Annotated in this window: 51 protein-coding genes and 2 pseudogenes (1 of these 53 only partly in view); 24 read left to right on the top strand and 29 right to left on the bottom strand. The window is 68.6% G+C overall.

Annotated features, from left to right (window positions below; genetic code table 11):
* Nucleotides 1–637 carry the start of an SPFH domain-containing protein gene (locus tag E1288_RS09620; RefSeq protein WP_165968049.1) on the bottom strand. Its footprint begins 1,109 nt before the window's first position, so 637 of the gene's 1,746 nt are visible here — the first part of the coding sequence; the start codon lies at nt 635–637; the stop codon falls past the left edge of the window.
* Between the two features lie 2 nt (nt 638–639).
* Nucleotides 640–1,629 carry a toll/interleukin-1 receptor domain-containing protein gene (locus E1288_RS09615; protein WP_132483446.1) on the bottom strand — a complete coding sequence of 330 codons (990 nt, stop codon included), beginning with the start codon at nt 1,627–1,629 and terminating at the stop codon, nt 640–642.
* A 739-nt stretch (nt 1,630–2,368) separates the two neighbouring features.
* Between E1288_RS09615 and E1288_RS09610 the strand changes: the two genes are divergently transcribed.
* Nucleotides 2,369–2,839, top strand: coding sequence for a UPF0158 family protein (locus E1288_RS09610; protein WP_132483444.1), 471 nt, complete (start codon nt 2,369–2,371; stop codon nt 2,837–2,839).
* A gap of 88 nt (nt 2,840–2,927) precedes the next feature.
* Here E1288_RS09610 and E1288_RS09605 read toward each other — a convergent pair whose 3' ends face one another.
* Both E1288_RS09605 and E1288_RS09600 read right to left on the bottom strand, forming a co-directional pair.
* A complete protein-coding gene (locus tag E1288_RS09605; protein ID WP_132483442.1) occupies nt 2,928–4,094 on the bottom strand; it encodes a hypothetical protein in 1,167 nt (388 codons plus the stop codon).
* Nucleotides 4,091–4,438, bottom strand: a complete 348-nt coding sequence (locus E1288_RS09600; RefSeq protein WP_132483440.1) for a hypothetical protein — start codon at nt 4,436–4,438, stop codon at nt 4,091–4,093. Before E1288_RS09600 ends, E1288_RS09605 begins: the two co-directional genes overlap by 4 nt.
* An 89-nt stretch (nt 4,439–4,527) precedes the next feature.
* On the opposite strand from E1288_RS09600, the gene E1288_RS09595 reads away from it, so the two are divergent.
* The 3 genes and pseudogenes from E1288_RS09595 to E1288_RS50330 form a co-directional block, all read left to right on the top strand.
* Nucleotides 4,528–5,574: a DUF6880 family protein gene (locus tag E1288_RS09595; protein WP_132483438.1), complete on the top strand. Its 1,047-nt coding sequence runs from the start codon at nt 4,528–4,530 to the stop codon at nt 5,572–5,574.
* A 56-nt stretch (nt 5,575–5,630) separates the two neighbouring features.
* Nucleotides 5,631–5,765, top strand: coding sequence for a hypothetical protein (locus E1288_RS49795; RefSeq protein ID WP_268951821.1), 135 nt, complete (start codon nt 5,631–5,633; stop codon nt 5,763–5,765).
* Between the two features lie 1,042 nt (nt 5,766–6,807).
* A pseudogene (locus E1288_RS50330) lies at nt 6,808–7,068 on the top strand (transposase family protein); the annotation flags it as partial.
* A 145-nt stretch (nt 7,069–7,213) separates the two neighbouring features.
* Here E1288_RS50330 and E1288_RS48680 read toward each other — a convergent pair.
* Entirely contained in the window at nt 7,214–7,633 is a 420-nt protein-coding gene (locus tag E1288_RS48680; RefSeq protein ID WP_235883451.1) for a hypothetical protein, read from the bottom strand.
* 110 nt (nt 7,634–7,743) lie between these two features.
* On the opposite strand from E1288_RS48680, the gene E1288_RS09580 reads away from it, so the two are divergent.
* Nucleotides 7,744–8,766: an alpha/beta hydrolase family protein gene (locus E1288_RS09580; protein WP_235883450.1), complete on the top strand. Its 1,023-nt coding sequence runs from the start codon at nt 7,744–7,746 to the stop codon at nt 8,764–8,766.
* Nucleotides 8,767–8,783: 17 nt separating this feature from the next.
* Entirely contained in the window at nt 8,784–9,329 is a 546-nt protein-coding gene (locus tag E1288_RS47920; RefSeq protein WP_207954272.1) for an NAD(P)H-binding protein, read from the top strand.
* A 340-nt stretch (nt 9,330–9,669) separates the two neighbouring features.
* On the opposite strand, the gene E1288_RS09570 is transcribed toward E1288_RS47920, so the two are convergent.
* The 10 genes from E1288_RS09570 to E1288_RS09525 all read right to left on the bottom strand — a co-directional run bounded on the left by E1288_RS09570 (nt 9,670) and on the right by E1288_RS09525 (nt 22,629).
* Complete coding sequence (locus tag E1288_RS09570) at nt 9,670–10,617, bottom strand: hypothetical protein (protein ID WP_132483434.1); 948 nt, start codon at nt 10,615–10,617, stop codon at nt 9,670–9,672.
* On the bottom strand, nt 10,614–11,603 hold the full coding sequence (locus tag E1288_RS09565; RefSeq protein ID WP_132483432.1) for a hypothetical protein: 990 nt from the start codon (nt 11,601–11,603) through the stop codon (nt 10,614–10,616). Before E1288_RS09565 ends, E1288_RS09570 begins: the two co-directional genes overlap by 4 nt.
* Before the next feature lie 28 nt (nt 11,604–11,631).
* Nucleotides 11,632–14,037 carry a hypothetical protein gene (locus E1288_RS09560; protein WP_132483430.1) on the bottom strand — a complete coding sequence of 802 codons (2,406 nt, stop codon included), beginning with the start codon at nt 14,035–14,037 and terminating at the stop codon, nt 11,632–11,634.
* A 53-nt stretch (nt 14,038–14,090) separates the two neighbouring features.
* Nucleotides 14,091–15,320 carry an alpha-xenorhabdolysin family binary toxin subunit A gene (locus E1288_RS09555; RefSeq protein WP_132483428.1) on the bottom strand — a complete coding sequence of 410 codons (1,230 nt, stop codon included), beginning with the start codon at nt 15,318–15,320 and terminating at the stop codon, nt 14,091–14,093.
* Between the two features lie 1,494 nt (nt 15,321–16,814).
* Nucleotides 16,815–17,240: a roadblock/LC7 domain-containing protein gene (locus E1288_RS09550; RefSeq protein WP_132483426.1), complete on the bottom strand. Its 426-nt coding sequence runs from the start codon at nt 17,238–17,240 to the stop codon at nt 16,815–16,817.
* 30 nt (nt 17,241–17,270) lie between these two features.
* Nucleotides 17,271–19,421: a sensor histidine kinase gene (locus E1288_RS09545; RefSeq protein ID WP_235883449.1), complete on the bottom strand. Its 2,151-nt coding sequence runs from the start codon at nt 19,419–19,421 to the stop codon at nt 17,271–17,273.
* A gap of 127 nt (nt 19,422–19,548) precedes the next feature.
* Nucleotides 19,549–20,286, bottom strand: coding sequence for a dipeptidase PepE (gene pepE, locus E1288_RS09540; protein ID WP_235883448.1), 738 nt, complete (start codon nt 20,284–20,286; stop codon nt 19,549–19,551).
* A gap of 57 nt (nt 20,287–20,343) precedes the next feature.
* Entirely contained in the window at nt 20,344–21,084 is a 741-nt protein-coding gene (locus E1288_RS09535) for an ESX secretion-associated protein EspG (RefSeq protein WP_132483424.1), read from the bottom strand.
* 93 nt (nt 21,085–21,177) lie between these two features.
* Nucleotides 21,178–21,570 carry a phage holin family protein gene (locus E1288_RS09530; RefSeq protein WP_132483423.1) on the bottom strand — a complete coding sequence of 131 codons (393 nt, stop codon included), beginning with the start codon at nt 21,568–21,570 and terminating at the stop codon, nt 21,178–21,180.
* Between the two features lie 93 nt (nt 21,571–21,663).
* On the bottom strand, nt 21,664–22,629 hold the full coding sequence (locus tag E1288_RS09525; RefSeq protein WP_132483422.1) for a Ppx/GppA phosphatase family protein: 966 nt from the start codon (nt 22,627–22,629) through the stop codon (nt 21,664–21,666).
* 252 nt (nt 22,630–22,881) lie between these two features.
* On the opposite strand from E1288_RS09525, the gene E1288_RS09520 reads away from it, so the two are divergent.
* On the top strand, nt 22,882–23,928 hold the full coding sequence (locus tag E1288_RS09520; RefSeq protein WP_132483421.1) for an LLM class F420-dependent oxidoreductase: 1,047 nt from the start codon (nt 22,882–22,884) through the stop codon (nt 23,926–23,928).
* Nucleotides 23,929–24,091: 163 nt separating this feature from the next.
* Nucleotides 24,092–24,652 carry a TetR/AcrR family transcriptional regulator gene (locus tag E1288_RS09515; protein ID WP_132483420.1) on the top strand — a complete coding sequence of 187 codons (561 nt, stop codon included), beginning with the start codon at nt 24,092–24,094 and terminating at the stop codon, nt 24,650–24,652.
* Between the two features lie 83 nt (nt 24,653–24,735).
* Here E1288_RS09515 and E1288_RS09510 read toward each other — a convergent pair whose 3' ends face one another.
* Nucleotides 24,736–26,082, bottom strand: a complete 1,347-nt coding sequence (locus E1288_RS09510; RefSeq protein WP_132483418.1) for an MFS transporter — start codon at nt 26,080–26,082, stop codon at nt 24,736–24,738.
* 241 nt (nt 26,083–26,323) lie between these two features.
* On the opposite strand from E1288_RS09510, the gene E1288_RS09505 reads away from it, so the two are divergent.
* Complete coding sequence (locus E1288_RS09505) at nt 26,324–27,103, top strand: cupin domain-containing protein (protein ID WP_235883447.1); 780 nt, start codon at nt 26,324–26,326, stop codon at nt 27,101–27,103.
* Here E1288_RS09505 and E1288_RS09500 read toward each other — a convergent pair.
* Nucleotides 27,051–27,455: a hypothetical protein gene (locus E1288_RS09500; protein WP_132483414.1), complete on the bottom strand. Its 405-nt coding sequence runs from the start codon at nt 27,453–27,455 to the stop codon at nt 27,051–27,053. The two genes, E1288_RS09505 and E1288_RS09500, sit on opposite strands and share 53 nt — an antisense overlap.
* Nucleotides 27,456–27,870: 415 nt before the next feature.
* Between E1288_RS09500 and E1288_RS09495 the strand changes: the two genes are divergently transcribed.
* From E1288_RS09495 to E1288_RS09480, 4 genes are all read left to right on the top strand, one after another.
* Nucleotides 27,871–28,293, top strand: a complete 423-nt coding sequence (locus E1288_RS09495; RefSeq protein WP_132483412.1) for a hypothetical protein — start codon at nt 27,871–27,873, stop codon at nt 28,291–28,293.
* Nucleotides 28,294–28,371: 78 nt separating this feature from the next.
* Nucleotides 28,372–29,286: an ABC transporter ATP-binding protein gene (locus tag E1288_RS09490; protein ID WP_132483410.1), complete on the top strand. Its 915-nt coding sequence runs from the start codon at nt 28,372–28,374 to the stop codon at nt 29,284–29,286.
* Nucleotides 29,283–30,296, top strand: a complete 1,014-nt coding sequence (locus E1288_RS09485) for an ABC transporter permease (RefSeq protein WP_132483408.1) — start codon at nt 29,283–29,285, stop codon at nt 30,294–30,296. Before E1288_RS09490 ends, E1288_RS09485 begins: the two co-directional genes overlap by 4 nt.
* Nucleotides 30,297–30,501: 205 nt before the next feature.
* The gene (locus tag E1288_RS09480; RefSeq protein ID WP_132483406.1) at nt 30,502–32,001 is read left to right on the top strand and encodes an amino acid permease; all 1,500 of its coding nucleotides are present in this window, start codon (nt 30,502–30,504) and stop codon (nt 31,999–32,001) included.
* A gap of 67 nt (nt 32,002–32,068) precedes the next feature.
* Here the strand turns inward: E1288_RS09480 and E1288_RS09475 are convergent, their stop codons facing one another.
* Nucleotides 32,069–32,332, bottom strand: coding sequence for a UBP-type zinc finger domain-containing protein (locus E1288_RS09475; protein WP_132483404.1), 264 nt, complete (start codon nt 32,330–32,332; stop codon nt 32,069–32,071).
* A 106-nt stretch (nt 32,333–32,438) separates the two neighbouring features.
* Here E1288_RS09475 and E1288_RS09470 point away from each other — a divergent pair, with 106 nt between their 5' ends.
* Nucleotides 32,439–34,004: a Na+/H+ antiporter gene (locus E1288_RS09470; protein ID WP_132483402.1), complete on the top strand. Its 1,566-nt coding sequence runs from the start codon at nt 32,439–32,441 to the stop codon at nt 34,002–34,004.
* A 76-nt stretch (nt 34,005–34,080) separates the two neighbouring features.
* Here the strand turns inward: E1288_RS09470 and E1288_RS09465 are convergent, their stop codons facing one another.
* Nucleotides 34,081–34,824, bottom strand: coding sequence for an IclR family transcriptional regulator (locus tag E1288_RS09465; RefSeq protein WP_132483400.1), 744 nt, complete (start codon nt 34,822–34,824; stop codon nt 34,081–34,083).
* 219 nt (nt 34,825–35,043) lie between these two features.
* Between E1288_RS09465 and E1288_RS09460 the strand changes: the two genes are divergently transcribed.
* Nucleotides 35,044–36,231, top strand: a complete 1,188-nt coding sequence (locus E1288_RS09460) for an NAD(P)/FAD-dependent oxidoreductase (RefSeq protein WP_132483398.1) — start codon at nt 35,044–35,046, stop codon at nt 36,229–36,231.
* A gap of 10 nt (nt 36,232–36,241) precedes the next feature.
* Here E1288_RS09460 and E1288_RS09455 read toward each other — a convergent pair whose 3' ends face one another.
* The 5 genes from E1288_RS09455 to E1288_RS09435 all read right to left on the bottom strand — a co-directional run bounded on the left by E1288_RS09455 (nt 36,242) and on the right by E1288_RS09435 (nt 42,151).
* On the bottom strand, nt 36,242–37,069 hold the full coding sequence (locus E1288_RS09455) for an alpha/beta fold hydrolase (protein ID WP_132483396.1): 828 nt from the start codon (nt 37,067–37,069) through the stop codon (nt 36,242–36,244).
* Nucleotides 37,070–37,150: 81 nt separating this feature from the next.
* Nucleotides 37,151–37,765 carry a sarcosine oxidase subunit gamma gene (locus E1288_RS09450; RefSeq protein WP_132483394.1) on the bottom strand — a complete coding sequence of 205 codons (615 nt, stop codon included), beginning with the start codon at nt 37,763–37,765 and terminating at the stop codon, nt 37,151–37,153.
* A complete protein-coding gene (locus E1288_RS09445; protein ID WP_132483392.1) occupies nt 37,752–40,604 on the bottom strand; it encodes a 2Fe-2S iron-sulfur cluster-binding protein in 2,853 nt (950 codons plus the stop codon). The genes E1288_RS09450 and E1288_RS09445 overlap by 14 nt, the downstream gene beginning before the upstream one ends.
* Nucleotides 40,601–40,867, bottom strand: coding sequence for a sarcosine oxidase subunit delta (locus E1288_RS09440; RefSeq protein WP_132483390.1), 267 nt, complete (start codon nt 40,865–40,867; stop codon nt 40,601–40,603). The genes E1288_RS09445 and E1288_RS09440 overlap by 4 nt, the downstream gene beginning before the upstream one ends.
* A 63-nt stretch (nt 40,868–40,930) precedes the next feature.
* The gene (locus E1288_RS09435) at nt 40,931–42,151 is read right to left on the bottom strand and encodes a sarcosine oxidase subunit beta family protein (RefSeq protein WP_132483388.1); all 1,221 of its coding nucleotides are present in this window, start codon (nt 42,149–42,151) and stop codon (nt 40,931–40,933) included.
* 96 nt (nt 42,152–42,247) lie between these two features.
* Here E1288_RS09435 and E1288_RS09430 point away from each other — a divergent pair, with 96 nt between their 5' ends.
* From E1288_RS09430 to E1288_RS09410, 5 genes are all read left to right on the top strand, one after another.
* On the top strand, nt 42,248–42,904 hold the full coding sequence (locus E1288_RS09430) for a GntR family transcriptional regulator (RefSeq protein WP_132483386.1): 657 nt from the start codon (nt 42,248–42,250) through the stop codon (nt 42,902–42,904).
* A 315-nt stretch (nt 42,905–43,219) separates the two neighbouring features.
* Nucleotides 43,220–45,691 carry a GcvT family protein gene (locus tag E1288_RS09425; protein WP_132483384.1) on the top strand — a complete coding sequence of 824 codons (2,472 nt, stop codon included), beginning with the start codon at nt 43,220–43,222 and terminating at the stop codon, nt 45,689–45,691.
* A gap of 104 nt (nt 45,692–45,795) precedes the next feature.
* Entirely contained in the window at nt 45,796–46,989 is a 1,194-nt protein-coding gene (locus tag E1288_RS09420) for a glycine cleavage T C-terminal barrel domain-containing protein (protein WP_132483382.1), read from the top strand.
* Nucleotides 46,990–47,158: 169 nt separating this feature from the next.
* On the top strand, nt 47,159–48,001 hold the full coding sequence (locus E1288_RS09415) for a methylenetetrahydrofolate reductase (protein ID WP_132483380.1): 843 nt from the start codon (nt 47,159–47,161) through the stop codon (nt 47,999–48,001).
* Nucleotides 47,998–49,695: a formate--tetrahydrofolate ligase gene (locus tag E1288_RS09410; protein WP_132483378.1), complete on the top strand. Its 1,698-nt coding sequence runs from the start codon at nt 47,998–48,000 to the stop codon at nt 49,693–49,695. Before E1288_RS09415 ends, E1288_RS09410 begins: the two co-directional genes overlap by 4 nt.
* A gap of 64 nt (nt 49,696–49,759) precedes the next feature.
* On the opposite strand, the gene E1288_RS09405 is transcribed toward E1288_RS09410, so the two are convergent.
* Nucleotides 49,760–49,882, bottom strand: a complete 123-nt coding sequence (locus E1288_RS09405; RefSeq protein WP_132483376.1) for a hypothetical protein — start codon at nt 49,880–49,882, stop codon at nt 49,760–49,762.
* Nucleotides 49,883–49,926: 44 nt separating this feature from the next.
* On the opposite strand from E1288_RS09405, the gene E1288_RS09400 reads away from it, so the two are divergent.
* The gene (locus E1288_RS09400) at nt 49,927–50,244 is read left to right on the top strand and encodes a hypothetical protein (RefSeq protein ID WP_132483374.1); all 318 of its coding nucleotides are present in this window, start codon (nt 49,927–49,929) and stop codon (nt 50,242–50,244) included.
* Between the two features lie 190 nt (nt 50,245–50,434).
* On the opposite strand, the gene E1288_RS09395 is transcribed toward E1288_RS09400, so the two are convergent.
* Together E1288_RS09395 and E1288_RS09390 are read right to left on the bottom strand one after the other, a co-directional pair.
* On the bottom strand, nt 50,435–50,863 hold the full coding sequence (locus E1288_RS09395) for an ASCH domain-containing protein (RefSeq protein ID WP_132483372.1): 429 nt from the start codon (nt 50,861–50,863) through the stop codon (nt 50,435–50,437).
* Between the two features lie 72 nt (nt 50,864–50,935).
* Nucleotides 50,936–51,280 carry an ArsR/SmtB family transcription factor gene (locus E1288_RS09390; protein WP_132483370.1) on the bottom strand — a complete coding sequence of 115 codons (345 nt, stop codon included), beginning with the start codon at nt 51,278–51,280 and terminating at the stop codon, nt 50,936–50,938.
* A 97-nt stretch (nt 51,281–51,377) separates the two neighbouring features.
* Between E1288_RS09390 and E1288_RS09385 the strand changes: the two genes are divergently transcribed.
* From E1288_RS09385 to E1288_RS09375, 3 genes are read left to right on the top strand one after another with little or no spacing between them, the layout of a single operon-like run.
* Nucleotides 51,378–53,276, top strand: a complete 1,899-nt coding sequence (locus tag E1288_RS09385) for a heavy metal translocating P-type ATPase (protein ID WP_132483368.1) — start codon at nt 51,378–51,380, stop codon at nt 53,274–53,276.
* A 23-nt stretch (nt 53,277–53,299) separates the two neighbouring features.
* Nucleotides 53,300–53,806 carry a hypothetical protein gene (locus E1288_RS09380; protein ID WP_132483366.1) on the top strand — a complete coding sequence of 169 codons (507 nt, stop codon included), beginning with the start codon at nt 53,300–53,302 and terminating at the stop codon, nt 53,804–53,806.
* 40 nt (nt 53,807–53,846) lie between these two features.
* Nucleotides 53,847–55,049 carry a hypothetical protein gene (locus tag E1288_RS09375; RefSeq protein ID WP_132483364.1) on the top strand — a complete coding sequence of 401 codons (1,203 nt, stop codon included), beginning with the start codon at nt 53,847–53,849 and terminating at the stop codon, nt 55,047–55,049.
* Here E1288_RS09375 and E1288_RS09370 read toward each other — a convergent pair.
* Entirely contained in the window at nt 55,044–56,906 is a 1,863-nt protein-coding gene (locus E1288_RS09370; RefSeq protein ID WP_328592446.1) for an NB-ARC domain-containing protein, read from the bottom strand. The genes E1288_RS09375 and E1288_RS09370 overlap by 6 nt on opposite strands.
* Nucleotides 56,900–57,039: pseudogene (locus E1288_RS48675) on the bottom strand (IS5/IS1182 family transposase); the annotation flags it as partial. The pseudogene E1288_RS48675 and the gene E1288_RS09370, both read right to left, overlap by 7 nt.

Below are 57,039 nucleotides of genomic sequence, written 5' to 3'. Positions count from 1 at the left end.
ACTTCCAGGGATACTCGAAGCTCTGGTGTCCGGGGACCCGCCGGCCGACTACGCCGCCCTCCTCGCCGGGCGGGTTGCCGTCGAGCGCGATCACCACACCCGTCTCACCTTCCGGAACAGTGATCTCCCTCAGGTCTTCGGCGGTGAGCCCGTAGCGACCTTCACCGATGTTGTCGACCGTGATCACATCGAAGATCCAGGGGTTGATATCGTAGGACGCCCCGCCCCGGAGGATGGCCGGTTGCTTTCCCGCCTGGCCGCCGTTCGTGAGGAATTTGTGGCCGTCCTGGAACTGATCGCACTCGACGTGTCGGCAAAGCGGCCGGTCTTGCGGAGTAGCGCCCTCTTTCGCCCGGACGACGCCGATCGTTCCTGGCGGCACGTATGTCTGGGGCGCGTAGGTGACTTTGTAGATGAGGAAAGGAAGGAAGTAGATGTGATCGGCCTCAAGAATCGCGGCTTGGGGGCCGGGACTGCCATGCACGCGCACCCTGAAGCGATCGTCCGGGTGGCGCCGTCCGAACGTGCGATAGACAAGGCCAACATGGCCGGTCGGCACCCGGCCAATGCTTTTAACCACGAACGCTAACAGCCCGATGAGGAGAAACACAGAAAGCACGACCACTGTCGTTAGCACCGTTATTTCCACCCTTTCGTCGCGCGAAGCTGCAACTGAACTGCCATCACGGTTTCCATCCAGTGGTCATGCCAGCTTTGATTCTGTTCGAGCTGCGGGTTGCGCAGGGTCGGAAAGAAGCCGGCTGGGAACTCCGGACGGGCGATGAAATCACCATATCTCGGCATAGTGTCACGCTGGGCACTCTTCCAACCGAGGGAAAGTGCCAACGCGGAAAAGTCCCGCTGGCGTCCCTCTGGCGCGCCCGGCGGAGGGACTCGGTGTAGCGCTAGTTGCGCCCGAAATCCATGCTGTCCGCCGGAAAACCTGGACCAGAGGTCGTCCACATCGTGCAGCAGACCAGCAGAAATCGTTTTCCCGTCCGTTCTGCGCATCCACCCGTGGTCGATGCGATTCACCGACTCGAGAAGCAGTGAGGTCGTCAGGATGTCGGCATGTTCGAGCTGGCCATCGGCGAGGAATGTTGAGAGCTTCCGCAGGGAGATCTGAGCAGGAACACGTGTGGTGCGAGGCGCGGGTTTTCCAGCGGGGATGTCCAGCGGCGACTGCCGAGGCACAAAGCCGGGCTTCGCGTCTCGGATGCGTTGGAGCTCCTGGATCTCCCGCTCACCAGGAAATGAACCGTCCCGCGCATCGAAGTAGTTGCTGCTGGCAAGCAGGAACAGTCGTTCCCCACTCAGCAGGATCGGCAAGAAGAGACGATCATGTCGTTGACCTTCGAGGATTTCACGCTCTACCCACTCAGACTGGTCAGCGCCCGGCGACATGACCACGATGATCCCCAGGGCACGCGAGAGCCGTTGACGTATCTCCCGGGTGAACTGACTACCCCACGCCAAATGACCGTCGAACCAAAGCGGAAGCCCAAAACCTCGCAGGTGGTCAACGAGGCGCGTCACGTAATGCGCATCCTCGTGGGAATAGGAGACAAAGAACGACGAATCTACATCCTCGTCAACCCCGGTTTGCTGGGACCGTCCCCCAGCCCACATTCAAGACCCCCATCGGTCAGGAACTCACACGCCATCGTCCGATACTCACCCATATGTTGCTTTTAGCGCACGATCAGTCACAGAGTGTACCAAGCCTCCTACGTGCCCGGTGGCGCATCTGTTGCAAGCGCTGGTGACTCAAGGTCCCGGCCAATCACTGACTGCGAGGCACCGACGCGCCCCGGCAAGGCAGAGCCAGCTTCAGGGGCGGAGGTCACGGCCTCCAAAGTGTTCACCAGCCGTAAGTGAGCCAGCCTCCCGGGAGCCAGCGCCACAACCGGGAAGTCCCGCAGCACGATCGGAACAGCCCCCTGGCCAGTCCCCTCCGGCACCGCGACGACCACCGGCACACCGAGGCCCAGGGCCACGCCCGTCTCCAAGAAGATGGTCTCCGTGGCCTGCCCGGTCGGTATCACCACCAGCGCGTCACACCCACGAAGCAGGCTGATCAGACCATCGGTCCAGCGCTGGCCCAGGTGGAATGTCGTCCGACGTCCGCACCTGAGCGCCACCAGCCACCATGGCCACCGCCGCGCCGGCCATGTCCGGAGTTACCGACACGTAAACCGTGATCAGGTCGTCGCTCTCTAAACCCGCGTTCCCTACGAACACCCACACCCCTAGAACAACGATGAAGTGCGGCGACTTTACAGGCTTTACAGGCTGATTATCCGCTCATGCCGCTGGTCGCGCGGTCGCTGATCGTCAGCGCGGAAAGAGGCAGGTTTATCGTGGCCGGATGCTTGACCTGAGCAGGCTTGACCTGGAGGAGATCGCTACCGCACTGGCGGACCAGACCGACTTCGAACACCGATGGCTGATCAACCCGCAGACCGGCGAGATCGTGTTCTGGACGGCGGACGGTGGCATCGATGGACACACCCCCGTTGACCTTGACGATCTGGACCTGGCCTGCATCGATCCGCTGCCGTCCTACGTCTGGTACCAGGACATGGCCGACTTCGCCGAGAGAATCAGCGACGAGGCAGCCGGCCTCAGACTCGCGCGAGCCATCCAGGGCAAGGGCGCCTTCCGCCGCTTCAAGAACGAGCTGCATGAAGAGCATCCGCACCTGCTACCGGCTTGGCACGCCTTCCGTGACGGTCGCGCACAGCGCCGGGCGGTTGAATGGCTGGTCGACAACTCGCTGGTCGATGACGAAACGGGCGAGCGTTTCGTGGCCGAGCACCCAGACCCCGACCTTCCCTGAACCGGGGAAAGGGTGCGGGCGAGCGTCGGAGGCCCGCGCGCCCGGGCTAGACATCAGCGGCAGCTGAACACCATCCTTTGTGGTCTGTTCAGAGGTGCGCCTGGTCCAGGCGGACGAGGAGGCTGGGTTTGCGTGCGTGTTGCTGCCGCAGGGCTGTGCTGCGCTGGGTGAACTCGTGAGTTCGGCCGTCGCGTTCGGCCAGGGCGCGTAGGTCGGTGAGCAGTGTGACTGCGGCGTCGTACTCGGCGGGCTTGCGGGTGGCGATCATCGCGTCGACACGGGACCAGGCGTCGTCTTCATCGCGGGCCAGCTTGTCCAACCGTTGTTGGAGCGCGAGGGCTCGTGCCTTTTCCCGTCGTGCTTGCTCCGCAGCGCGCTGGGCGTCTTCTCGGCGTTGCCACTCGACCCGTCGGCGCGCCGCCTTGTCGAGGAGCTCGGCCACGGTCCGGCGGGGCGCGTCGGGAATGATGGCCGTGGTGGTTTCGTCGCGGAATCGGCGCAGCATCTCCATCCGCACGGTCGCAGCCCGATCCTGGACGACGCGCAGGAGGAAGTGGTCCTTCTCAGCTGGCGACAGGTTCGTCACCCAGGCAATGAGTTCACTGGGATCGTCGGTGGTCTGCTCCAGCGGAGGACTCGTCTCGGCCGCGACCGCGAGCAGGTCGTCGTCGAGGCGGAGGAAGTCGGCCAGCTCGCGTTGGGCTGCGGTGAGCGTGTGCAATCCTGGCGGTACCGGTGGCTCAAACTCATCATCTGCGGCGCGGTCGAAGGAGTATTCGTCGCGTTCCCAGGTCCCGTACCCGGCCAGCCAAGCCAAGTAGAGAGCGCGGTGGTCACCGGCGACCAACTCTCCGCGAACCCCGACGATGGCGGACAGCGATCCATGCGGGTCGATGTCCCAATCGTCGCCGGACTCATCGTCGCTCATGAAGTCGAGCACGACGTGCTCTTCCGTGACCCAGCCTGTGACTTCGTCGCCGACGTAGTACTGCTCGGCTACGTCCAAGTCGAGCAGCTTGCGTGGCAGGCGCAGCATGATTCGCCGCGTTCCCCAGTTTGCCAGGTACAGGTGGGCGTCGTAGTAGCGCTCTATCATCCGGTGCGGGTCGCCGCGGAAGTTGCCCCAGTGGTACTCGTTGACGAATCTGGTGGCGGTGATATCCGCGCGGGTGGACAGCGACCGCACCTCAGCCTGTTCATGCGCATTCAGTGGTTGGCCGACCGCGACGAACTCGTAATACTGGTATTCGCTCATCGCCCATCCCGTGCATTGGCTTCAGCGAAGGACGTTGCGCGGAAGCCCGAGTCGTCTCCCATGTGGATGAACAGGTGTCCCTCGATCGTGCCGTTATCGGCCAGCATGGCCCAGCCGCGCCCATTGACCGGATGGCCTTCGTCGTCGCCGTCCCAGCTGAACTCGACGCAGGGCCGGCCGTCGCGTTTGGTGGGGCGGCAGTCCATCCAGCCGTGCACAGCGATGAACCCGAACTGTCCGGTCCCGTCCTTGGCGAACTCGATGAAGCCAGGTCCTTCGAGGTCGATGGCGTCCCGGTCCCACATGTCCATCTCCACGATCCGCCATCGGCTCGTCAGGCTCATCGCCGGTCCTCCTCGCTGCTCGCCGTTGCGGCGTCAGGTTAGTCACCGTGCGAGCCGTTCGGTGTGTCGGTGTTTGTTTGAATGGCAGCGTGGTCAGTGCGGAAGTGGAGCGGGTTCGGCGGTTGATCGACGGTCTGCGGCGCGGTCGTCGGACGCACCCACAGCACGGGCGACGGGAGTACTCGCGGCAGGTCCGGGAGGTCGCCGCCGCATGTGAGGCGTTGATCGAAACTGAGCCTGCGTGCGTACCCGCTCTCGCCCGTCGTGCGGTCGAGTCGGTCACCACGGCGTTGATGTATTTGGACGACTCCTCCGGCGTCGTCGGTAGCGACCTCCACGTGCTGATGATGGCCGTGCACGCACGCGCCTGCGCGGCGGCCCCGCCCGATCCCAAGTGGCTGGCGTCGTGGCTGGCCAAGCTTCGACTGGACGGGCCGGGCTGGCCGGACTTCGAACTGCGGGACTACGCGGCAGCACTGGGGCAGAAGGGCCGCGCTGAGCTGGCGCGAATCGTGGACGAGCGCGCCAAGGCAGCGCAGCCCGAGTTCGGCCGGACACCGTTCGGGATCCGAATCCTGCGCGAACAACTCGCCGAGGTCACCGGAGACGTCGACCACTACGTTGCTGTGCTGGCCGAAGATCTCCACAGCGCCTCCCAGTACCTCAAGATTGTTGACGCACTCCGCAACGCCGGGCGCGCATCCGACGCCGAGCACTGGGCGCAGCGCGGGCTGGACATCGGCAACCCGATCGACCAGGCCAAGCTCCGCAACGCCTACGTGGAGTTGCTGCTCGAACGCGGCGCTACAGAGGAAGCACTCTCCGTGCGGCGGCGGCATTTCGACCAGCACCCAACCGCACCCCACTACAGCGACCTACGCCGCACCGCGGAACACACCGGGGACTGGGGCAGCCTGCGAGACGAAGCGCTCCAGCGCCTACACCACGCCACCGCACAGCGGCCTGCGTTCGCCGACCACCTCGTCGGCGTGCTGCTCGACGAAGGGAACTGGACCAGGCGTGGCGAGTGGCGGTCGACCACACCGACGACCTGTCCGAATCCCGCTGGCACCAACTCATCGATCTGCGCCAACCCACGCACCCCCAAGACGCGATCGGACCGTGGCAGCGGCTGATCCAGCAGCGACTGGACGCCAGTGGCGACAAGTACCGCTACAGCAAAGCGATCACGATGCTCCGCAAGCTCCGCGACGCCTACCGGTCCATCGACCACGCGGCAGATTTCGACACATACCTCGGCCAACTGCGCGAGCGCCACAAACGCAAAACATCATTCATCGCAAAGCTCTATCGCGCTGGCATGTGACATCGCGCAGTCCGTGCCCGGACTCGTCACGATACAGCGTCCCACTGCTACCACATTCGCCTTACTCCGCAGGCGCATCTGGCGTTAGGAACTGGAACACCAAGGGCAACGTCACTGCCCCGCAGAAACGTCGTGTGGGCTTGGCGAGCCGGGCACGCATCGACAGCCATGCAAGTGCTCAATTTGGTGTGATGAACGACACGCAATGCTATCGCGGGGACGTTGGGGGAGCAAAAGGGGAGCAGCGCTGGGCGCTGAACTGCTGTGAACGGATCTCAACTGACTTCAATGACCCCGCGCTGACCTGCGGTTGTCGTGTTTTCGCAGGTCAGCGCGGAACGCCGTCCATAGTTCACACACCGAAGAGGTCACTGGTTCGATCCCATCGCGGGCAGGCCATCTGCCGTTGTGGGAGCGAATGGGGAGCAGGGTGTGCTGACCACACTTTGCTGTCCGAAGTGTTCACGCCATTTTCCGTGGTACTGCGGGGCTTTCCTGCCTGGGCTAACCATTGTCGTGCTCCCATTGCCGCTGTTGGACGGGTGGATACGTCATCGATCACGTTGCGCGTGGGGCGTTGTGAGATGTGCCCGCTGTCTTGAAGTCTGCGGCTGAGGCGACCAGGAATCGCTGTTTGTGCTGGTCAGGTGACTGTCCAGGTGGAGCGCCTGCGTCATTTACGGGTAGGTGAGGTGGCATCGGGTCTGCTGACCTCTTCGGCGTACGTAGCCGAAGAGGTCACCACCTTTGCCGGATTGCCATCTTGCTCTAGCGGGCGGAGTTCGGGGTGGTGGACCTGAAGTGGGTGCTGCGGATAGCCCCTTCAAGGAGGCCGCTCGCGCTCCCTGCTGCCTCCCCACATTTATGGTCGTGCTCCTTGGCTGGGGCGTGTGGCAGGGTGTGCAAAGTTGATCTGAGGGCTGCGGGGTTCTCTAACCAGGCAGAACGCAGGACGAGGGCGCGACCTTGATGGGAGATCATCGGGGTGTTGAGTTCATGATGCTCTACCCGAAAGCCGCGCCCTCGTGCAGAGGCGTATCGACTGCCTGCGGCGGGCCCTGGATGTGGTAGCCATCCCCGCGACGTCCGTGGCCTGCGGTATCGGCGGCGGCTGCTGACCCTCGCAGTACTGGCGGTGGCCGCCGGGGCCAAGACGTTCGTCGAGATCGCCGAGTACGCCGCGGATCTGCCGGTCTGGCTTGTGGCCGAGCTTGGGGTGTGTTCGTGGTCGGGAACCCCGTCGGGCTGGACCTTCGCGCGGGTGCTGGCGAGGGGCGATCATGATGAGCTCGACCAGGCGTTGTCCGGCTGGATGCTGCAGGGCAGCGAGCCGGTGGAGGCGGGTCGCCGTCGATGGCAAGACGATGCGGGCCGTGGTCACCGGGCAGCGCTGATCCTTCAATCACCGCCGACCGGCGGGACAGGTAGCCGTATCCCAGCGTTGGGCCTCACAAATGGAGCCTGGCTAGCGGGTTGGGACAGCTTGAGACGGCGGCAGCTGCCTGTCCCACCTCCGAGCTATCGACGTGTTCCGGATCGACGTTGTCACCGGCGAGACCACCCCGCTCGTGGAGCGGACCGATCCTGCCGAGACCTTCCTCGTCGACCGGACCGGCCGGGCGTCCTGGTACCTGTCCAAGGACACCGACGGCACCCACGAGATCTCCGCCGCCGACCCCGACACCGGCGACTTGCGCCTGCTGCACCGCGCCGGCGGACCGGAACACCCGATGGGCGTGTTCCTGCTCCCCACCCCGGACGGCAGCGCCGCGCTGATCGGCGACTACCAGGACTCCGACGACCTCCGGCTGCTGCGCCTCGACCGCGCGACCGGCGAGCAGACCGTGATCGCCGCTGTGGACGGGCACAGCCTCGACACCCTCAGCGCCGCCAGCGACACCCTGCCCCCACCGTCTTCACCAGCCGCCGCACCGGCCAGGTCATCGCAGCCCGCTTCACCGGCGACCGACCCCGCATCGTGCCAATCGACTCCCACTTCGCCCAGGTCCAGACCGCCCTCGAGAAGCTCTCCGACGGCGTACTGGGCTGGGTGCACTCGGATCTGGCCGGGCAGCGCTGGGTCGCCACCTTCATCCACGACCGGGAACCAGGGACGACCTGGTTCTACGACCACGCCACCCGCGAGAGCCGCCTGCTGTTCCGCGACACGCACCTCGACCCGGCCGACCTCGCACCGATGACCCCGGTCCGGTTCCCGGCCCGCGACGGCCTGCCGCTGCACGGCTTCCTGACCCTGCCCGTCAGCATCGCGCCCCAGGACCTGCCGCTGGTCCTGCTGGTGCACGGCGGACCGTGGATGCACGACACCTGGAGCTTCAACAAGGCCGCGCAGTTCCTCACCAACCGCGGCTACGCCGTACTGCAGGTCAACTTCCGCGGCTCCACCGGCTACGGACGCCGACACCTCACCGGCGCGATCGGCGAGTTCGCCGGGAAGATGCACGACGACCTGATCGACGCCGTCGACTGGGCCATCGCCCAGGGCTACGCCGACCCCGACCGCCTCGCCATCGTCGGCGGCTCCTACGGCGGCTACGCCGCACTCGTCGGCGTCACCGTCACCCCCGAGAAGTTCGCCGCCGCGGTCGACTACGTCGGCATCTCCGACCTGGCCAACTTCCTTGCAACGCTGCCCCCGTTCGTCCGCGCGAACATGACCAACAACTGGATCGCCTACGTCGGCGACCCCGACGACCCCGACCAGCTCGCCGACATGCGCCGTCGCTCCCCCATCACCATGATCGACCGCATCCGCACCCCCCTGCTCGTCGCCCAGGGTGCCAACGACGTCCGCGTCGTCCACGCCGAGTCCGACAACATCGTCACCCCGCTGCGCGAGCGCGGCGTACCGGTCGAGTACCTCGTCGCCGACGACGAGGGCCACGGCTTCGACAACCCGGAGAACCAGGTCATGCTGTTCCGCGCGATCGAACGGCACCTCGCCGAACACCTCGGCGGCCGCAGCGCCGCGAGCAGCTGATCCGTCCGGCCCGAGTCGTGACGGACGGTGCGCAGCACGACGACGAAGCCGAAGCGCTGCATACGGAGAACGGAGCATCCACGATGGACGTCTTCATCATTGGCATCACCGGCGGCATCGGCGGTCTGCTCGCGCAGAAACTGCGCTCTCGAGGGGACGCCGTGCACGGGCTCGTTCGCCGAGATGACCAGCAGGCTGAGCTCGCAACGCGAGGCATGAACGCACGAGTCGGCGATCTCTCCAGCATGACCGTGGAAGATCTGGCGGCGACGTTCGGTGATGTCGATGTGATCGTCTTCAGTGCCGGATCGAATGGCGGCAGCAAGGAGGTCACGAAGGCCATCGACGGCGACGGGGTTGCGAAAGCGATCAAGGCTGCACGCCTCGCCGGTGTCGAGCGCGGGACGTGCCGTAACGGGCAGCGACCTCACCGATCGGCGAACCGCCCAGTACCTCGCAGACCGCCCGATAGCGGTACTACACCAACGCCTCGGCATCCACCCGGTTCCTCGCCCGATTTCACAACAGCGGTCGGGATTCCAGCACGGCGAGGATGCTGTTGAACGACCAGGTCGAACCCTACGACGGAGCACGGCAACTGTGGCGCCTCGCGCGCAAAGTCCCTGCCGCCGAACCGTCGCTGACCAGGTTCATTCACCTGGCAAGCGAGTGGGAAGGCGTACCCGACTGCTTTGCCCCCTTCTCCGAGGGCGGCCATGTCTCTGCCGTACTGGGCGGGCCAGTCGTATCGACTAATGACAGTTCGTAGACGGTCCCGGTGTCTAGTGGTCGATTTGACTCTGCTTCGGCGAACGGACGGCGGACCCTGATGTCAAAGGAGCTGGATCTTGTCCCGCCGACGCGCTGAGACGACCGTCGAGCGGTGACTGCTTCGGTCGGCCGTCAGCCCGGGATGAGGTCAGGGACCAAGCTGCAGTAAACATTGGTCAGAGACGGCTGTAGTTGGTCTTTGACGTAGTCGGCGAATGCCTTCCAGCTCTTCCAGGAGACTGTCACCTGGAATTCCTGGATGACGCTGCTCAGTTCCGGGTTCCGTGCCCGCTCAAGCGGGTTGATCACCGCGTTGTAGGACGCGGAGAAGTTGATCAGGGTGCCGCTGATCAACGCGAGGGCGCTGTTCACTTCCGTGGTCCGGATGCGTAGCATGTCGAGGACGGCGTCCAGTTTGCCGATGGTGGCGGTGTGCTCATCGCGTACCTTGCCAACGGATCTCTCGAATTTCGCCATGCCACAAGGAGATCCGTCCTTTTCGTACATGTTCCGCAGGAAGTTGAACGCTTTGTCGAGTCGGTCGTTCAGAGCGGTGATGACATTCTGGACGGTCTTGAGGTGGTCGTTGTTCTCTTCCACCTTCCTGGCGCTCGCGCTGACGTATGGCTTGAGCTTCTCGGAACCTTGCCGCAACGACATGACAAGCTCACTCAACTCGGTCAAGGCGTTGTCGCGCTGGCCCTTGGTGGGATTTTTCGTCTGCGACAACGTTTCCAGCTTGTCGGTCACATTCCTGAACTTCTCGTTGGCGGCTGGCAGCGCCTGTGACAACCAACCAAGGAAGGTCTTGAAGTCGCTCAGGAACTCCACATTACTGGCGGAGATCTCGGTCAGGATCGGCTTTAGCAAATGGGTGGGCTCGGTGATGGAGAAAGTCTTACCCCACACTGTGGCCGGCGGACGGTCGCCGCACACGGTGTATACGGTATATGGACCGAGATGGATTTGGGCGATGTCGTGTTCCACATGTACGAGGGTGTGCGGGTACCGACCAATAGTGTCGACTGCGTCCTTCGCGGTTCGCATGCCGGACGCGTCGAGCGCGTAGAGGGCGCTCATGGCGTCACCTGTGCATGTTGCACGAACGCCCTCGCTTTGTCCTGCAGCTCCTGCCACTGGGTCCGCATGCTCGCGTTACCCAGGGCTTTTTTCACCCAATCCGCAGTGCTGAGCTGCTCATCGCTGGACAAGCCGCAGACCATGTTGATCGTGGTTTTCGCGGAGCGCACCACGCCGCCCAGGTATTCCAGGACACCGCACACCTCGATCAGTTTCGGTGTCACCTTGTGCGCGGTGGAGAACACGTCGTGCAGGGCATGGACAAGCGACTCCTTCTTGCTGATTTCCGCCTCGCATTCCCGAATCCGCTTTTCGGTCTCTGGTGTCGCTGTTTGCTGGTGGAGTGTCTCGATCTCGGCGCGGAGTGCACCGATCGTTCGGTTGGCCTCGTTCAGTGGCGACGTCGTCGTCAGGGTGACGACGGAACTGGCCAGTTCTTTCTGCAGGGCGGTGAGACGGGCGCGCAGGTCTGCGCTGTCGGTGGCGAGCTGGTCGATGGTCTTGGTGAGCCCGCGATTCTCTCCTCGGAGAACCTGTTTCAGCGCGTCGGCACGCTCCTTGGCGGTGCCATGGGCCGGATCGAGGAGCGTCGGCAGACTGTCGTAGGTGGTGACGACCGTGCCAGCGGTGTTTTCCACGCGGATCGTCAGCCTGACAACAGCAGCGTAGAGTTCCTCCGGGACTTCGGGCCCGGTGATGTAATTGGGGTTCTCAGCGATACGGGCGGTCAGACTCGCGGGTGATCCGAGCAGGTCTCCCCACACGCGGACGATTTCGAGAGCCGCGAGGAACCGAGCCAGATTCTCCTCATCCTGAAACACCCCGTACCGTTCGAGGACGGCGTCCACGTCATGCGGGATGGCCTTGGTTCCGGCGAGCCAGGAAGTAATGGCGTCCCATGCGGGCTTGATCTGGTCGAGCTGTACTCCCGACGGGCCCAGGTCGTTCGTCTTGGGGGTGTCGGCAGACGTCTGGTCGATGCTCATCGTGCGCTCCCGTGGTGGTTCGCCGCGCTTAATGTGGCTTCTTCTGGTAGTCGACGTGGAAGTTCAGACGCAGCTTCGTCGCCCGCTGTGGATTCCCACCGTTCTGGTCGAAGGTCATGGTCCACTGTGTGAATAACGTCGGTGTCATGTAGACGTCTCTGCCGATCTCCCACGGCGAGTAGACCTGCTTCCCCTCCTGCTTGTAGGCGTAGGTCCCAGTGATCCCCTTGGCGACAAAGGTGTGTGACTCGGCCGGCCCGAATCCGTTCTGGTAGCAGCCGGAGGTCGCCACCTCGACGATGACCCTGCCCGCGGGGTTCGGAGTCACGTCGTCCACAAAGAACTCGGCTGAGGTCACCCAGATTGCGACATTGCCGTTGTCCGGAAGCTGCTGCGCGAGCAGCGGTGCGCCCATCGGCACGGTCCAGCTCAGCGTCCACATCTTGTTCGTGGGGTCTTGGGCGAGCGTGGCGGCGATGACGCCGGCTGCCGACTGGTGTGCGGTGTCCGCGTGGATGATCGGCAGATCAAGGCTGATCGTCGCGTCTCTTCCGGGCAACTGGACTTTGTTACCGCTCTGGCTGATCGCTCGCTCGACCCAGTCGGTCATCGCAGCCAGTTGGCGCCGGATATCTGAGATAGGCGCGTCGAGATCGATCGCTGGTGGCTGGGCAAAGTAAAGATAGAAGTACGCGTCGCGATAGTAGGTCCACGCCACGTGCAGCGACCGTTTGACGGTGTCCACCCGGGTCTGCAGTATCCCCATGAGTAGGGCCTGCCGCTCCTTGTCGGTGCGGCAGGTCTGCTCCAGAGCCTTCCAGCGATCGGCCACTTCGTTCGTCGCCTTGATCTGGGCGCGCACCATACTGGCCTCGGCGAGCTGGGCGGCATAGGCGTTCGCCGTGACCGCGAGAGCCTTGCCATACCGCCCGAAGATCATCAACTCGGCCCAGTAGTTGTTCGCCGCCTGTTGCGCCTCCTCGGCGTGGGATTGGCCGATCCGCTGCTTGATGGTGTCCAGGGCTGCCTGCGCCCGTGTCAGGTACACATCCCACGCCACGGTCGGATCGGCCGCGAACTGCTGGTCGGACTCCGTCAGTGGCCGGGGGGACGCGCCGATGGTTTCGTTGTCCTGGGCGTTCCACAGCGTGGTCGCGGATTCGAAGGAAGCGATAATGCGTTGTTGGGTACGCAGTAGCGTGCGGGTCGCCTGGAGTAGTTCGTCGTCGCCGGGTTGGTCTTCCGGGATCTGGCCAATCGCCGTGTATGCCTTGTCCGCCGCGTCGTAGAGTCCGTGGGCGACTTCCGAGACCTTCGTCGGGTCCTCGACGGCCTGGGCCGCCCCCACACCTACTTTGACGACTGCGATGACCGCGCCGAAGTAGGCGTCTACGAAGTTCTGCACGTCTTGCAGGGCAATTTTGGCGCGCATGACCGTGAACGCGGTGTGGGCCCGGTTGTACTGGGTGTCGAGCTGACCGGTCAAGGTGGTGAGGTCGGCCTTGAGATGGTCGACGTTCGACGTGATGCTGTGCAGCCGGACGGTCAGCGGGTCGGTCTCGGTCTTGGCATTAGCGGCGAGTGTCCCGGCGACCCTTTTCAGGGCCTTCGAAGTTTCCTGCGCGGTGGACAGGGTATTGAGATCGGCTTGATAACCGCCCAGGACGCCAAGCAGAGCCGTGGTTTTGTCTTTGTAGAAGGCCCCTGGCAGGACGGGCACGTAGCGGGCGCCGGATGCGACGTCGAGTGTGGCGAGCAGGGCTGCGGCCTGTCGTCCGACAGTAGCCAGTTCGGCCACGGTGGCACTGCTGAAACAGGTTTGGCCAGCCTGTTGAATGCACGCGACAACCCAGGCCAGCATCGAGCGAGCGAGTGCGGTGTCCGCGGGAATGCCGGTGTCCATTAAGGATCCCGCGGCGGTGACGCTTGCCTTCAGGCTGCCCAGGGCCCAGGGACGACCGGTCAAGTCCGCGATGTCCTTGGCACCGGAGTTGATGTCCTGCGTGATCGTGCCGTCGTGGGCGACCTGGTGCAGGGCGGCTTTCAGCGGGGTCATCCCGACCGGCACGGTCTTTGCGCCGCTGGTCACGTTCTCCGTATTGATACGGAAGTCGCCGCCGACGGTGCCGCCGATGAGGAACTGTGCCACGTTGGGGCCATGGCCGGCAGGCACCCTCAGAGGCAGGGCCGAGCCGCTCAGTGCCGAGAGGTCCAGCGACCGGGCGACCACCACAACACCAGGAGCGTCGAAAGTGGGATAGTCGACGACGAGGGTGTCGGCGAACACGGACATCAGTTGCGTACAGGCACCGATTTCCGACAGGCGCACCCGCAGCCCGCTGACGGTGACCTCTTTCTGGTTGCCGTCGGATTTGGTCACTTCGCTGAACGTCAACGCGGCGGTCTTCTTCGTTAGCACATCCCAGTTGGGCATGTCGACGCCTCCTTGGTCATGCTCGGTGCGTGGCAAATGCGCCCGGTCGCGTTTCAGATCGCCAGTGCGTGGGCCTGCTGGTGCTCCTCGGTGAGCTTGTTGCCCCATTTGCCGACCGGAGAGAAGGTGACGAGGGACCGTTGGGTGAACTCCTGAGCCGCCGTCTGGATCTCGGCCCACTTGTGCTGGGCATCGAGGATCTTCAGGGACTGCTGGACCCACGCAAGGTTGGCGAGGTCCTTGTCCTGGTAGTTCGAGCAGATGTAGCCAAGTTTGCCGGCGATGTCGGTCCACACCCCCTCGATCTCCTGCAGGTTGTTCTTGAAACGAGTCAGCGAATCCCCGATCGACGGAATGGAGGAGTTCAGGCCGGTCAGATCGGTGACCAGTCGGGTCTTCTTCTGAATATCAACCTCTTTGTCCTTGATTTGGTCGAGCATCTGATTGTAGAGCTTCCGCGCCTTGATCGCGGCGATCCCGAACCCAATACCAAACGCCCATCCGACCGAGGCAAGAAGCCCCAGGCTGATCACCGTGATCCCGACCGAGGTGCTGACCGCGACAATGGTGTACTTGCGCCACTCCTCGTACGCCTTGTCCGCAGCCGTGTGCAGGTTTTTGACGTCCGTCTCGAGGGCTCCGATCTTCTTGTTCGCCGCCGTGAGGATCTTGGACGAAGAACTCGTGTAGATGGCGACTTCGTTGTTCGCCTCGGTGATCTTCTGATCGAACTTGGCCAGTTTCTGGCTGAGCTCGGCAACCTTCTTCTTTTCCTTCTCGGCTTCGGAGAGCAGGCCTCCACTGCCGCCGAGGATCAACCGCAGGTTGTCGGCCCGCTGCTTTTCCGTTCCTGTGCTGAGCACATCCTTCAGGCTTTCGAAGGTATACTTGAACGTGCCCGCGGTATTGCTGACCTGCGTGGAAAGCCAAATGATGTGCCCGTATATCTCAGCGGGCGGAGTCTTGCCCGTAAGGTAAGCTCCGTCGCTAATTATCTTTTTCCGGATCATGTCGGGATCGCCAAAATCTGGACACAGGTCCTGGACGTTTTTCATGGCGCTCAGGACCTTCTTGATTTCGTTCTCCTGTTCCGGGAAACCGCCGTAATCCTTCTCCCAGTCCGCCTTGTTGATGGGCAGCGCGAGTGCTTGCTTGATGTACGTCTGCATCGTGAGCCAATCCTGACCAAACACGATAAACCGCTTATCCGGCGGTTTGGGTACCCCGTGCGGCACGGGACCATTGAGGATCGTGAGCGGCTTCGACGGTTCGACAGAGGTCACAGGTATCCCCATTCGTTCGTGCGGAAAAGGTAAACCCGGGCAAGGGGCCACTCGCCCGTGGGTCTCAGCACCTGGATCATCGTGACTGTAAGTATCAAAGCCATAACGGGCAGAGAGCAAGGACATTTCGGCACATCGCACCGTTCGGAGGCAAGCTTGCTCCATTCAGGGTGTTTTGGAGGCGAGTTGGGTGAGCGCGATGAACGCGGGCTTCCAGATACCGGCCTGGCGGAGTTTCTTGGTGAAGTGGGAACCGGCGGCGCTACTGGCGTGAGGCAGACCCAGCAGAGCCCGGGCGGTTTGACGGCTGAAAATTAAGCAGAACCGGATCCTGGTTTCACTGAACAGCCTCCGTGCCTGGTGTCCACGATGGCCGCGGACACCAGGCACGGACTTGGGCAGTGGATCAGAGCGCCGACCCACGATGATCACGTTGCGGACATCGCTCTCACTTCGCCGCCTCGGGCACGAGTCCGGCGAGAGGGCGCCGACGCGGCGGTCGATGTCGTCGCGGATCGGGCGGACGTCGTCGACGCCCTTTCCATCTGCGTCCTGGCGGCTAGTTGGCATCGGACGGGGCGTAGGCGAAGATCCTGCCGCAGCACAGGATCAGGTCGTGTGGGCTGGCATGCTGGCGCGGGCCACCAAAGTTGAACCAGGAGATGGGTCAAGAAGATCACGAACGTTGCCCCGACAGATGGGTCGACCTACCTACCTTTGACCTGCGGATTTACCGACCGATGCCAGGCAGAATCGGCGCGGAACCCACTTCCTTGATCGACTTTGCCGGCGAGCGCGGCCAGGTGCGTCGTCAGCATCGGGTGCTCTCCGCGCCCCGTGGAGGTGTCGCCAACCATGTAGGAATTGAATCAGTGTGAGGAAAGACATGTGATGGTCATGGCGGGGAGCAGGGTGGGGAGCAAACGGGGAGCAGCGCTGTGCGCTGAACTGCGGTGAACGGATCTCAACCGCATTGAACGAATCCGCGCTGACCTGCGAAATCTTGTTTTCGCAGGTCAGCGCGAGGTGGCGGGCATAGTTCACACCGAAGAGGTCACTGGTTCGATCCCAGTATCGCCCACCGAGTTCGCCGGGTGAGCCCTGTCTACCGAATGCGTAGACGGGGCTCACTCGGTTTTTGCTGTGGGGGGTCGAACCCCCCACGCCCCCCACGGTGCGGTGGCCCGTTTCTTTGGCTCCTTGCGTCGGGAGCCGTTCCCGGCCTGGTTTCCGACCAGCCCTCCGTTCTGCCGCTTCGCATCTACCTGGAGCGCATCGGGCACCTTGGCAGCCGGTGTGGAGCGTGTTGGGTGCCTTGGTGGCGGGCTGGTTCGGTGGGCTCGTCTTCGCCCCTTCGGGGCTGGACTATGCGCATGGGGCGCTTGGGTTGAAGGAGTCCGTTGGCGCCTCAGTTTTGGAGTGGGGCGCTGTTCCCTCTGTTTGAATTGTTGGGGTTCTTGGGTTTTCTGGGGTCCCTGGGGTTTGTGGGGTTTTTCAGGGCCTTTGTTGTTGGGTTGGGACTTCTGCTCTTGGGGCCGAGCTCAGGTAATTGCCCACCCTGATCACCAGGAGGTTCATCTCGTAGGCGATCGTTCCCACGTCCGCTTCTTCTTCTCCCAGTACCGCTAGGCATGCTCCGGCGCCCGCTGCCGTTATGAAGACGAACGCGTGGTCCAGCTCCACCAGCGTTTGCCGGACTCCGCCGCCGCCGAAATGCCTTCCCGTTTCCTTCGCCAGGCTTTGGAAGGTCGCGGCCATCGCCGCCAAGTGCTCCGCGTCCGCTGTGGACAGTCCCGCCGAGCGGGCCATCAGCAGGCCGTCCGCCGAGAGCACCACTCCGTCGCGGGCTCCCACCACCCGGGCCACCAGGTCGTCCAGCAGCCAGTTCAGCTCACCATCGGGGCCGATCCTGTCGGTCATCCGCGCATTTCCCCTTCGTCGCCGGACCGGTCATTCCGGTTCCTCCGCCCGCCGCGCTGCGCGCGTGCCGCGTTGGAAAGCGGCCATGTTGCCACGGCTTCGCTCCGACGAGTGCCCGGCGCGCCCGGAATCGCCGTCACCCGGCTCCGAATTACGGGCATCCGGGCGAATTCGCGGCGGGGTCGGCAATCTCGGTTCGACTTCCTCCCATTCCGCCGGGCGGGTGAAATCCGTCCTGGTGTCGAACATCGGCTCGGTCGCCAGGATTTCGGTCGGCAGGAGAACCGTCGCCACCGTGCCGTTCTCGGCGGCCTCTTGCAGGACGACCTTGATGCCGCGGCGCGCGGCGAGCTGCGCCACCACGAACAGCCCGAGCCGGGGATCGCCGCGCAACGTGATGTCCTCGAACCGCGGTGGCGTCGACAGCCGCACGTTGGCGTCGTCCCGGTCCGCCGGGCGCATTCCCAGTCCTTCGTCCTCGATCCGCACCAGCACGCCGCGGCGCTCATTGCTGCCGTACACCTGGACTTCCGAGCGCGGCGAGGAGAACGACGTGGCGTTGTCCATCAGCTCCGCCAGCAGGTGGATCACGTCGCCCACCGGCGCACCCACCAGCGACACGTCAGGCATCGGATGAATCCGGATCCGGTCGTAGAGCTCGGTTTCGGCAACCGCCGCGCCCACCACGTCCGCCAGCCGCACCGGCTTTCGCCACTGCCGCCCCGGCTGCTCGCCGGCCAGGATGATCAGGTTCTCCGCGTTGCGGCGGGCCCGGGTGGCGAGGTGGTCGAGCCGCAGCAGCGCGTCCTGCCGCTGCGGGTGCTCCTCGCCTCTCGCCAACTCGTCGAGCACCTTGAACTGGCGGTGCACCAGCCCCTGGTTCCGGTGGGCGATGCCCAGGAAGACCTTGTTGATGCCGGCCTTCGCCTGGTTCTCCCGCACCGCCGCGGCGACCGCGGTGTGGTGCGCGGTGTTGAAGGCCTCCGCCACCTGCCCGATCTCGTCGTTGCCGTGCTCCAGCGGGGAGAGCTCGGTCTCGACGTCGATCTGCTCGCCGCGCTTGAGCCTGGACATGATGTCGGGCAACCGCCCGCTGGCCAGCCGCAGCGTGTCGTCGCGCAGCTTCGCCAGCCTGGTCACCAGCGTCCGGTCGACCAGCCTCCGGGCGTTGCGCGCGGCGAGCACGATGCCGACCAGAACGGCCAGCAGCGCCGCGAGGCTGCCCGCGATCACCTGGACGAACCGGTCGGTCCCGTTCTCCAGGCCGAGGTCGGAGGTCGTCTTGGCCTGCTCGATGGCGATGTCGACCAGGGCCTCGGCGACCGCGTTGGTGGACTGCCGCCACTCCTCCTCGTCGACGGCGAACGTCCCGCTGCGCTGCGGCGGATGCTCGACGAGCGCGTTCTCGAAGCCGACCAGGCGCTGCCAGTCGGGGCTGGCGATGAGTCGCCGGTACAGCTCGATCGTGTTCGGCGCGGCGGCGGGCACCGCGGTTTCCATCCTGGAGTGGTAGGCGCCGACCAGGGCGGAGAAGGACAGGTGGTCCTCGGTGTTGAACTCACCGCCGACCAGCGCGGCACCGCCCAGCGATGCGGCCTGGGACATCTGGTCGGCGGCGCGGAACACGTCGGTCGCCACCAGGGCGGCCTGGCTGACGGCCAGGTCCGGCGTCACCCGCGACTGGGTGTCGAACAGGTTCACGCCGGCGTCGAGCAGCCGGTTGTAGAAGCGGAAGGTCTCCGCCCGCGACGAGTTCCCGGCATCCGCTCGGGCGCGCTGGTGCGGCAGCTGGACCAGCAGCGCGTCGAGGTCGCGCGCCCGGGTCGCGATCCGCGACGGCGCCTCCTCGGCGAGCTGCCCGAGGTTGGCGCGCATCTCGCCGACGGCCGTGTCGGTCCTCGCGCGTTGCGCGATCAGCGCGGCCGGGTCGATGTCCGGGCGGCTGAGCCGCTCCATCGCCAGCTGGCGCTCCTTCTGCAGGGCCGCCAGGCTGTTCACCGCCGGGATCGAGGCGTTCTTCACCCCGACCGCGATCACCCTCGCGCTGTAGCCGTCGTACACGGTCAGCGACGAGAACCCGAGCCAGAGGGCCAGCAGGATCACGCTCGGCACCACGCCGATGCGCGTCAGGCGGGCCCGGATCGTCCTGTAGTCACTACCCGAACTGCTCGTCCGCGTCACAGTGCTCCGCTATGTCGAACCGCCCTGCGACCAGCCCGCTTCCGCACCAGCGCGGGCGGTCGCGCGGCTGAACACTAGCACAGGGTGATCATGAAAACACGGAAACGTTTCATCACCGTTGCCGCGGTCAGGCGTCGTAGTGCGGCTCGGTGCGGAGCAGGAACGTGGCGTCGTCGCCGGGCCCGAGCTCGCGGGGCTCCGCGCCGCGGGTGAACAGCCGCGCGCCGGTGCTGCCGCCGAGCTCGGCGTGCTCACCGCGGACCCGCAGCCAGGCGCCTTCCCGGAGGCCCAGCACGGGCACGTCGTTGTCCTCCAGGAACTCCGCGATCCGCTGCTCGCGGGTCTCGCCCATGTGCGTGCTGCCCGGGTCGGGGTCCAGGTAGTGCGGGTTGATCTGGAACGGCACCAGCCCGATCGCCTCGAACGACGGTGGCTCGACGATCGGCATGTCGTTGCTGGTCCGCAGGCTGGGGCAGGCCATGTTGGTGCCCGCACTCGCGCCCATGTACGGCGTGCCGCCGCGCACGGCCTCGCGCAGCGCGGTGACCAGACCGAGCCGGTGCAGCGTGGACAGCAGGCGGAAGGTGTTCCCGCCGCCGATGAACACGGCCTCGGCCTCGCGCACCGCCGCCACCGGGTCGTCGGCCCGGTGGAGGCCGTCGACGGTGATGCCCAGCGGCGCGACCGCGGCCTGCACCGTCGCCGTGTAGCCGTCGTGGTCGCGCTTGGCGAACGGGACGAACAGCAGCCGCCCGCGACCGGCCAGCAGCTCGGTCACGGCCGGCATGGCGTGTTCGAGGAAACCCGTGCCGTGCTTCATCGAACTGGACAGCAGCAGCAACTCCACGTCGGCCTTCTTTCCCATCGGACGGTCTTCCGAAGCCAGGCTATCCCCGGCCGCCGCCCTCCACAGTGGACAGGGTCAGCGGGGCAGGGGCTGGGTGCGCTCGCTGGTGCCTTCCCACAGGTCTTCGACGTACTCCTGGAGGGTCTTGCCGAGCAGGTAGGCGCCCGCCGGGGCGACCACGGTGAACGTGTCGTCCGGCGACTCCGGGATCACGGCGGCGCGGCCGGACGGCGCGTGGTGCACCTCGATCCCGAACGGCCCGCTGCGCACCGCACCGGAGGCGACCCGCAAGCCGACCGTCAGATGGGCGGTCATCCCGTCCGCGCGCCGCAGCAGGTCGCCGATGGCCTGCGCGTCTTCCGGCGGCACGCGGCGGCGCTTGAGCTCGTAGGCCAGCCAGTCCACCTGGCGATCTCCGCGCTGCTCGGCGTCGGCGCGCGCCTCGGCCAGCACGCGGGTCGGCACGGTGACCTCGCAGCCCTCGGCCGGTTCGCGGTCCGGCAGGCAGCCCACCAGCGCCGGCCACGGCGCATCGGGACGGACCTTCTTCGCGGTCACCGACCCGTCCTGCACCAGCACCCGCGCCGCGTGTCCGTTGCCGACCGCCACGACGGCGCGCAGCTCGGCCTCACCGGGGACGTTGACCTGCGCGAATCCGAACACCGATGCGCGCACCAGGTTCGCGGCCAGCTCGCCCCAGGGGCCGTCCGGCGGCTCGTCGGCGGTCTGCGGCCGCGCGATCAGGAACGCCTCGACCTCCGGCCCGACCGCGTGATCGCGCAGCAGGCCGCCGAACTCCCGCAGGCTGCATCGCATCGCCGGCTCCGTGGTCCATCAAGATCCCCTGTGGGCGGCAGGATATCCGGGGCGCTGCCCGCTTCGTGGCGTTTTGGCCGGGATCGACGGGTGTCAGCGCTCTTCGACCTGGGGCCGGGTGGTGCGGCGCACGATGCCGGCGAGGGCGCTGCTGACGATCGTGACGATCAGCGCGCCCCAGAACGCCGACCAGAAGCCGTCGACGTGGAACGGCAGCCGCAGCTCGCCGGCCAGGTAGCTGGTCAGCCAGAACAGCAGCGCGTTGACCACCAGGCCGAACAGCCCGAGCGTCAGCAGGTAGAGCAGGCAGCCCAGCGTCTTCGCGACCGGCTTGAGCACCACGTTGACGATGCCGAAGATCACCGACACCGCCAGCAGCGTGAGGATCTTCGCCGTGGTGTCCTCACCCTCCAGCGTGATGCCGGGCAGCGCGGTGGTGATCCACACCGCGACCATGGTGATCAGGATGTACAGCAGCGTTGCCACGACGCGCCCCTTCCTGCCGGCTTCCGCCACGAACATCATCGACGCTACCGGTGTCCGGGAGTCGGGCGCTCGCGCGGCGTTGTGATCTCCGGTTCAGCTGAAGAGGGTCGCCATCAACCGGAGCGCGTCGCCGTCGGTGTCGTCGTGCGCTTCGGCGAACCGGAAGACCAGGCCTTCTCGCAGGCCCCAGGGGCAGATCTCCAGCTCGTCCACGCCGATGGTGCGCAGGATCAGCTCGGCGACGATGGCCCCGGCCAGGATGCGGCGGGCGCGGCTGCGCGACACGCCGGGCAGCGCCGCCCGCTGCTTCTGGCCCAGCTCCGCGAGCCGCGGGATCCAGGGGCGCAGCTTGGCGCGGAGCAGCCGGTCGGGGTGGCGGGCCATCCGGCCCGGCGAGCTCTCGGTGAGCACGGCCAGCTGCCGCAGCACCTTGCTCAGCGCCACCGGATGTCCGAGGTCGCGGTCGGCGAAGGTGCGCAGCGAGCCCGGGATGGTGCCGCGGACCGCCGCGACCAGCTCGTCGACCTGCTGCGGCGTCGGCGGATCGTCCGGCAGGTACTGCCTGGTCAGCCGGGCCGCGCCGAACGGCAGCGAGACCACGTCGGCGGGTTCGCCGCCGGTGCCGGTGGCCACGTCTATGGTGCCGCCGCCGATGTCCACCATGGTCAGGACGGTGCCGCAGCGGCCGTGCCAGCGGCGGGCGGCGTGATAGGTGACGGCGGCCTCGTCGCGCGGGCTGAGCACGCCGATGCGCACCCCCGCCGCCTCGCTAAGCCGCTGCCGCAGCTCCGCGCCGTTGACCGCGTCCCGCACCGCCGAGGTCCCGTACGCGATCAGCGCGTCGGGTTTCTCGTCGATGGCCGCGTTCACGCAGTGCCGCACCGCCCGCTCCGCGTGCTCGACGCCCAGCTCGGTGACCAGGCCGTCCGCCCCGGTGTGCTCGGCGAGCCTGGTCCGGGCCTTCGCGCTCCAGTCGGCGCGCGGCATCCGGGACCGGTCGAGGTCGACGATTTCCAGGCGCGCAGCGGTGGACCCGATGTCCAGCAGAGCCAATTTCATGCCGCGACCGTCCGCGCACCACGCGGCTCGCGGCTCGGCGTGGTGGAGGTAATTGGCGGCATGCTCCCATTGTCGGGGTCATTTCGGTCGAAAATCCCGCCACGCCAAGGTTTTCTTGAGAGTTGTGTCACATTCTCGGGGCCGGGCGCCGTCTCCCGGCGCGACTTACCCGGCGGTAGCCTCTGGACTACCTCGGCGGCGTGGCCGACGCCCCGGCATCGCCGCTCGCCACAGACCGGAAGGGTTCGGCCGATGCGCATCGGGATGCCGCTGAACTACAGCGGAGGGTTCAAAGAAACCGTCGACGACCTGGCCACCTACGAGAAGGCCGGACTGGACATCGTGTACGTCCCGGAGGCGTACTCGTTCGACGCGGTCAGCCAGATGGGCTTCATCGCCGCCCGCACCGAACGCCTGGAGATCGCCTCCGGCATCCTGCAGATCTACACCCGCACGCCGACGCTGACCGCGATGACCGCGGCGGGCCTGGACTTCGTCTCCGACGGCCGGTTCACCCTGGGCATCGGCGCGTCCGGGCCGCAGGTCATCGAGGGCTTCCACGGGGTGCCCTACCACGCGCCGCTGGGCCGGACCCGCGAGATCGTCGACATCTGCCGCCAGGTCTGGCGCCGCGAGAAGGTCCAGCACGAGGGCAAGCACTACAGCATCCCGCTGCCCGCAGACCAGGGCACCGGACTGGGCAAGCCGCTGAAGATCATCAACCACCCGGTGCGCGACCGGATCCCGATCATGATCGCCGCGATCGGGCCGAAGAACGTCGAGCTGGTCGCCGAGATCGCCGAGGCCTGGGAGCCGATCTTCTACCTGCCGGAGCGGGCGGCCGAGGTGTGGGGCGAGCCGCTGGCGGCGGGCAAGGCGAAGCGCGACGCGTCGCTGCCGCCGCTGGACGTGGTCGCCCAGGCGCCGCTGGCCATCGGCGAGGGGCTCGACGACCTGCTGGACTTCGCGCGGCCGCACGTGGCGCTCTACGTCGGCGGGATGGGCGCGAAGGGCAAGAACTTCTACAACAACCTGGCCCGCCGCTACGGCTTCGAGGCCGAGGCGGAGCTGATCCAGGACCTCTACCTCAGCGGCAAGAAGGAGGAGGCCGCCGCGGCGGTGCCCCGCGAGCTGCTGGAGAAGACCTCGCTGGTCGGCACCGCGAGCCACGTCAAGGAGCGGCTGGCGGCGCTGAAGGAATCGGGCGTCACGACCCTCAACGTGACGCCGCTGGCGGGCGATGCGGCCGGCCGGGCCAAGCTCATCGAGCAGGTCAAGCAACTCGCCACCGACGCCTGAGCGGGGTTCCGCAATTTCAATGGAAATCGAACCTCTGATTTCCATTGAAATTGCGGGAGTTGTCCACAGCCTCCGGCGTGTCGGGGTCCGACACGCCGGAGGTCCGCAGTTTGAATTGAAACTGCGGGGAAGATCCTCATCTTGTCAATGGCAAGATGGGCGCATGAGCACGGAGCGGCCCTACCATCACGGAGATCTCCGCCAGACCCTGCTGGACGCGGCGGTCGAGATGATCGCCGAGAACGGCCCGGCGCAGCTGAGCCTCCGGGACCTGGCCCGGCGCGCCGGCGTTTCGCACGCCGCGCCGCGGCACCACTTCAAGGACAAGGCCGGGCTGTTCACCGCGCTGGCCGCGGAAGGCTACCGACTGCTCGCGGAAGCCCTGGCCGACGACCTGGCGCTGATCGAGCTCGGCGCCCGCTACGTCGGCTTCGCGGTGGCGCACCCGAGCCACTTCGAGGTGATGCACCAACCGGACCGGTGCCACCTCGACGATCCCGACCTGCTCGCCGCGAAGGCCCGGGCCTGGGACGCCCTGCGGGCGGGCCTGCCCGCGACGCTCGACGACGCCGAAGCCGACCGGGCCGCGCTCGCGGCGTGGTCCATCGCGCACGGCTTCGCGACGCTCTGCCTGACCGGCAACCTCCCGGCGGCGGCGCGCGACCGGGATCCCGCCAAAGCGTTCCGCGACATCGCCGGGCTCCTCGACGTCGACCCCGACTAGGACGTTTCCGCAGGTGAATGCCCGTGAGCACTTTGTGCTGCCATGGCAACCCAAAGTGCTCACGGGGCCTGACCAGGCGAGACCTAGGCTTCCGCCACCGCTTCGCGGGCGTGCTGGGGCTCCGCCGAACCGGCCTTGTGGGTCTCGCGCAACAGCAGCACCGAACCGAGCGTGCACAGGCCCATCAGCAGCAGGTACACCGACACCGACGCCGAGCTGCCGGTGGCCGCCAGCAGGGCGGTCATGATGAACGGCGTGCCGCCGCTGACCAGGATCGCCGCCAGCTGGTAGGCCAGCGACGCACCCGAGTACCGGACGCGCGGGGCGAACAGCTCGCTCAGGTACGCCGCCAGCGGCCCGTAGGTCAGGCTCGACCCGATGCTGCCCACCGTCGCCGCGATCGCCACCCCGGCGATCGACGCGGTGTCGACCAGCCAGAAGAACGGGAACGCCCACACCGCCAGCAGGACCGCACCGGCCACGATCAGCGGGCGCCTGCCCCAGCGGTCCGACAGCGCGCCGCTGGCGAAGATCACGACGATGCCGACCGCCGACGACACCAGCGTCACCGCCAGCAGCGACTGGCGCGGCATGCCCAGCTCGCGGGTGCCGTAGTCGAGCAGGCCCGAGATGCTGATGTAGAAGATCGAGTTGGTGGCGAACAGCAGGCCCGCGCCCAGCAGCACGGTCCGCTTGCTGGTGCGCAGCACCTCCATCAGCGGCGCCTTGACGACCTCCGCGTCCGCCTTCTCCTTGCGCTCCTTCAGCTCCTGGAACACCGGGGTGTCCTCGATCTTCATCTGGATGTACAGCACGACCGGCGCCAGCACCGCGCTGGCCAGGAACGGGATCCGCCAGCCCCACGCCTGGAAGGCCTCGGGGCTCAGCGCCGCGCCGACCGCGAGGAACGTGATGTTGCCGAGGATCACGCCGAACGGCACGCCCATCTGCCCGAAGGTGCCCGCCATCCCGCGCCGGCCGCGGCCGGCGTTCTCGGTGAGCAGCAGGACGATGCCGCCCCACTGCCCGCCGACCGCGATGCCCTGCAGGAACCGCAGCGTCACCAGCAGGATCGGCGCGAACACGCCGATGGAGTCCGCGCCGGGCAGGACGCCGATCAGGAACGTCGCCGTGCCCATCATGATCAGGCAGGTCACCACGGCCGGCTTGCGGCCGATCTTGTCGCCGAGGTGCCCGAAGATCAGGCCGCCGACGGGCCGGGCGATGAAGCCCGCCCAGAACGTCGCGAAGGACAGCAGGACGCCGATCAGCGGGCTGGCGCCGGGGAAGAACAGGTGGCCGAAGACCAGGGCCGCGGCCGTAGCGTAGATGAAGAAGTCGTACCACTCGATGGAGCTGGCGATCAGCGCCGCGATCATCAGCTTCTTGGGGGTCCTGCTGGCGTGCGTCGTCGGGTCACTCGCAGTCATCGACAGACTCCCTTGACTTGATGGCTGGAGACCAAGATCTTTTTCAGACCGACCGGTTGGTACGACTGTGATGTGCGTCTCTACTCTCGTCAAGGCCGAATTCACATCCAGACCGAAGCCGTCTCAGTGCCCCATTTGCGCGTTCAGCTGGTCACGACGGAGTAACTCGTCCGGCCTACCCCGCGCCAGGGCGGGCGGGACTCGATCGCGTCGGCCGTTTCGATCAGGAGAGACTGTCGGTGTGACTGGATCGACGCTGCTGCACCTGCTGCCGCTGAAAACCTTCCACGCCGACCGGAACTCCCCCGTCAGATCCGCCAGCCTCGAGACCGAGGGCTTCGTGCACTGCTCGCCGGACGAGCGCACCACGCTCGCGGTGGCGAACACCCTGTACCGCGAAACGACCGAACCGATGGTGGCACTGGAGCTGGACCCCGCGAAGCTGTCGGCGCCGGTGCGCTGGGAGGAGCCGAATCCGGCGCCCCCGGCGGGCACGCCGGCGGATGCGCTGTTCCCGCATGTCTACGGGCCGCTGGAGCGGGAGGCGGTGATCGGCGTCCGCTACGCCCGGCGCGACGCGGCGGGGCGCTACCTGAGCCTGGAGACGCGCAGCCGGACCGCCGAGGAGTTCGACCTGCTGCCGCACCCGGAGGGCGGCTGGTACCGGCAGACCTGGGCCGGACCGGTCCGGATCGAGCACAACGGCGGCACCCGGTCGAGCGCGACGATGATCTACTTCCTGCTGCCGCCCGGCCAGTTGTCCGCCTGGCACACGGTCGCTTCCGACGAGCTGTGGCTGTGGCACCGGGGCGGGCCGCTGACCCTCTGCCTCGGTGGCGACGGGCCGCGCCCGGTCGACGAGCCCGAGCGGTTGGTGCTCGGCGCGGGCGCCGGGCAGGCGCCGCAGGCCGTGGTCCCCGCCGGCACCTGGCAGTGCGCACAGGCCGCCGCGACGGCCGAGACGCTGGTCAGCTGCGTTGTTTCGCCAGGATTCGACTTCGCCGACTTCCGGGTCCTGTAGGCCGGTCGAAGGAGTGCCGGGGCCCGGGGCGACGCATCGCGCCGGGACCGCCGGCAGGTGCTGCGGCCCGGCCGCGGACCGCCTCGGCGGACGTCCGGAGCACCGCGAGGACCACTGCGAACGCGGCGGCGAGGGCGTTGCGCCGGGGTCGCCCGCCCGGCGCCGCTCGCTGCTGCCGGTACTCGGCGACGAGTCTGCCGGTCTCGCGATGCCGGCCCCGCGCGGTCTCGCGGCGCGGCACGCCGGAACCGAGCATCTTGCGCTCCACCCAGGACATCGTGATCAGCGAGCCGATGATCGCTCCGATGCCGATCGAGGCAGCCAACGCGAACCCTGCCAGCGAATTGATCACCGGCACCACCCCCCCACGACGCAGCGGGCCACCGGTTCTAGCGACTCTTGCCGTCGACGCGAAAGGCACCGCACCAATGCCGTTTTCGCTGTGGCCCTTGGAGATTCACCGTAATTCGGGACGTTCATGACCGCTGGGCGTGAACGGCCCCACTCGCCCGAACAGGTGAAAAGTGATCAGGTTCGCCGGTTCGCCGGACGGCGGGCTCGGCGTGATCGGGCGGACAGTTCTTGATCGGGCAAAACGCGCGGAACCGGAGCTACCATCGAAAACGGTCCGGCCACCGCCGGCACCCGGCCGCCGAGAAGGCGCGGCGCCGGGCAACCCGCCGCGATCGGCGCGCGTGTTCCACAGCAGCCCGCTGTTCGCACCGGGATCGTCGACGGGCCGCGATTTCAGGGGAGGTAATCGGGTCGTGAGGGGTTACACCGTCCACCTGCTGTTCCATCTGCTGGCTATCGCGGCCGGTGCCGCGTGCGGCATCGCGGGCGGGCTGTGGTGGTTCGGCGACGACCCGAGCGGCCTGTGGCTGGGGACCGGCGCGCTCGCCGTCGGGGTCATCGTGCTGATCCTGGAATCCCTCTACATCAGCGCCGACCAGCCGGCCGCGCCGCCGCGGCAGCCGTCGCGACCGCCGCTGGAGTCGCGGCCGCGGATCCCGCTGCCGCCCCGCGAGCGCACCCGGCCCGATCTCGAACCCGTGGCGGCCCCGCCGTCGGACACGCTGCTCCAGCCCTCGATGGATGCCGCCAAGTCCGTCGACCAGGAGACCAAGACCTCGGCGCTCGACGCGCTCGACGCGCAGTGGAGCGACGACCGGTCGACCCGCCAGGCCTGATCCGCGACCGATCGCACGCAACCCGAACGCACTCCGCCGCGTCCTACGGACGCAAGATCCACAACCAGGAGTGCCACGATGGCTACGCAGGACCATGCAGTCCTAGCCAGGGACGTGCGGCGCAGATTCGGTGCGGTGGAAGCCGTGCGCGGGCTGGACCTCGACGTTCCCTACGGCGAGGTGACCGCGCTCGTCGGACCGAACGGCGCGGGCAAGACGACATTGCTGTTGATGCTGGCCACCCTGCTGGCGCCCGACTCGGGCGAGCTGCGGGTGGCCGGCCTGGACCCGGTGGCGGATCCGCTGGCGGTGCGCCGGCGGCTCGGCTGGATGCCGGACGTCTTCGGCGTGTACGACCAGTTGACCGCCCGCGAGTACCTGGACTTCTTCGCGACCGCCTACCGCCTCCCGGCCGCCGACGCGCGGACCCGGTTGGCCGAGCTGCTCGAACTGGTGCGCCTGGCGGAGTTCGCCGACCAACCGGTGCACGTGCTCTCGCGCGGGCAGAAGCAGCGCCTCGCGGTCGCCCGCGCGCTCGTGCACCGGCCGTCGGTGCTGTTGCTCGACGAGCCCGCGTCGGGCCTCGATCCGCGTTCCCGCGTCGAGCTCCGCGACCTGCTGCGCGCCCAGGCGGCGGAAGGCACCGCGGTGCTGGTGTCCAGCCACATCCTCAGCGAGCTGTCCGAGGTCGCGGAGCGGGTCGTGTTCGTCAACGGCGGCCGGACCGCCGGCCAGCACCGGATGGACGAGCTCGATCATCGCGCGGTGTGGCGGGTGCGCGCGCTCTCCGGCGACCTGCCCGCCGCGTTGGAGCGGCACGGGATCGAGCACGCCGCCCATGCCGCCGGGGTCGACGTGCAGGTGACTTCCGAGCAGGCCGCGGCGGAACTGCTCGCGCGGCTGGTCGCCGACGGCGTGCAGGTGTCGAGCTTCGCCCCGACCGGCAACCACCTGGAGTCCGCCTACCTGGCCTACACCGAGGAGCGCCGATGACCTTGAGCGGCATCAAGATCGTGGCCAAGCAGGAGTTCCGGGTGCGCCTGCGCACCGGCCGGTGGCGGTGGCTGCTGGCCGCGTGGTTCGTCGTCGTCGCGGGCTTCGCCGCCCTGCTCAGGTACTCCGTGGCGATCGTGCGCGAGGACTCCGGCATCGCCGCCGACTACACCGGCATCCCGCTGTTCGGCGGCGTGATGCTGTTCGTGCTCGCGCTGGCGCTGCTGGTGGCGCCCGCCCTGACGGCGCAGTCGATCAACGGCGACCGCGAGCGCGGCACCCTCGCCACGGTGCAGGCGACGCCGCTGTCGGCGTGGGAGATCACGCTGGGCAAGTTCGCGGCCGCCTGGATCACCGGGCTGGTCTTCCTCGGGCTGACGCTGCCGTTCGTCGTGTGGGCGCTGTTCGAGGGCGGCGTCGGGCCGTTGCGCGCGCTCGCGGTGCTCGCGATCGTCGCGCTGCTGATCGGCGTGATCTGCGCGATGGCGCAGGGCCTTTCGGCGCTGTTCGCGCGCGGGATCACCTCGACGCTGATGTCCTACCTGCTGGTGTTCGCCCTGACCGTGGGCACGGTGATCGTCTTCGGGCTATCCCTGCCGCTGACGATGACGGAGAAGACGTACACGCCGACCAGCGAGCAAGCCGCCTCCGGCATGGAGCCCTCCACCTACGACGTGCCGCAGCCGAAGTACGTCTGGTGGCTGATGGCACCGAACCCGTTCATCGTGCTCGGCGACGCCGCGCCCGCCCCGCCGAGCCGGATCAACCCGCGCACCGGCGAGGAGGAACCGATCGTCGAGATGGATCCGCTGAGCACCATCGGGCTGATGGCGCGCAGCATGCGGGTGGAGCAGGACACCTACGACACGGATGCCTTGGCGACGAGCCCGGCCGTGTGGCCCTACGGGCTCGGGTTCAACTTGCTGCTCGGGGCCGGTGCGCTGTGGCTGAGCGCGAACCGGCTGCGCACGCCGGTGCGCGGGCTCACCCGCGGCGTGCGGATCGCCTGACACCGCCGGTCCGCTGAGCCGCGGCCCGGCTCAGCGGACCGGCAGCTGCGCTCGCGCCGCCGCGGCCGCCCTGATCACGGCCGCCTCACGATGAGCCGGATCATCTTGCCGGGAGTGACCTGAGCCACAATCCTGTCTTCAGTACGCCGCTGCGGCGCGAGCGGGCCGACGGTCCGCCCGGGCACCTGGGTGAGGAGGGCCACCCATGTCAATCATGCGTGTCAAATCGGTCGAACAATCCATCCGAGATGCCGAGGCCCCGGAATTTCGCCTGCGCCGCGTGCTGCGCGCGGTCGATCTGCTGGGCATCGGCATCGGCGCGATCATCGGCACCGGCATCTTCGTGCTGACCGGCGTCGCCGCGGCCACCGATGCCGGGCCCGGCATCGCGATCTCGTTCGTCATCTCCGGAATCGCGTGCGGCCTGGCCGCGCTCTGCTACGCCGAGTTCGCGTCTGTCGTGCCGGTGGCCGGCTCGGCGTACACGTTCTCCTACGCGTCGATGGGCGAATTCCTGGCCTGGATCATCGGCTGGGACCTGATGCTGGAGTTCGTCCTCGGCGCGTCCACCGTGTCCGTCGGCTGGTCCAGGTACTTCGTCGCGGCGCTCGAGTCGATCGGCATGGGGTTGCCGGCGGCGTTGACCGCCGCGCCGGGCGCCGGCGGCGTGGTGAACCTGCCCGCCGCGATCATCGCCCTGATCCTCACCGTCGTCCTGGTGGTCGGCATCCGGCTCAGCGCCGCGGTGACCAACGTGGTCGTGGCGATCAAGCTCGTCGTGGTGCTGTTCTTCATCATCTTCGGCGCGTTCTTCGTCAAGGCGTCCAACTGGAGCCCGTTCATCCCGCCGCACCAGCCGCCGGAGCCCGGCGCCGTGGCGGCACCGCTGGACGAACCGCTGGTCAACGCGTTCTTCGGGCAGACCGGGTCGTTCGGACTGAGTGGCCTGGTGGCGGGCGCGGCACTGGTGTTCTTCGCCTACATCGGCTTCGACATCGTCGCCAGCGGCGCGGAGGAGACCCGCAAGCCGCAGCGCGACATGCCGATCGGCATCCTCGGTTCGCTGGCCGTCTGCTCGATCCTGTACGTGCTGGTGTCGCTGGTGATGACCGGCGTCGTCAAGTACGACCAGCTGAACACCGCGGCGCCGATGGCCACCGCGTTCCAGGCGATCGGCGCGCCGTGGGCGGCCGGACTCGTCTCGCTCGGCGCGATCGCCGGCCTGACCACGGTGATCCTGATCCTGATGCTGGGGCAGGCCCGGGTCGGGTTCGCGATGAGCCGGGACGGCCTGCTGCCGGTGTGGTTCGCCAAGGTGCACCCGAAGTTCCGCACGCCGTACCGGATCACCGTGATCACCGGGATCGTGGTGGCGGCCATCGCCTCGCTGACGCCGATCAACGTGCTCGCCGAGATGACCAACATCGGCACCCTGTTCGCGTTCGTGCTGGTGTCCATCGGCGTCCTGGTGCTGCGCCGCACCCGGCCGGACCTGCCGCGGTCCTTCCGGGTGCCGTGGGTGCCGGTGCTCCCGATCCTGGCCGCGGCGGCCTGCCTGTACCTGATGCTCAACCTGGTCGGCTGGACGTGGATCCGGTTCGGCATCTGGATGCTGATCGGCCTGGTCCTCTACTTCGTGTTCAGCAGGAGGCACAGCAGGCTCGGCAAGGGCCAGACCATCGACGAGGCCGCCGAGGAGACCTGATCCGCTGCGCAGCCGCTCGTGAGCGATGGTTCCGGTAAGAACCGGAGTCACCGCTCACGAGCGGGGCTCAGCCGAGGCGTTCGTCCACGTAGCACCAGGTCCAGGACTCGCCCGGTTCGAAGGAGCGCACCACCGGGTGGGCGGTCCGGTGGAAGTGGGCGGTGGCGTGCCGGTTGGGGCTGGAGTCGCAGCACCCCACGTGCCCGCACTGCGTGCAGATCCGCAGGTGCGCCCAGACGTGTTGGCCGGCGGCGAGGCAGTCCTCGCAACCGTCCTCGCGGCCTGGCGTCGGCGCGAGGTCCGCCGCCGCCTGCAAGTGCGCACAACTCATCGAAACCTCCGGGTGGTGAGCGCGGCGTCTGCTGCTCGAACGACAATGTGCTGTCGAACGTAAGCCACCGGCTGCGGATTCCGCAGGCGCCTCGACCGGAGACAGCATGCACGACCTACCCGCGTTGATGGCCCTGCTCGCCGGGGCGCTCGCCGTGACCGCCGTTTCCCGCCGGACCGGGATCTCCGCGCCGCTGGCGCTGGTCGTGGTGGGCCTGGCCGTTTCGTCGATCCCCGGCGTGCCGGACTACACGATCGATCCCGACCTGGTGCTGCTGGTGATCCTGCCGCCGCTGCTCTACTCGGCCGCGCTGAACAGCTCCACCATCGGGATCCGCGCCAACCTGCGGCCGATCGGGCTGCTCGCGTTCGGGCTGGTGCTGTTCAGCACCGCCGTCGCCGGGGTGCTCGCGTGGTGGCTGGTGCCGGGCATGCCGCTGAGCGTGGCGCTGGTGCTGGGCGCCGTCATCGCGCCGCCGGACGCGGTCGCGGCCACGTCGATCGGCCGCCGGCTGGGGCTCCCGCGCAAGATCATGACCGTGCTCAGCGGCGAGAGCCTGGTCAACGACGCCACCGCGCTGACCGCCTACCGGGTGGCCGTGGCCGCCGCGATCGGCACCGGCTACTCGCTGCTGGCCGGGGTCGGCATGTTCCTGCTGGCCACGGTCGGCGGCGTGGTGATCGGCTACGCCATCGGCTGGGTCGTGCACCGCGTCCGGCGGCTGCTGCGCGACGACATGCTGGAAAGCGCGGTCGGGCTGATCGTGCCGTTCTTCGCGTACCTGGTCGCCGAGGAGGTGCACGCCTCCGGGGTGCTGGCCGTCGTGGTGGCCGGGCTGTACCTGGGGCACCGCGCGCCGTCCGGCAGCGCCGCGACGCGGCTGCAGGACCGGGCGGTGTGGAACGCGGCGGACACGCTGCTAGAAGCGGTCGTGTTCGCGCTGATCGGCCTGCAACTGCGCAGCGTCTTGGAAAGCGTGTCGACGGGCTTCGGGCCGCTGGTCATCGCAGGCCTCGTCCTCACCGCCGGGATGGTGCTCGCCCGCGCCGCGTGGGTCTTCCTCGTGATGTACCTGCCGGAACTCCTCCGGCGGCGCAGCCCGGACTGGCGGCACAAGGTGATCGTGTCGTGGGCGGGGATGCGGGGCGTGGTGTCGCTGGCCGCCGCCTCCGCGATCCCCACCGCGACGTTGGCCGGGGAACCGTTCCCGCACCGCGACGAGGTCCTGTTCCTGACCTTCTTCGTGACGCTGGCGACGCTGCTGTTGCACGGCACCACGCTGCCCTGGCTCATCGGATTCCTCGGCGTGCGGGGCACCGAGGACTACACCGACGCGCTCGCCGAAGCCGAAGCGCAGCACAACGCCGCCCGCGCCGCGCAGGAGCGGCTCGACGAGCTCACCGCGGAAGCGGAGCCGCCAGGCGACGTGGCCGAGCGGCTGCGCCGCGCCGCGCAGCAGCGCAGCAACCAGGCGTGGGAGCGGCTGGGCCGGTCCGCCGACGAAGTCGGCGAGAGCCCGACGGCGGCGTACCGGCGCCTGCGCGGCGAGATGCTGGCCGCGGAGCGGGCGGTGTTCGTGCAGTTCCGCGACGACCGCCGCATCGACGACGAAGTGCTACGCCGCGTCATGCACCAACTGGACCTGGAAGAACTCTGGCTCTCCCGCGACTGAACTTGACATTTGGGTCACTTTGCGCAGCGGCGCGGGCGACAACAGGCACGTGGGAATTTCCTGGTTGTGGCCGCTTCTACGTCAGGAAGCCGAGCTGCGAGGAGAGTTCTTTGGCGGCGATGCGCATCGCGCCGACGACCTCGCGCATTCGCTTGCGGGAGAAGCGGTACGACGGGCCGGAGGCGCTCAGCGCCGCGATCACGTCGCCCTCGTGGTTGTAGACGGCGACCGCCGCCGCGTTGAGCCCGAGTTCCAGTTCTTCGTAGCTCGTCGCGTATCCGTCGCGGACGATCAGCTCGAAGTCCTTGCGCAGCTCGCCGGCGTTGGTGACCGTTCTGGTCGTGTAGCGCTCCAGCGGCCGGACGAGCACCTCGTCCTGGTCCTCCCGCGGTGCGTGCGCCAGCAGGACCTTGCCGCTGGACGTGGCGTGCAGCGGGGTGCGCTGGCCGACCCAGTTGTGCGCCGTGACGGCCGCCGTGCCGCGGGCCTGGCTGATGTTGATGGCGACGTCGTTGTCCCGGATTGCGATGTTGACCGTCTCGCCCAGGTCGGCGGCCAGCGATTCGCAGAACGGCCGGCCGAGCCGGGGCAGGTCCATCCGCTCGGTCGCCGCGCCCGCCAGCCGCACGATGCCGAAGCCGATCGCGTACTTGCCGCGCTCCCCCAGCTGTTCCACCAGGCCCCGGGCTTCCAGCACGCTCACCAGCCGGGAGGCCGTCGACTTGTGCACTCCCAGCTCCCCGGCGATCTCGGTGATGCCGGCTTCCCCGTTGCGCGCCAGCAGTTCCAAGACGGTCACAGCCCGGTCGACGGACTGCACCAGAGCGCCAGAACTCCTTCCGCGTGCTTCAGCTGCGCTACCCACCGGTCAACCGTATCCGTTCGAGGTGCACATCCCGGAACCATCCGTTGTCCCTCTTGACGTTGTCGCAACATAAGGGTCAGATTTGTTGCGAATACTACGCTCTGTTCCTCATTGTGCAACGGAGGTCGGCTTGTTGTCACTCACTGCGGCCGCCCCACCGGCCGTGATCGAGGCATGAACACGGTGGTCGTCGTCGGCTCGTCGGTGGCGGGCTGGCGGGCCGCGCAGGAGCTGCGCGAGCAGGGCTTCGACGGGCGGCTGGTGATCGTCGGCGCGGAACCGCACCGGCCCTACGACCGGCCGCCGCTGTCCAAGGAATTGCTGGCCGGGAAGCTGCAACCGGAGGAACTCGCGCTGGGCAACGAGCAGGAGGAGGCCGACCTCGCCGCCGAGTGGCGGCTGGGCGTCCCGGCGGCGCGGCTGGACTCCCGGCGCGGCACCGTGGTGCTCGCCGACGGCAGCGAGGTCCGCGCCGACGGCGTCGTGCTGGCCACCGGATCCACCCGGCGGAGCCTGCCGGGCAGCGCCGAAGCCGCCGGCAGCCACCGGCTGCGGACCGTCGACGACGCGATGGCACTGCGCGGGGAAGTCCGGGCCGGCGCTCGGGTGGTGGTCGTCGGCGGCGGGCTGATCGGCACCGAGATCGCCTCGACCTGCCGGTCCCTGGGCGCGGAGGTGACCCTCGTCGACGCCCAGCACCTGCCGCTGGCGCGCACCCTGGGCATCGAGCTGGCGCCGCTGTGCTTCGCGCAGCACGAGGACCACGGGGTTCGCGTGCGGTGCGGAACGCCCGCCCAGCGCGTGCTCGCCGACGACCGGGTCACCGGCGTGGAGCTCGCCGACGGCCGGGTGATCCCGGCCGACGTGGTGGTCGTCGAGGTCGGCGCGGAGCCCGCCACCCGGTGGCTGCGCGGATCGGGGCTGAAGCTCCGCGACGGCGTCGTGACCGACTCCGGGTGCGTGACCGCGCTGCCGAACGTGGTGGCGGTCGGCGACGTCGCGCGCTACCAGCCATCACACCGGTCGCACACGGTGCGCAGCGACCACTGGTCGACGGCGATGAACCAGCCGCCGGTCGCGGTGCGCAACCTGCTCGCCGGGCGCACCGCGGCGGCCTACACCGGGGTGCCGCACTTCTGGTCGCAGCAGTACGGTTCGACGCTGCAGTTCGCCGGGTACGCCGGGCCGAAGGACCGGATCACGGTGGTGGACGGCTCGCTGAAGGCCCGCCGGTTCGTCGCGACCTACCAGCGCGGCGGCCGGACGATCGCGGTGTTCGCGATGAACAGCCCCAAGCAGTTCGCCACCCACCGCCGCCGCCTCATCACGGCCCTGACGTCGCCGGCCCCGGCCCGCCGCTGATGCGCCGCGGTCAGCCCCCGATGAACTGCAGGAGATCGGCGTTGAACTTCTCCTTGTCCCCCGGGACCATCGCGATGCCGTGCGAGCCGCCCTCGTAGACCTTCAGGGTCGCGTCCGGGATGAGTTCGGCGGACTTGCGGCTCGTGGCCTCGATCGGCACGACCTGGTCGTCGTCGCCGTGGACGACGAGCGTCGGGACGTCGAACTTCTTCAGGTCCTCGGTGAAGTCCGTGCGCGCGAACGCGTCCACGCACCGCACTGCGGCCTCGATGGATTCCTGCATGGCCATGAACCAAAAGGCGTCCCGGTTGCCCTGGGTGACCCTGTTGCCGTCGCGGTTGGCGCCGAAGAACCCGGCGGAGGTGTCCTTCCAGAACTGGGAGCGTTCGGCGAGGATGCCGTTCTTGATGTCCTCGAACACCTCGGCGGGCACGCCCTCGGGGTTGTCGTCGGTCTTGATCATCAGCGGCGGGATCGCGGACAGCAGCACGGCCCCGCTGACCCGGCCGGTGCCGTGGCGCCCGATGTAGCGGGCGAGTTCGCCGCCGCCCATCGAGTGCGCGACGAGCGTGATGTCGCGCAGGTCGAGGGAGTCGATCAGGTCCTTCAGGTCGTCGGCGAAGGTGTCGAAGTCGTAGCCTCCCCAGGGCTGGGCGGAGCGGCCGTGGCCGCGGCGATCGTGGGCGATGCCGCGGAACCCCCGGTCCGCCACCAACTTCAGCTGGTCTTCCCAGGCATCCGCGTTCAGCGGCCAGCCGTGGCAGAACACCACCGGCCGGCCGCTGCCCCAGTCCTTGTAGTAGATCTCGACGCCGTCGCGCGTGGTCGCAGTCGGCATGCCTCTCCCCCTCGGTGGATGCCGTTTCTCCAAGCAGCCAGCCACCATTGAGGCACAGGGCCCGAACCAGCACAACCGCGATCAGGGCGCGGTGAACTCCTGCACCGCGTCCAGGAGCAGGTCCGCCAGGTAGTCGGCGAAGGAGTTGCGGATGAGGATCCGGTACGCCGGTTCCGGGGTCAGCTGCCAGAGGATCGCCTGGGTTCTGCCCAGCAGGGTCTGGGCGCAGCGGCCCTGGGTGAAGGACCTCGGGTGCAGGTCCAGGGAGCAGATCTTCTCCAGGACCTCGCGGGACAGCGGGCCGGACAGGCGCAGCGCCGTGCGGTTCGCGGATACGTCCACTGTGGATCCCAGCGAGTCCGCGAGCGCGCCGCGGACCGATGCGACCAGCTCGGCCGCGCGGCCGTCCGGGGCCACCAGGAGCCACTCGTCCGGGCCGAGCCAGAGGGCCGCGGCGTTCTCGTCGCCCGAGACGAGGTTCGGTTCGTGGTGCGGTAGCGCGAGGTCCAGCGCGTGCTCGACGCGCGCCACCGCCGGGCTGCCCGGGTGCACCCGCAGGTTCACCTGGGTCAGGAACGGTTCCTCCGCCAGCCGCAACCGATCGGTGCCGATCGCAGCGAACTCCGCCGCGCGGCCGGCGAGCGGGCTGCGGCGCAGGGACAGGGTGTCGACCTGTGCGGGGCTAGCGACCGTCACGGCGGGCTCCTTCGACGTCGTAGAACAGCGGCTTGGTCACCTCGACCGGGATCGACCGGCCGTCGACCGGCACGTCCAGCACCTCGCCGATGCGCTGACTTCCGTTGCGCACCAACGCCATCGCGAACGTCCGGTCCAGGATTGCGCTGCGGTAGCTGGACGTGACGTGCCCGAGCATCGGCACCGGCGGCTCCAGCGGGATGCCGGGCTCGACCAGGTGCGCGCCCTCCGGCAGGAGCTCCGCCGGGTCCAGCGGCAGCAGCCCGACCAGCTGCTTGCGGTCGGTTCGCGCGGTGTCCGGGCGGGCGAACGAGCGCCTGCCGATGAAGTCCTTGCGCTTCGACACCACCCAGTCCATGCCGAGGTCGTGCGGGGTCACGGTGCCGTCGGTGTCCTGCCCGACGATCACGAACCCCTTCTCCGCACGCAGCACGTGCATAGTCTCGGTGCCGTAGGGCGTGATGCCGAAGTCCCGGCCCGCCTCGTGCACCGCCTCCCACACCGCCAGGCCGTACCAGGAGGCGACGCTGACCTCGAACGCCAGCTCGCCGGAGAACGAGATCCGGCTGATCCGCGCCGGAATCCCGTTGCCCAGCACGGTTTCCCGGAACTCCATGAACCCGAACGCCGCGGCCGAGACGTCCAGGCCGGGCGCCAAGCGGGCGACGACCTCCCGCGAGTCCGGGCCGACCACCGCCACCGTCGCCCACTGCTCGGTGACCGAGGTGCAGTGCACCGCCAGGTGCGGCCACTCGGTCTGCAGCCACTCCTCCAGCCACTCCAGCACCACCGCGGCGTTGCCGGTCGTGGTGCTCATCAGGTAGCGGTCCTCGGCCAGCCGCATCGAGACGCCGTCGTCGAAGACCATGCCGTCCGCGGTGCACATGACGCCGTAGCGGGCCTTGCCGACCGGGAGCTTGGCGAAGGCGTTGGTGTAGATCCGGTTCAGGAACTCCGGCGCGTCCGGCCCGACGATCTCGATCTTGCCCAGCGTCGTCACGTCCTGCATCGCCACCCCGGTGCGCGCCGCCAGGCATTCGCGCCGCACCGCCGCGGCCATGTCCTCGCCGGGACGCGGGTAGTACCAGGGCCGCTTCCACTGGCCGACGTTCTCGAACTCCGCGCCGTGCGCCACGTGCCAGGAGTGCATCGGCGTGGTCCGCACCGGGTCGTGCAGCACTCCCCGGTCCCGCCCGGCCAGCAGGGCGAACGACACCGGCACGTAGGGCGGCCGGAACGTCGTGGTTCCCACGTCGCCCGGCGATTTGGCCAGCAGCGCGTCGGCGATCACGCCGATGGCGTTCACGGCGGAGGTCTTGCCCTGGTCGCTGCCGGTGCCGATCGTGGTGTAGCGCTTGACGTGCTCGACCGAGCGCATCCCGGCGCCGACCGCGCGCCACACGTCGGCGACCGTGGAATCCCGTTGCAGGTCGACGAAGTGGTCCGTCCACCGCGCCGGGTCGCCGGACTCGCCGGGCACCAGCCACAGCGGGCGAGGCTGCGCGACCGGCCGGTCACCGGTCACCGGCGGGACGGGCGGCGCGGCGATCCGGAAGCCGCTCGCCGTCGCCGCCTCGGCGCCGGCCGACAGGCCCTGGGCGAGGCAGCCGGCGAGGTCGTAGGTGCCGCGCGCGGCCCCGATCACCTTGGGCAGCCCGGGTTTCTGCGCCGGCACGAGCCCGGCCACCAGCTGGTCCCAGCGCACCGCGCCGCCCGCCTGGCTGAACAGGTGCACGGCCGGGCTCCAACCGCCGCACACCGCCAGCAGGTCGCACCCGACTTCCACCGGCGGGCCGGCGATCAGTCCCGCGCCGTCGATCTCGGCGATCCGCGCGGACGACACCCGCCGGTCCCCAGCCGTACCGACGACGGCGGAGCCGGTGAACACCTGGGCGCCGATCGACCGGGCCTGCTCGACGAGCCGTTGCGGCGGTTCGGGCCGGGTGTCGACGACCGCGCGGACGCGCGCGCCCGCGCCGGCCAGGTCGAGCGCCGCTTGGTAAGCGCTGTCGGACGTCGTGACCACGACGGCCTCCCGGCCCGGTAGCACCGCGAAGCGCTTGATGTAGCTGCGCACCGCCGAAGCGAGCATGACGCCGGGCCGGTCGTTGTCGGCGAAGACCATCGGCCGCTCGTGCGCCCCGGTGGCCAGCACGACCCGCTGGGCGCGCACGTGCCACAGCCGCTGGCGGTTGCCGCGGCGCTCGGCTATGAGCAGGTAGTTGTGGTCGTAGTGGCCCACGGCAGTGGCGCGGGTCAGCACCCGCACCTCGGGCAGGTCGACGAATTCCCTTGCCGCGCGGGAGATCCACTCGACGGCGGGCCGGCCGTCGATGCGCTCGCCGCCGTCCAGCAGCGACCCGCCGAGCTCGCGGCCCTGCTCCACCAGCACCACCCGGGCGCCGCTGCGCCCGGCCGCCAGCGCGGCGGCGATCCCGGCGGGACCGGCGCCGACCACGACGACGTCGGCGTGCACGTACTTCTTGTCGTAGACGGTGGGATCCGGCGCGTTGCTGAGCCAGCCGATGCCCGAGAGACTCGCGACCTGCAAGCCGTCGTAGAGCTCCAGCCGCGTCGCGGGCACCAGCGGCTCCGGGCCGCCGTCGAGCACCTGCACCAGCGCGTTCGGTTCGGTGCAGTCGGCGGTGACGATGCCGCGCGGGCGGTCCCGGTAGATCGACGGGCCCACCTCGATCCGGCCGTTCGCGAGCAGCGCCGAGGCGAGCGTGTCGCCGGGATGCCCGGCGAACTCCATGCCGTCGAAGGTGAAGCGCAGCGTTCGGGTCCGGTCGATGCGACCACCCTCCGGCAGGCGGGAAGGAGGAGAGAGCCGTGTCATGGCGCCACCTTTCCGGGCATCTCCGGGTGCATCTCGTTGGTCGCGGTGTCGCGGACGACGTTGAACCAGCGCCGGCAACCCGCGGAGTGCGTCCAGCGCTCGTGGAACAACCCGCGCGGGTTGTCGCGCACGAACAGGTACTCGGCCCAGGCGGCGTCGTCGACGTCGGCGGGGCTGTCGGGGTAGTCGACGTGGGCCTGACCGCCGTAGTGGAACTCGGTCTCGTCCCGATCGCCGCACCAGGGGCAATGGATCAGCAGCATTGGGGCTCCAAACGGGGTCGTGAGCGTTTTGGACTGCCATAGCGGTCCAAAACGCTCACGAGCTCAGTGGGCGACGGCGGCTGCGCCGTGTTCGTCGATCAGGGCTCCGGTGCGGAACCGGTCTAGGCCGTAGGGCTCGTTGAGCGGGTGCGGGCTCCCGGTGGCGATCGTGTGCGCGTACACCCAGCCCACGCCGGGCGTGGCCTTGAAACCGCCGGTTCCCCAGCCGCAGTTGAGGAAGAGGTTCTCGAACGGCGTCGGCCCGATGATCGGCGAGGCGTCCGGCGTGACGTCCACGGTGCCCGCCCAGGTCCGGATCACGTGCGCCCGCGCGAAGATCGGGAACAGCTCCAGCGCCGCGGCCATCTGGCGCTCGATCACGTGCACCGATCCGCGCTGGCCATAACCGTTGTAGGAGTCGATGCCCGCGCCCAGCACCAGTTCGCCCTTGTGCGCCTGGCTGCAGTAGACGTGCACGTGGTTGGACATCACGACGCACGGGTGGATCGGCTCCAGCAGCTCGGAGACCAACGCCTGCAGCGGGTGGCTCTGCAGCGGCAGGCGCAGCCCGAGCGTGTCGGTCAGCAGGGTCGTCCGGCCGGCCGCCGCGAGCGCCACCCGGCCCGCGCCGATCGGGCCGAGCGACGTCCGCACGCCGGTCACCCGGTCGCCGTCGGTCTCGAATCCCGTTACCTCGCAACCCTGGATCAGGTCCACGCCCAGCTCGTCGGCCTTGCGGGCGAACGCCCACGCCACGTGGTCGTGCTTGGCGATCCCGCCGCGCCGCTGCAGCGTCGCGCCCAGCACCGGGTACCGGATGCCGGCGGAGAGGTTCAGGATCGGGCACAGCTCCGCGATCTCGGCCGGCTCCACCCATTCCGCGTCGACCCCGTTGAGCCGGTTGGCGAACACCCGCCGCCGGGAGTCCCGGACCTCCTGCTCGGTGTGCGCGAGGTTGAGCACGCCGCGCTGGCTGAGCAGGAAGTCGTACTCCAGCTCGGCGGGCAGCTGCTCCCACAGGTCCAGCGCGTGGTTGTAGAGCGCCGCGCTGGCGTCGAAGAGGTAGTTGGAGCGGATGATCGTGGTGTTGCGCGCCATGTTGCCGCCGGCCAGCCAGCCGCGTTCGAGCACCGCGACGTCGGTGATGCCGTGGTTGCGCGCCAGGTAGTAGGCGGTCGCCAGGCCGTGGCCGCCGGAACCGACGATCACCACCTCGTAGTGCCGTTTGGGTTCCGGGGTGCGCCACAGCCGCGGCGGCGGCTCGGGCAGCAGGGGACGTGACACCGCAGCCTCCCGCAGAAGCAGGTTCTACCAGGTGAAATGACATGAGTAGAAGTCAGCGACAACTGATATATCAGTCTTTCGGGTAGGCTACGAGACGTGCCCGCAGACGTCAATTCCCGATCCGGCGACCCGCTCTCCCAGGCCGAGCGCGCGTACCTGACGCTGCGCGACCTGATCCTGACCCTGCGGCTGCCGCCCGGCGCACCGGTGCAGGAGGAGCCGCTGACCACCGAGCTCGGCATCGGCCGCACCCCGTTCCGGGAGGCCGTCAAGCGACTGGAGGCCGAGTCGCTGGTGGCGATCTACCCGCGCCGCGGCAGCTTCGTCACCGAGGTCAACATCACCGACCACGCGCTGATCGCCGACGTGCGCCGCCGCCTGGAGGGGCATGCCGCCCGCCGCGCCGCCGAGCGCGCGACCGAGGCGGAGCGGTCCGAGCTCGACGAGCTGCGGATGCTGACCGATGGCCTCGGCGGCGAGCAGGCGGTGATCATGGACGTCGACTCTCGGGTGCACCGCACGATCTACCGCTGCACCCACAACCGCTACCTCGAAGGCACCCTAGGCCAGTACTACAACCTGGCGCTGCGGATCTGGCACCTGTTCTTCGACCGGCTGCCGGACGTCTCCGAGCACGTCGAGGAGCACGCGGAACTGCTCAAGGCGGTGATCGCCGCGGACGCCGACCGCGCGGACCGCATCGCGGTCGCGCACGTCGACCACTTCGAGCAGGCCATCCGCCGGCTGATCTGACCGCGATCCCAATGGAAGTCGAAGATCCGACCTCCATTGGGATCGCGGCCGGACCCGGGCACGCGGCCAGGTGCACCTGATCGAGATCTTGGGGATCTCGTTTGCCGGCAACGGTATCCGCGTTGACCCGTTCGGGGTCGCCGTCGCCCGGACGGACGCGCCGGGGGGCACCGCGCGTGGTCTCCGGGCCGCCTCGGACCCTCGGTCGGCCGGCGCCGAAATTCGACTCCCGCGCGTCCTTGACGCGGCCCTCGGTCGAAGCGCACTGTTGCGATACACGCGGAGGGTTGTCGTAGACGCAACAAGGCGGCAGCGATGGATTCGAGCGCCCAAGTCCTCGTCGTCGGGGCCGGCATCGTGGGGTGCAGCACCGCATACCACCTGGCGCGCCTCGGGATCACCGATGTCCTCGTGGTGGAGCAGGGACCGCTGTTCGCCACCGGTGGATCCAGTTCCCACGCGCCCGGCCTGGTCTTCCAGACCAACCCGTCCGAGACGATGAGCCGCCTGGCCGCCGACACCGTGCGCTGCTACGCCGGGCTGGAACTCGACGGGCTGCCCTGCTTCCACCAGGTCGGCGGGATCGAGGTCGCGACGACGCCGGAGCGCTGGGCGGATCTCCAGCGCAAGCTCGGTTTGGCCACCGCGTGGGGCATCCGGGGCGAGCTGCTCGATCCGCAGCAGGTGCACGACCGCATCCCGCAGATCGACCCGGCGCGCATCCACGGCGGCCTGCACGTGCCCACCGACGGCATCGCCAAGCCGGTCCGCGCCGCGGAAGCGATGGCGCGCGAGGCGAAGCGGCTCGGCGTGCGGTTCGCCGAGGGCACCGAGGTGATCGGCTTCGACGTGCGGGACGGGCGAATCCGCACCGCGCACACCTCGGGCGGCGACGTCGCGGTGCAGACCGTGTTGTGCTGCGCGGGGATCTGGGGCCCGAAGGTCGGCCGGCTGGCCGGGGTGTCGATCCCGGTGCAGCCTCTGGCGCACCAGTACGCCGTGACCAGCCCGGTGCCGGGCCTGGAGCCGGGCGACGGCGAGGTCCGGCAGCCGATCCTGCGGCACCAGGACAGCTCCATGTACTTCCGGCAGATCCACGACCGCTACGGCATCGGCTCCTACCAGCACCGCGCGATCCCGGTGCGCAGCGACGACCTGCTGCCCACCGCCGCGCCGGGCGCGGGCGCCGAGGCTCCATCGGAGGGCGGCGGCTGGAAGGGCATGGCGTCGGTGCAGCCGTTCACGCCCGAGGACTTCGCCGGGCCGTGGGCGGACGCCTGCGAGCTGCTGCCCGCGCTGCGCCGCGCCGAGATCACCGAGGGCATGAACGGCCTGTTCCTGTTCACCGCCGACGGCATGCCGGTGCTCGGCCCGTCCAACGAGGTCGGCAACTTCTGGGTCGCCGAGGCCGTCTGGATCACCCATGCCGCCGGGGTCGGCCGGGCGATGGCGCAGTGGCTGGCCGGCGAGGTGCCCGGCATCGACCTGCGGCAGGCCGATCTCCGCCGCTTCGAGGACTTCGCGCACAGTCCGTCCTATGTGGGCGAACGCGGCGCGCAGAGCTTCCGCGAGGTCTACGACATCATCCACCCGCAGCAGCCGCCGGAGCACCCGCGCCCGCTGCGCACCAGCCCGTTCCACGACCGGCAGCGCGAGCTCGGCGCGGTGTTCCTCGAGGCGAACGGCTGGGAGCGACCGCACTGGTACGAGAGCAACAAGTCCCTGGTCGACGGCCGCGACATCGCCGAGCCTGGGCCGTGGGCGGGGCGCTACTGGTCCCCGATCGTCGGCGCCGAACACCAGGCCACCCGTGAGCGAGTCGCGATGTACGACATGACTTCCCTACCCCGGGCGGAGGTCTGCGGTCTGGGCGCCCTGGACCTGCTGCAGCGGCTGACCACCAACCAGCTCGACCGGCCGCCCGGCTACGTCACCTACACGCTGATGCTGGAGCCCACCGCGGGCATCCGGGCCGACATCACGGTCGCCCGGCTGGCGCGGGACGCCTTCCAGGTCGGCTGCAACGGCCCGCGCGACATCGCCTGGCTGCGCCGCCACGCCGACGAGACGGTCCAGGTCCGCGACATCACCGGTGGCACCTGCTGCATCGGCCTGTGGGGGCCGCGGGCCCGGGACGTGCTCGCGGCGCTGGCCGACCGGGACGTCTCGCGCGAGGCCTTCCGGTTCTTCCGCGCGAAGCGGCTGTTCGTCGGCGAGGTGCCGGTGCTCGCGCTGCGACTGTCCTATGTGGGCGAACTGGGCTGGGAGCTGTACACCTCGGCGGAGTTCGGCAGGCGGCTGTGGGACCTGCTGGCCGCCGCGGGCGCCGAGCACGGCATCTTCCCCGGCGGCCGCGGCGCGTTCAACGGACTGCGCCTGGAGAAGGGATACCGAGCCTGGGGGGCGGACATGTGGAGCTTGCACGATCCCGATGAAGCGGGCCTGGCCTTCGCGGTGAAGGCCGACAAGGGCGAGTTCGTCGGGCGAGACGCGTTGCTGCGGCGCCGGGAGCGGGCCCCGCGGCGGCGGTTGTGCTGTCTGAGGATCGACGACGGCACCGTGTTGATGGGATCCGAGCCGGTGTTCGCCGACGACGCCGCCGTCGGCTTCACGACGAGCGCCGGCTATGGGCACAGCGTCGGAGCGAGCCTCGCCTACGCGTGGCTGCCCGCCGAGCTGTCCGATCCGGGCACCCCGGTGCGGGTGGCCTACTTCGACCAGCGACATCCGGCGACGGTCGTCGCTGACCCCGTGTTCGACCCCGAGATGACCAGAATGCGCTGCTGATCGGCGCATTCCCCCAGCAGACCTGCAAAACGCCCGGCCGTGGTGATCGGCCAGCGGTGTGGGTGCCGCACACCCTGCCAGACCTTGATCAGGAGGAACCAGTCATGAGCATCAACCCGAACCCCGGCGTCCTGCTCTACCCGCGCCTGCGCAAGTCGCCGTTCTTCCACGCCTCCCGGCGGCACGGCGTCGGCCTCTACAGCGTGTACAACCACACCTACCACGCCCGCCACTACGGCGACCCGATCGGCGAGTACTGGGCGCTGCTGGAAGGCGTGACGCTGTGGGACGTCGGCGTCGAGCGGCAGGTGGAGATCACCGGACCCGACGCGTTCGAGTTCACCAACATGCTCGTGCCGCGCGACCTGACCAAGTGCAAGGTCGGGCAGTGCAAGTACGTTTTCGTCACCGCCGAGGACGGCGGCATCATCAACGACCCGGTGCTGCTGCGGCTCGGCGAGAACCACTTCTGGCTGTCGCTGGCCGACAGCGACGTGCTGCTGTGGGCGAAGGGCCTGGCGCACAACCTGGGGATGGACGTGCAGATCCGGGAGCCGGACGTCGGACCGGTGCAGGTCCAGGGGCCGAAGTCGCGGGACGTGCTAGTCGACCTGTTCGGCGAGTCCATCCTGGACGTTCCCTACTACTACGCCGTCGACCGCGAGCTCGACGGCATGCGGATGGTGGTGTCGCGCACCGGCTACACCGCCGAGCTCGGCTACGAGATCTACCTGCACGACGCCAGCCGCGACGGGGTGAAGCTGTGGGACGCCATCTGGGAGGCCGGGAAACCGCACGACCTGAAGGTGATCGGGCCGTGCCACATCCGGCGCATCGAGGCCGGCATCCTGTCCTGGGGCTGCGACATCACCTACGACACCAACCCGTTCGAGGTGGGCTACGGCTTCGAGAAGACCTGGATGGTCGACCTCGACCAGGAGGCCGACTTCATCGGCAAGGCCGCCCTGCGGCGGATCAAGGACGAGGGCATCAGCCGCAAGCTCGTGGGCGTCGAGATCGGCGGCCCGAGCGTGGGTTCGTTCAACGACGGCGCGATGATCGACACCTTCGACGTGCACGACCCGCACGGCCTGCGCATCGGCGAGGTCACCTCGGCCTGCTACTCGCCACGTCTGGAGCGCAACATCGGCTACGCGATGGTGCCGATCGCCTACCACGAGCTGGGCACCGAGCTGGTGGTGGACACCCAGCACGGCCCGCAGGAAGCGGTGGTCGTGGAGAAGCCGTTCCTGGATCCCACCAAGGACATCCCGAAGAAACTCGTCCGGACGGCGTGAAGGATTGATCAGGAATGGCCTTCGCAGCGGTGCAAGTAGCGGAACCTCAGACGCCCCCTCGGTCCGGGATCCCCGAGGAGACGTCTGAGAACCCGCGGCGGTGCGAGTTGAGTCCCACACTGCAAGCGGCTGACGCCGCTTCTAAAGACGGCGGACGGTGGTGATCGAGATGGATGCCAACGCCGGGCAACTGGAGCAGTACCTGATGAACGCCCGGTTCGAGGTGCTGCCGCTGCGCGGCGCGGTCGAGCAGGCCGAGCTGCTGCCGGCGGGGACGACCGTGACCGTCACCGCCTCCCCGTCGAAGGGCACCGAGGCGACCCTCGACGTCGCCGCCCAGCTGGTCGGCCGCGGCCTGCGCGCGGTGCCGCACCTGGCCGCCCGGCTGATCGCCGACACCGCGCACCTGACCGCGCTGCTGGACCGCGCAGACGGGCTCGGGTTGTCCGAGGTGTTCGTGGTGGCCGGCGACTCCCCCCAGCCGCGCGGTGACTTCCCGGACGCGTTGGCGCTGCTGCGCGCGATCGACGAGCTGGGCAGGCGGCCCGCGCGAGTGGGCATCACCGGGTATCCCGAGCGGCACGCGTTCATCTCCGACGCCTCGACGATCCGCGCGATGGCCGAGAAGTCCCGCTACGCCGACTACGTCGTCTCGCAGATCTGCTACGACCCGCACACCGTGGCGGCCTGGGTGAAGGCCGTGCGGGCCCGCGGCCTGGCGCTGCCGATCCACATCGGGGTGCCGGGCGTGGTGGACGCGCACCGGCTGCTGCGGATCTCGCTGAAGATCGGACTCGGCGAGTCGATGCGCTTCCTGCGCAAGCAGCACGGCGTGGTGTCGAAGCTGCTCACCCGCTACACGCCCGAGGAACTGCTCGGCGAGCTGTCCCCCCACCTCGCCGACCCGGACCTCGGCATCGCGGGCTGCCACTTCTTCACGTTCAACGAAATCGCGAAGACCCTGCAATGGCGCCACGACCTGGTCGCCAGACTACGGGAGGTCCCCGCATGAGCATTCCGTCCGATTTGGACATCTCCCGGGCCACCGCGCTGCTGCCGCTGGAGGACGTCGCGGCGCAGCTGGGCATCGGCGCGCACCTGCTCGAACCCTACGGGCGCAGCGCGGCGAAGATCTCGCTGGACGCGCTCGACGAGCTGCCCGAGCGGCCGACCGCGCGCTATGTCGTGGTCTCGGCCATCACGCCCACCCCGCTGGGCGAGGGCAAGACCACCACGACGGTGGGGCTCGGCCAAGCGCTGCGGCACCTCGGCAAGCGCTCCGCGGTCGCGGTCCGGCAGCCGTCGATGGGCCCGACGTTCGGCATCAAGGGCGGCGCCGCGGGCGGCGGCTACAGCCAGGTGGTGCCGATGGAGGCGCTGAACCTGCACCTCACCGGCGACATGCACGCGGTCACCGCGGCGCACAACCTGCTGGCCGCGATGCTGGACAACCACCTGGACAAGGGGAATTCGCTGGGCATCGACCCGAACCGGATCACCTGGCGGCGGGTGCTGGACGTCAACGACCGGGACCTGCGCAACATCGTCACGGGCCTGGGCGGCAGGCTCGACGGCACGCCGCGGCAGACCGGCTTCGACATCACGGCGGCCAGCGAGGTGATGGCGGTGCTCGCGCTCTCCACGTCGCTGCAGGACATGCGGCGGCGGCTGGGCCGCATCGTCGTCGGCTACACCCGCGACGGCTCGCCGGTCAGCGCCGAGCAGCTGCGGGCGGCCGGGGCGATGACGGTGATCATGCGCGAGGCGATCAAGCCGAACCTGATGCAGACCACCGAGAACACGCCGGTGCTGGTGCACGCGGGGCCGTTCGGCAACATCGCGCACGGCAACTCGTCGGTGGTGGCCGACCGGATCGCGAGCCGCTGCGCGGACTACGTGGTCACCGAGGCGGGATTCGGCGCCGACATGGGCGCGGAGCGGTTCTTCAACATCAAGTGCCGCACGTCGGGCCTGCGCCCGGACGCGGCGGTGCTGGTGGCGACTGTGCGCGCGCTGAAGGCGCACTCCGGGCGCTACAAGGTGGTGGCGGGCAAGCCCCTGCCCGCGGCGATGCTGGCGGAGAACCCCGACGACGTGCTGGCCGGGGCGGCGAACCTGCGCAAGCAGATCGACAACATCCGCCTGCACGGGGTGTCGCCGGTGGTAGCGATCAACGCGTTCCCGACCGACTACCGCAGCGAGCACGAGGCGATCCGGCAGGTCGCCGAGGCGGAGGGCGCGCGCGTCGCGATCAGCAACCACTTCCTGGAGGGCGGCAAGGGAGCGGTGGAGCTGGCCGAAGCGGTGGTGGCGGCGGCCGAGGAGCCGAACGGTTTCCAGCTGCTGTACCCGGATTCGGCGGACCTGCGGGCGAAGATCGAAACGATCGCGACGAAGGTGTACGGCGCGGACGGCGTGTCGTACCTGCCGGCGGCGGCCCGCGCCCTGGACGGCTACGAGGCGAACGGCTTCGGCGACCTGCCGGTGTGCATCGCCAAGACGCACCTGTCGCTGAGCTCGGACCCGACGCTGCTCGGAGCCCCGACGGGCTGGACCCTCCCGGTCCGGGAGGTCAGGGCCTCGGTGGGCGCGGGCTTCATCTACCCGATCTGCGGCGAGATGAGGACGATGCCGGGCCTGGGCTCCCACCCGGCGGCGGAGACGATCGACATCGACGACCACGGCCAGATCACCGGCCTGAACTGAGACATGCAGGGCTTGTGAGTGAATATCCGGGCTCTAGCCTAGGATATTCACTCACGACTCCGCGTCAGGCGTCGAAGCGACCGGACTTGATGCTGCTGATCAGGCCCGCGAAAGCCTTGGATGACAAGACCATGGCCGGAGACGATTCGCCGAGCTTGCTGTCACGGACCAAGGCGGTATCCGTCATGTTCGTGGCGATCTCAACGCAATTGCCTGCCTGATCGGAACATCGTGTTCATCTGCTTTAGGACGGATGACAGCGAAGCCCAGGGCAGGGACTTCGAAACCGCCCTCGAAGCTGAGCTCTTGGTCGGATTCCGAGCGGATCGCGGCGTCTGCATGTGGCAGACGTACGGGGACGACGACGCCGTGACGACGGGCGGAACGAATGACGAAGCCATCATCTACGGGACACATCAAATCCCGTTCCCCCCTGGCTCGGAGATCGACGCGACGGCCGTGATCGACGCAGCGGAGGAAGTTCGCGTCGACGGGGGCGCGGCCAACATGCGTCACTTGGACCAGCTACCAGGAGTCGATCCCCTTTGAGGACACGGGAATGAGCGGTGAAGCCTTGGACGCGTTGTTCGAAAACTCCGGCAACGCTAGTTCGGCAAGCCCGGACGCGAGCCGCTGAGGACCGCGATTCGCACAGCCAGGCACGAAAAGAGCCTCGCGCCGAACAGGGACGAACCCAAGTCAGCGTGTGGGCGCGTTCGGCTCGGAGCGAAGGCGAGGGTCAGTACCGCTCCGCCGCTGTTCGGTCGCGGGGATCGATCGTGCGGGTGAAGTGCATGCACACCACGGGGGTGGTCTCGTCGACTCGGCGGCCTTCGGTTTCCTGCCAGTACCGGAGGTGGGCTCGGCGCCAGTGGTCGAGGTCGGCGTAGCCCTCGCCTTCGGCCTCGGCGAACTCCCACGGCACCTCGCCGAAGGCCACGGTCGTCACCGCCGTGACCCGGAGCTCGGCCAGGACCGCGCCGTGGTCGTCGAGCAGGGCGAGGCGCTCGCCGGGCGATTCGAGCTCCTCCCCCTCTTCCGCGTACTCGGCCAGCAAGGAGGCGGTGGCGGTCTTGGTGCCCGCCAGGACGAGGGCGTTGAGTTCGCCGCGGAGGCCACCGGGAGTGCCGAGTTCGAGCGTCCGCATCCCGTTCACACGTGGCCACATCCCGCCGACTCTACCGAGGCTCCGGCCGGTTACACCGCCGCGTTCAGATACGCGCCGCGCTCGGCCTGACGGTCAGTCCGACAGGCCCAGGCGCAGGTGTTCGATGTGGTAGACCGCCTCGTCGAGCAGCTGGGCGACGTGGTTGTCGTACAGCGAGTAGACCACGCTGCGGCCGGAGCGGTTCCCGACGACGAGGCCGAGCGAGCGCAGCAGGCGCAGCTGGTGCGAGACCGCCGACTGCTCCATGCCCACCGCCTCCGCCAGTTCGCCCACCGCCATCGCGCGCTGGCGCAGTTCGCTGAGGATCAGCAGGCGCGAGGGCGTGGCCAGGGCCTGCAGGGTCTCGGCGACCGAGGCGGCCGACGCCGCGTCCAGCCGCGCGGTCGGCGTGACATCGCGCTTGACCCCATGACCCATGTCCGGGAGTCTAACGGCCTGGGACATATGAACGGTTGATCAGACGTTCATGTATCGTGCTCGCCGGACCACAACCGACTCCGGAGGGGTGCTCGCGATGACCGCCGTCACCGACCGCACGACCACACCGATACCCGAGCCGCCGAGCACCCGGCGCGGCCTGTTCGCGCTCCCGGAGGCGCGGTGGGCCGCCGCGGCGCTGGCGGCGTTCCTGCTCGGCCTCGCCGTGCAGCTCGCCGGCGGCCCCGCCGGGCTCTACTGGGCGCTGTACCTCGTCTGCTACGCCACCGGCGGCTGGGAACCGAGCCTCGCCGGGCTGCAGGCGCTGCGCGAGAAGACCCTGGACGTGGACCTGCTGATGATCGTCGCGGCCATCGGCGCCGCCGCGATCGGGCAGATCACCGACGGCGCGCTCCTGATCGTCATCTTCGCCACCTCCGGCGCCCTGGAGGCCTACGCCACCGCCCGCACCGAGGACTCCGTGCGCAGCCTGCTCGACCTCGCGCCGGAGACCGCGGTTCGGGTGCGCGATGGCGTCGAGGAGACCGTCGACACGGCGAAGCTGCAGGTCGGCGACGTGATCGTGGTGCGACCCGGCGAGCGGATCGGCGCCGACGGCGAGGTGCTCGACGGCACCAGCGACATCGACCAGGCGACCATCACCGGCGAGCCGCTGCCTGCGGCGAAACGACCGGGCGACGAGGTGTTCGCCGGCACCCTCAACGGCACCGGCGCGCTGCGGGTGCGCGTCGCGAAGGACGCCTCGGAGTCGGTGATCGCGCGCATCGTGGCGCTGGTCGCCGAGGCCGGCGAGGCGAAGGCGCCGACGCAGCTGTTCATCGAGAAGATCGAGCAGCGGTACTCCATCGGCGTCGTGGTCGCCACGCTCGCGGTCTTCGGGATTCCGCTGCTGTTCGGCGACGCCCTGGAAGGCGCCCTGCTGCGCGCGATGACGTTCATGATCGTCGCCTCGCCGTGCGCCGTGGTGCTGGCGACGATGCCGCCGCTGCTGTCGGCGATCGCCAACGCCGGGCGGCACGGCGTGCTGGTGAAGTCGGCCGTGGCGATGGAACGGCTCGGCGAGGTCGAGCGGGTCGCGCTGGACAAGACCGGCACCCTCACCGAAGGCACGCCCCGCGTGGTGCGGGTCGACCCTGCCGACGGCCGCGACGCCGACGAACTCCTCGCGCTGGCGGCCGGCGCCGAGCACCTCAGCGAACACCCGCTGGCGCGCGCGATCGTCGCGGCGGCACGCGAAAAGGGCCTCGCCGTCCCGGCCGCCGAGGACTTCCGGGCCACGCCGGGGTTCGGCGTATCGGCCACAGTGGACGGACGCGTCGTGGCGGTCACCAGCCCGCGCGGCTCGGACATCGCCGCCGACCTGGAAACCGCGGGCCACACCACGGTGCTGGTGACCGTCGACGGCTCCCCCGCCGGAATGCTCGGGATCGCCGACCGGCTGCGCCCGGACGCCGCCGAAGCGGTGCGCGGGCTGCGGGAACTGACCGGTGCTGAGCCGGTGCTGCTCACCGGCGACAACAAGCGCGCGGCGGCCCGGGTCGCGGCCGAAGTCGGCATCGGCGACGTGCGCGCGGACCTGCTGCCCGCGGACAAGGTCGCGGCCGTGCGGGAGTCCGGGCAGCGGACGATGGTGCTGGGCGACGGCGTCAACGACGCGCCCGCGCTGGCCGCCGCGCACTGCGGGGTGGCGATGGGGCGCACGGGCTCCGATCTCACGCTGCAGACGGCGGACGTGGTGATCGTCCGCGACGAGCTGGTCGCGGTGCCGAAGGTCGTGGACCTGTCCCGCCGGGCCCGCCGCCTGGTCAAGCAGAACCTCGTCATCGCGGGCACCTTCATCGCTGTGCTGGTGGTGTGGGACCTGGTAGGGAACCTGCCGCTGCCGCTGGGAGTGGCCGGCCACGAGGGCTCGACGATCATCGTGGGCCTCAACGGCCTGCGCCTGCTCGGCGAACACGCCTGGCGCCGCCGCTGACCGCCCGAGGCTAGTGTTGCGCCATGGCGGAATCCCCGGGTGACGGCGCGGCGCAGCCCGATGTCGTGAGTGGGTGTGGTCGCTGCGACGACCACGACCACTCACGACTCGAAACCGTCCGCACCCAGCGCCGCGTGCGGATCGTCGTCGACAACGTCACCGCGATGACGCGACTGCTCGACGTGGTGGACCTGTTCGAAGGGGACTTCCGGGTCGGGCTCGACTTCGCCTGGAACAGCGCCGATCCGCAGCCGAACGGGCTGGCGGAACTGTTCGCCGCCAAGGGCGTCTTCCCGGTACCGCCGGGATGCAAGCGGGAATACCACCTCGCCATCACGGCAGGCCACAGTGGACTCCGCGAGCTGAAAGCGCCGATTCTTTCGCTACCACACGGGATTCGTTACACTAAGATCGTTCCGGAAGCCCGGAAGCCCGGAAGCCCGGAAGCCCGGAAGCCCGGAAGCCCGGAAGCCCGGAAGCCCGGAAGCCCGGAAGCCCGGAAGCCCGGAAGCCTTCGGCCTGTCGCCTGAGCTGCTGCTGGACGACGGACGTCCGATCCCGTCGGCGATCGTGCTCTCACACCACGAACAGCTCGCGAGGCTGCGCGCCTCGGCGCCGCAGGCCGCCGAGGTAGCGGCCGTCACCGGCGATCCCTGCTACGACCGGCTCCGCGCCAGCGTGCCGTGGCGGCTGCGCTACCGCCTGGCGCTCGGTGCCGACGGCGACCAGACCGTCATCGCCATCAGCTCGACGCATCGGAAGAACTCGCTGCTGGGCGAGGTTTCCGTACTGTACGAGCGACTTCTGACCGAGCTGCCGGTCGACGAGTTCCGCGTGGTGACGATCCTGCATCCGCACATCTGGAACGAGCACGGGCCGCACGCTGTGCACCGCTGGCTGGCGCCGCACCAGCGGTCGGGCCTGATGGTGGTGCCGCCGGAGTACGGCTGGCGCGCCGCTCTGGTGGCCGCCGATCTGCTCATCGGCGACCACGGCTCGGTGACCGCCTACGGCGCGGCGCTGGGCCTGCCCACGTCACTGGCGGCGTTCCCGGAGTCCTCAGTCGCACCCGACTCTGCGGTAGCGCTCGTCGGATCGCAAGCGCCCCGGCTGGACCTGGGGCAGCCGATCCTGCCGCAGCTGCGGAAGACCATCGCCGAGCACACGCCTGAGAAATCGGCCGCCGTGCACCAGATGATCACGTCCTGCCCCGATGGGGCGGCGGAGCGGCTGCGGGAGCTGTGCTACTCGATGCTCGGCCTGACGGAACCCCGAACAGAACCGGGCGTACCTCCCGACACCGTGCAGGGGCTTCCCGGCGGGAACTGGCCGTGGCGTCCAACTGCCATGTACGCCACCGGAAGAGTGCACAGTGGATGCGAGATCTCGTTGGACCGGTATCCGGCCGAAATGGTTCCGATAGAGCGCATTCCGGAGCGAAGCCACCTGGTGGTGACCGCAGACCATCCCGGTCCACGGCTTCGCGCCGTCGCCGACGTACTCGTGCTGGCCGACGCCGAGCAGTGGGGCCGGCACACCGAAACCTGGCTCCGGGAAGCCATTTCCGCACGTCCAGGGCTGCAGCTGGCCGCAGCGGCGTGCCGAGACTCGTGCATCATCCGAACCCGATACGGTGACCAAGCACGCCTCAGCGGCTCCGACGACCCGGTGATCTACGCCTCCGCGGTGTTCGAGTGGCTGGCGACGGGGCGTGAGCTCGCCGGCCTCTCCCCCGGTCTCACCGTCAACGGCCGACCGGTCGCGGTGTCATGACTCGCGCGCCAACAGCGCCTGAGCACGCCGATTTCCCAGCACGGTGAGGATTTCCGCCGCCTCCCGGCGCTGACCCGCCGCCGCCTGCACGTCCCCGTTGCGCGCGCTGAGCTCCGCCAGCAGCTCCAACGCCGCCGCCTGGTCGGCAGCCATCCGCGCCGCGCGGCACAGTTCAAGCGCCTTCTGGCCCCACCGCAACGCCTCCGCCAGGTCGTCGCCTTGCAAATGGGCTTCGGCCAGCGACAGCGCCACCTTCGCGCTGTTGGCCTGCTCCCCGAGGCCGACGAAGAAGTCGAACGCCTCCGCCAACCGTGGCAGCGCCTCCGATGCCCGCCCGGCACGGGTCAACACCCGCCCCGAGTGCATGCGGTATAGCCCCAACGGACGGGACTGCCGATCCGCCGCGAAGCGCTTCTCCACGATGTCGCGGGACCGTTCGAAGCAGCGCAGGGCCTCGTCGCACTCCTCGCGCCGCTCGTGGATGAGGCCGATCCATTCGATGGCGCTCTGCTGTCCCCAATCGTCGTGGTTCGCCTCGGCGATGTCGTACGAGAGCTCGAATTGCTCTTGTGCCGCGCGGTATTCACCCGCCGCGTAGCAAGCCGAGCCGAAGTGCGAGTGCATGCGCACCAGCGCCCGGGGATCGCCCAGCCGCTCGGCCGCCGCGATCCCGAGCGGGAGGATCTCGATCAGGTCCACGAAGTAGTTGCGGTCGGTGTAGTAGCTGAACAGGCTCTCGCACAGCTGCCAGGCGCGGTCGTCCAACCCGGTTTCCACCGCGATGCCCACCAACGCCGACAGCGTCTCGCGCTCCGCCTCCAACTCCTCCAACGCCCGCTCCGCCGCGCGCTCGCCTGCATGCGCCGGACGCACCGCGTCGTAGCGCGAGCTGAGTCGTCGCCGCTTCGACAGCACGATGTCCCGCGCCATCAGGAAGTCGTGGTAGTGCTCGACGATCCGGCGCAATGCGGCCGGAGAATCGTCGTCCGCGGACAGCTTGGCCTTCGCATGCTGCCGCAGCAGCGCATGAATGCTGTACCGCCCGCTGACCGACACCACGAGGTTCGCCCGGGACAACGCCAGCAGCAGCTCCTCGGTATCCGCAACCGACTCGCCGAGCAGCGCCGCAGCCGCCTCCAGGGAGAACTCCGTCGCCGGGTGGCAGCCCAGCAGCCGATAAGCGTGCTGCTGATCCTTCGACAACGCCTGGTAGCCGAACTCGAAGGCACCGTCGAAGGGCCGCTCTCCGTCCACCTCCAGGCGGCGCAACAGATCCGGCGCAATTCTGTCCACATAGGACGATATTGAGAAACGGCCGGGCAATTGCGCGGCCGCCACCTGCAACGCCATCGGGTGCCGCCCGCACGCCTTGCTCAACTTCCGCAGCGCGGCCACTTCTGCCTCGGCGCTGTTCCCGAGCTGCCCCGCCAGCAGTGCGATCGCCGCTTCCTCCTCGAACGGCGCCAACCGCATCGGTTCGACCGCGCCGCCCAGGAACGTGAGCTCGCGGCGGCTGGTGACAAGCACCGCACTGGTCGGCGACGACGGCAGCAGCGCCCGCACCTGCGCTGCGGTCGCGGCGTCGTCGAGAATGACCAGGATCCGGCGACCTTCGGTGATGTTGCGGAACGCGGCGGCTCGCTCGTGCTCCGTCGCCGGCAGCGCCGCGCCGGCCAGGCCGAGCATCCCGAGGAAGCCACTCAGTATCTCGCCCGCGCTTCGCGGCCCGGCAGGATCGGATCCGCGCAGGTCACCCACGAAGATCCCGCCCGGGAACTCCTTCCGCACCTGGTGCGCCCAGCGCAGCGCGGTCAGCGACTTGCCGATGCCCATCATCCCGCTAAGGGTTCCTAACAAAGGGTTTTGATGTGTCGGTAGCAGATGATGCAGGTGGCCAGGCCGAGGAACGCTTCGTGGATGTCGTCGCGGCGTTCCCAGCGGATGCGGAGGCGTCGCATGCCGTGGTACCAGGCGATTGTGCGCTCGACGA

It is taken from the genome of Saccharopolyspora elongata (assembly GCF_004348985.1).
Classification (GTDB): Bacteria; Actinomycetota; Actinomycetes; order Mycobacteriales; family Pseudonocardiaceae; genus Saccharopolyspora; species Saccharopolyspora elongata.
The sequence above is the reverse complement of the archived record's forward strand: the minus strand, read 5'-3'. Positions and strand labels throughout refer to the sequence as shown.

What these genes read in the sequence shown, in the direction of transcription:
- E1288_RS09615 (WP_132483446.1), bottom strand. Translation starts at nt 1,629, where the DNA reads ATGTGGGCTGGGGGACGGTCCCAGCAAACCGGGGTTGACGAGGATGTA.
- E1288_RS09610 (WP_132483444.1), top strand. Translation starts at nt 2,369, where the DNA reads ATGCTTGACCTGAGCAGGCTTGACCTGGAGGAGATCGCTACCGCACTG.
- E1288_RS09605 (WP_132483442.1), bottom strand. Translation starts at nt 4,094, where the DNA reads ATGAGCGAATACCAGTATTACGAGTTCGTCGCGGTCGGCCAACCACTG.
- E1288_RS09600 (WP_132483440.1), bottom strand. Translation starts at nt 4,438, where the DNA reads ATGAGCCTGACGAGCCGATGGCGGATCGTGGAGATGGACATGTGGGAC.
- E1288_RS49795 (WP_268951821.1), top strand. Translation starts at nt 5,631, where the DNA reads ATGCTCCGCAAGCTCCGCGACGCCTACCGGTCCATCGACCACGCGGCA.
- E1288_RS09570 (WP_132483434.1), bottom strand. Translation starts at nt 10,617, where the DNA reads ATGAGCGCCCTCTACGCGCTCGACGCGTCCGGCATGCGAACCGCGAAG.
- E1288_RS09565 (WP_132483432.1), bottom strand. Translation starts at nt 11,603, where the DNA reads ATGAGCATCGACCAGACGTCTGCCGACACCCCCAAGACGAACGACCTG.
- E1288_RS09560 (WP_132483430.1), bottom strand. Translation starts at nt 14,037, where the DNA reads ATGCCCAACTGGGATGTGCTAACGAAGAAGACCGCCGCGTTGACGTTC.
- E1288_RS09550 (WP_132483426.1), bottom strand. Translation starts at nt 17,240, where the DNA reads ATGACCGACAGGATCGGCCCCGATGGTGAGCTGAACTGGCTGCTGGAC.
- pepE (WP_235883448.1), bottom strand. Translation starts at nt 20,286, where the DNA reads ATGGGAAAGAAGGCCGACGTGGAGTTGCTGCTGCTGTCCAGTTCGATG.
- E1288_RS09535 (WP_132483424.1), bottom strand. Translation starts at nt 21,084, where the DNA reads ATGCGATGCAGCCTGCGGGAGTTCGGCGGCCTGCTGCGCGATCACGCG.
- E1288_RS09525 (WP_132483422.1), bottom strand. Translation starts at nt 22,629, where the DNA reads ATGAAATTGGCTCTGCTGGACATCGGGTCCACCGCTGCGCGCCTGGAA.
- E1288_RS09520 (WP_132483421.1), top strand. Translation starts at nt 22,882, where the DNA reads ATGCGCATCGGGATGCCGCTGAACTACAGCGGAGGGTTCAAAGAAACC.
- E1288_RS09515 (WP_132483420.1), top strand. Translation starts at nt 24,092, where the DNA reads ATGAGCACGGAGCGGCCCTACCATCACGGAGATCTCCGCCAGACCCTG.
- E1288_RS09510 (WP_132483418.1), bottom strand. Translation starts at nt 26,082, where the DNA reads ATGACTGCGAGTGACCCGACGACGCACGCCAGCAGGACCCCCAAGAAG.
- E1288_RS09490 (WP_132483410.1), top strand. Translation starts at nt 28,372, where the DNA reads ATGGCTACGCAGGACCATGCAGTCCTAGCCAGGGACGTGCGGCGCAGA.
- E1288_RS09485 (WP_132483408.1), top strand. Translation starts at nt 29,283, where the DNA reads ATGACCTTGAGCGGCATCAAGATCGTGGCCAAGCAGGAGTTCCGGGTG.
- E1288_RS09480 (WP_132483406.1), top strand. Translation starts at nt 30,502, where the DNA reads ATGTCAATCATGCGTGTCAAATCGGTCGAACAATCCATCCGAGATGCC.
- E1288_RS09475 (WP_132483404.1), bottom strand. Translation starts at nt 32,332, where the DNA reads ATGAGTTGTGCGCACTTGCAGGCGGCGGCGGACCTCGCGCCGACGCCA.
- E1288_RS09470 (WP_132483402.1), top strand. Translation starts at nt 32,439, where the DNA reads ATGCACGACCTACCCGCGTTGATGGCCCTGCTCGCCGGGGCGCTCGCC.
- E1288_RS09460 (WP_132483398.1), top strand. Translation starts at nt 35,044, where the DNA reads ATGAACACGGTGGTCGTCGTCGGCTCGTCGGTGGCGGGCTGGCGGGCC.
- E1288_RS09455 (WP_132483396.1), bottom strand. Translation starts at nt 37,069, where the DNA reads ATGCCGACTGCGACCACGCGCGACGGCGTCGAGATCTACTACAAGGAC.
- E1288_RS09445 (WP_132483392.1), bottom strand. Translation starts at nt 40,604, where the DNA reads ATGACACGGCTCTCTCCTCCTTCCCGCCTGCCGGAGGGTGGTCGCATC.
- E1288_RS09440 (WP_132483390.1), bottom strand. Translation starts at nt 40,867, where the DNA reads ATGCTGCTGATCCATTGCCCCTGGTGCGGCGATCGGGACGAGACCGAG.
- E1288_RS09425 (WP_132483384.1), top strand. Translation starts at nt 43,220, where the DNA reads ATGGATTCGAGCGCCCAAGTCCTCGTCGTCGGGGCCGGCATCGTGGGG.
- E1288_RS09420 (WP_132483382.1), top strand. Translation starts at nt 45,796, where the DNA reads ATGAGCATCAACCCGAACCCCGGCGTCCTGCTCTACCCGCGCCTGCGC.
- E1288_RS09415 (WP_132483380.1), top strand. Translation starts at nt 47,159, where the DNA reads ATGGATGCCAACGCCGGGCAACTGGAGCAGTACCTGATGAACGCCCGG.
- E1288_RS09410 (WP_132483378.1), top strand. Translation starts at nt 47,998, where the DNA reads ATGAGCATTCCGTCCGATTTGGACATCTCCCGGGCCACCGCGCTGCTG.
- E1288_RS09405 (WP_132483376.1), bottom strand. Translation starts at nt 49,882, where the DNA reads ATGACGGATACCGCCTTGGTCCGTGACAGCAAGCTCGGCGAATCGTCT.
- E1288_RS09395 (WP_132483372.1), bottom strand. Translation starts at nt 50,863, where the DNA reads ATGTGGCCACGTGTGAACGGGATGCGGACGCTCGAACTCGGCACTCCC.
- E1288_RS09390 (WP_132483370.1), bottom strand. Translation starts at nt 51,280, where the DNA reads ATGGGTCATGGGGTCAAGCGCGATGTCACGCCGACCGCGCGGCTGGAC.
- E1288_RS09385 (WP_132483368.1), top strand. Translation starts at nt 51,378, where the DNA reads ATGACCGCCGTCACCGACCGCACGACCACACCGATACCCGAGCCGCCG.
- E1288_RS09380 (WP_132483366.1), top strand. Translation starts at nt 53,300, where the DNA reads ATGGCGGAATCCCCGGGTGACGGCGCGGCGCAGCCCGATGTCGTGAGT.